Origin of the sequence: Humibacter sp. RRB41 (assembly GCF_022761015.1) — a bacterium.
Lineage (GTDB): Bacteria > Actinomycetota > Actinomycetes > Actinomycetales > Microbacteriaceae > Humibacter.
The window spans coordinates 1-56,361 of the sequence record NZ_JAKWJQ010000004.1 but is presented as its reverse complement, the minus strand read 5'-3'; the positions used below and the strand labels follow the sequence as shown (position 1 = coordinate 56,361).

The window sequence follows — 56,361 nt, the reverse complement described above, 5'->3', positions numbered from 1 at the left end:
TTCCCGAGGGCGTCGCCGTGCTTGTGGCGATCACCATCGCCACGCTCGTCGTGCGAGCACTGCTGATTCCCGTCGGCCTGTCGAACGCGAGAGCCCAGGTCGCCAGGGCACGCCTCGCCCCGAAGCTGCGCGCGCTGCAGCGCAGACACGGTAATGACCGAGCGCTGCTTGCCCGCAAGACGCAGGAACTGTACTCGACGGAACACGTCTCGCCGTTCGCGGGGATGCTTCCGGCGCTGGCGCAGATCCCCGTCGTCTCGGTCGTCTACGGCGTCTTCACGCGGGCGACGGTGGCCGGGCACGCGAACGCCCTGCTGGCGCACACGGTGTTCGGCTCTCCGCTGGGGGCTTCATTCGCGCAGCTCCTCGCCGCGGGTGCTCTCGCCCAGCTCGCTCTGCCGTTGGCGCTGCTCGTCTTGATCGCCGGCATCGCGATCATGTCACGCCATCTCGCCCTTCGGGCGGCACGTGCGGCGGATCCCGGTGCGCCGGAGCCCACGAGTCTCGGGCGCGCACTGACCTGGCTCCCACTGCTCAGCGTGGTGTTCGCCGCGATCGCGCCGATGGGGGCGTCCGTGTACCTCGCAGTGTCGATGGCGTGGACGAGCGTCGAGCGCACGCTCGCGCAGCGGCACTACCTCGCTGCGGGAGCGTGATCTCGATGCCGGTCAGCTGCTGGCCTTCGCGTTCGACTCGTAGGACGTGTTGATCGACTCGAAGAAGTTGACCAGCTCGAGCGTGTCGTTCGCCGCCGCCATCCATTTCGCGGGGTTCGTCACGTTGTACTCGGTACCGAAGCCGAGTTCGTCGAGTCGGCGGTCTGCGAGGTACTTGACGTACTGGTTGATGTAGTTGGCGTTCAGGCCGAGGATGCCGCCCGGCAGCAGGTCGCGGTTGTACTCCTCTTCCATCTCGACGGCATCGAGGATCATCTGCTTGATCTCGGCCGCGAACTCCGGGGTCTGCAGATCCGGGTTCTCGTCGAGCACCGTGAGGATGAGGTTCATGCCGAACTTCAGGTGCAACGACTCGTCGCGCACGATCCAGTCGACGAGCGACCCGAAGTTGCGCAGCAGGTTCCGTTGACGGAACGACAGCGCGACCATGAAGCCCGAGTAGAACCAGATGCCCTCGAGGATGATGTTGTACGCCACGAGGTTGCGGACGAAGTCCTGCTTGCCCTCTGTGGTGGTGATGTCGAGCTTCTCTTCGAGCATGCGGCGGATGTACTTGACCTCGAACTCCTCCTTGCGTGCCATGGATGGCACGTCGACGTGGGAGTTGTAGGCCTCGTCGCGGTCGATCGGGAACGTCTCGAGCACGTACTCGAACGACATCGAGTGGTTGGCCTCCTCCCACATCTGCTTGGCGAGGTAGAGGTGCGCCTCCGCCGCATTCAGGTAGGGGTAGACGCCGAAAGCAAGAGCCTTGTTCACCAGCAGCTCGTTCGGGTTGAAGTAGCTGATCAGGAACGTCACGGCGTGACGCTCCTCGTCGGTCATCTTCTTGAAGTCCGCGATGTCTTCGCCCAGCTGGATCTCGTTCGGGAACCACGTGTTCGCCACGGCCTGGTCGTACAGGTCCATCGCCCACTGGTAGGTCACCGGTTTGAGCAGCAGGCCCTCTTTGATTCCGGTACCCAGAATGCCCATGTTCTCGTCGCTCCTCGTGTTGATGTCTTATGTCTGCGTGGTGTCGGGTCTCGATACGCGTCGCTTCGCGGCGCTACTCGACCAGCGGGTGCGGCGCTACTCGACCACCGTCACTGGCAGGAGTCGCACTGCAGGTCATCCATAGGGTCGACCGGAACGAAGTACTCGTCGTCCATCAGTTCTCACCACCCTGTGCGCTCGAGGATGCTGCACCGGAGGCCGTGCCGCCGAAACCGAAGCCACGACGGGCGGGGGCGGCAGCGGGCGCCGCAGCACCGGCATCCGCTCCTGCTGCCGCACCGACGCCGGCGGGCACAGAGCCGAAGCCCTTGCGAGCGCCGCCGATCTCCTCGGCCTTGTTCACGCGCACGGTGGTCTGCTCCGCCTGGTGGCGCGGCTTCATGTGCAGGTAGTACGTGGTCTTCACGCCGCGCTCCCACGCCGCGGAGTAGATGTCGACCATGTCGCCGACGTCACGCGTCTCGAGGTAGATGTTGCGGCTGATGGCCTGGTCGATCCACTTCTGCGCACGTGCCGCGACCTCGAGGAACGCGTACGGCGAGAGCTGGAAGCTCGTCTTGTAGACGTTCTTGATCTCATCGGGAATGTCGGCGATGCCCTGGATGTCACCCTGGCTGCGCAGCACCTGCTCGCGCACCTTCTCCCACAGGCCGTGCTGCCGCAACGTCTCGACCAGGTTGCGGTTCACCTCGAGGAATTTGCCGTTCGAGGTGGAGCGGCTGAAGATCTGCGAGAACTGCGGGTCGAATCCGGGCGTGGTGCCCGCGACGAGTCCGATGGATGCCGTCGGTGCGATCGCCATCAGCGTCGCGTTGCGCATGCCGCCCTTCACCCGCTCGCGCAGAGCATCCCAGTCGAGGCGGGTCTTGCGGTTCACCTTGATCTCGATGCCGCGGTCCTGCTCCGTGATGGCGATCGTGTCGAACGGCACCATGCCCTGCGACCAGCGGGACCCTTCGAAGTTCGGGTAGGCGCCGCGTTCTGCAGCGAGATCGACCGACTCCTGGATCGCGTAGTACGAGATGCGCTCCGCGACCTCGTCGATCAGGTCGTACGCCTCTTCGGACTCGTAGCTGATGCCGAGCCGTTCGACGACGTCGGTGAAGCCCATGATGCCGAGGCCGACAGCGCGGTTGTTGATGTTCGCGTGGTCCGCCTCTGGCACCGACGACATGGTGATGTCGATCAGGTTGTCGAGCTGGCGGATCGCGAGGCGGGCGCTGCGTTCGATCGTCGCCCAGTTGAACGTGCCGTCCTCCTGCAGGTGACGGGACAGGTTGATCGACGCCAGGTTGCAGACCGCGATGTTGTCGATGTCCTGGGGCAGGCAGATCTCGGTGCACAGGTTGGAGAGGTGGATCGTGCCCGTGTTGTTGTTCAGGGCACGGTTGTTGATGGTGTCCTTCCAGGTCAGCCACGGGTGGCTGGTGGTCTGCAGGCTCATCAGGATGTCCTTGAACTGCGCGCGCGCCGACATCTTCTTGAACATGCGCATGTTGCCGGCTTCTGCCTGCTCCGCGTAGTACGCGTAACGCTCGCTGAACTCCTTGCCGTAGAGCTCGTTGAGGTCTTCGACCTCGAGCGGGTCGAACAGATACCACGGCTCATCGTGCTGCACGCGCTTCATGAACTCGTCCGAGATCCACACGGCGGTGTTCGCGGTGCGGGTGCGGCGGTACGGGTCGCCGGAGTTCTGACGAAGATCGAGGAACTCGGGGAAGTCGAGGTGCCAGTTCTCCATGTAGAAGCACAGCGCGCCGAACTTCTTGCCGCCGCGGCTGACCGCGCGCAGCACGGAGTCGATCGTGTGCATGAACGGGATCGGGCCGGTCGAGGTCGTGTTGTTCGACCGGATCGGCGAACCCTGCGAACGCAGCTTGGTGACCGACAGCCCGATGCCGCCTGTGCCCTTGGTGATCCACATCACGTCGCGCACGCTCTTGGCGATGTGCTCGATGTCGTCGTGCATCTCCATGACGAAGCAGTTGGAGAGCTGCGGGAACTTGGTGCCCGCGTTCACCAGGGTGGAACCCGCCGCGAGGTAGTCGAGACGCGACATGGTCTCGTAGAACTCGATGGCGATGCCGGTCGGGTCAGCCTCGTTCAGGGACAGGCCCATGGCGATGCGCATCCAGAAGTACTGCGGCACTTCGAGCGGCTCGCCGTTACGTGCCTTGATGCCGTACCTGTTGTTGAGCGTGACGAGGCCGATGTACTTGAGCAGGCCGTCGTGAGAGGGCTCGAGCACGGATGCCAGCCGGTCGAGATCGAAGAGGTCGGGGAAGCGCGGGTCGAGCAGTTCTTCTGCGACGCCGCGCTCGACGTAACCGCGGAAGCCCTCGTGGTGCAGTCGCTTGAGTTCGTCGTCCGACTCGTAGTCGCCGAGAACGCGCTTGTAAATGGTCTTGAGCAGCAGGCGAGCGGCCACGGTGTCGAACGCCGGGTCGTCCTTCACGTTCTGCAGCGCGACCTGGATGACCGCCTCGTCGAGTTGCTGGGTGGTGATGCCGTCGAACAGAGTCAGTTCGAGCTCGCTCGCGATCTGGGTCACCCAGGTGATGTTCTCGTCGAGCCCCTCAGAGGCCTTCTCGATCGCCAGGTTGATCTTGTTCGCGTCGTACGGCTCACGCTCACCGTTGCGCTTCACGACTGTGATGGTCACTTCGCCTCTTCCTCACTTCCGCCATCGGCGGCATCCGACGCCCGGCCTCTCGGCGGGGTCGCCAAGCATTCCGGCCCGAATGTCCCAGGCCGGATGCCTCGTGTCCCCCGTAATTCCCACGTCGCCGTGAGTCGTATCCCGCATCATCCGACAGGCCTCCGACACTCGTGCAGACACTGTCGAAACGCTCTGCCAGCTTCAGGAAGGCCCCCGACTCAACCGGCGTGTGATCACTATATAGCGGGGTACCCGCCAGCGGTTAACCCCAGATGTAGTGGGCGTGTCGTCCACAGAATGTGGAAAACTTCGCCGAGTTATCCCCAGTTTCCACAGGGTTGGTGGTAAGGGAAGCGACCGTGCTCTCCTCCTCTTCGGGTCCCCGCGGCCGATAGACTCGAACGCTAGTGAGCGCCTACAAAGACCTGATGAAGACGCCCGGAGTCGGGCGGATCATCGCCGCGCAGCTGACCGCGAGATTCCCCAGTGGGATGCTCTCACTCGCCCTGCTCACGCACGTCGAGCACGTGCACCACACGTACGGCGCCGCCGGCCTCGTTCTGGCTGCGGCGAGCGTCGGCCAGGGTGTCGCCGGCCCCCTCACCAGTCGCCTGATGGGCCGCGTCGGCATGCGTCCCGTGCTGACCGTGACCACCGTGGTGTGCGCGGCATCCGTGGTGCTGATCGCGCTGGTGATCATGCCGATTCCGCTCACGATGGTCGCCGCACTGGTCGGCGGACTCGCGACGCCCCCTGTTCAACCTGCCGTGCGAACGATCTATCCCAAGCTGGTCAACTCGCGTCTGCTCACTCCGCTGTTCTCCCTCGATGCCTCTGCACAGGAGATCATCTGGATCGCCGGCCCCGTGGTCATCACGTTCATCGCCACTCAGATCTCCACCACGATCGGCCTGCTGGTCTGCGCGGCCGTCATGCTCGGCGGCGGCGCGTGGTTCATCGTGTCGCCCGAGCTCGGACGCGTGCGCATCCCTCGCAGCAAGCGCAGGTTCGGCGTCGTGCTGCGTCGCCCGACCGTGCTGCTGGCGACGATCGTCGGCTTCCTGCTCGTCGGTTCGTGCGCGGCCATCGAGGCCGGTGTCATCGCCAACTTCGGCGCGCAAGGGCCGGAGGCCGGCATCGTGCTCGCCATCTGGTCGCTCGGATCGCTCGCCGGCGGGTTTGCGCTCGGCTCGTTGCCGATCGGCCCCTGGGCGCTGGCACGGCGCATGCTGATCGTCTTCGTCGGCATCGTGCTCGCCAGCCTCTGGATCACGAACGTCTGGTGGCTCGCCGCCCTGCTCGTGATAGCCGGCGCCGGCATCGCTCCTGCTCTCGCCGTGATCTTCGCGATCGTCTCGTCGAGCGTGAAATTCTCCGACACCGCTGAGGCGTACGGCTGGGTCGGCACGGGACAGCTCATCGGCGCCGCGCTCGGCAGCGCCGTTGCCGGATTCCTGATCGACCGCTACTCGGCGGTCGGCGCGTTCTGGGTCGCGGCGGCGATGGCCGCGGTCGGCGCGCTCGTGCCGCTGATCGGCAAGCGCTGGCATCCCGATCTGCGCGGACGAGACGCCAGCCCGATCCCGGACACCGAGCCGGTGTCCGTCCAGCCCAGCTGATCGGCTCCAGCCCGACCCCTCAGGCGTGGGCGATGCGAGGAGTCGCGTTGTGGTTGAACCCCGTCGAGTTCGCCGCTTCGACGTGCACCCCGCCCGGCAGCGTCGACAGCTCGTCGAGCGACCGGCGGATGTCCGCTAGCAGCAGATCCGCCATGTCGACGCTCATGCCGTGCCGCACCACGACGCGCTGCACCGGGATGCTCTGCCGGTCGGGCGGAAGCGTGTAGGCGGGCACGAGCCAACCGCGCATCCGCAGCTGCTGGGCGAGGTCGAACAGCAGGGCATCGTCGCCGCGTGCCGTCCAGGTCACGGCCGGGATGCCCTTCAGCGGATCCCCGTCGAACACCATGTCGAACCGATCGAACGAGCGGATGCCCGCCGCGATCCGCTGCGCAACGGTATAGGCCGCGCTCTGCACCTTGGTGTATCCGTTCCTCCCCAACCGCAGGAACGTGTAATACGACGTGATCACCTGTCCTCCCGGCCGGGAGAAGTTCAGTGTGAACGTCGGCATGTCACCGCCCAGGTAGTTCACGTCGAAGACGAGTTCGTCTGGCAGGTCGGCGGGCTCCCGCCAGATCGCCCAGCCGCTGCCGAGCGGGGCCAGTCCCGTCTTGTGTCCCGACGCATTGATGGACTTCACCCTCGGCAGGCGGAAGTCCCAGACGACGTCCGGCGCGCAGAACGGCGCAACGAAGCCGCCTGATGCGGCGTCGACGTGCAGTGGGATGTCGAGGCCCGTTCGCCCCTGCAGGTCGTCGAGTGCGGCCGAGATGGCAGAGACATCTTCGAACAGACCGGTGAAGGTCTGGCCGAACGTCGCGACCACCGCGATGGTGTTCTCGTCGCAGTGCGCAACGGCATCCTCTGGCGTGAGCAGATATCCCTCCGGCATCGGCACCTGGCGCAGCTCGACGTCGAAGTACCTGGCGAACTTCTCCCAGCAGACCTGCACGGAGCCGCAGACCAGGTTGGGCCGAGTGCTGTCGGCGTTCGCCGCCCTGCGCTTCGCTCGCCAGCGCCACTTCGCCGCCAGCCCGGCGAGCATCGCGGCTTCACTCGATCCTGTCGTCGAGGTTCCGACGGCATGCGCTGGATCCGGCGCGTGGAAGAGGTCGGCGACGAGCGCGACGCAGCGCCGTTCGATCTCCGCCGTCTGCGGGTACTCGTCCTTGTCGATGATGTTCTTCGCGATCGAATCCGCCATCAGCTTCTCGGCTTCGGGCTCCAACCACGTGGTGCAGAACGTCGCGAGGTTCATGCGCGCCACGCCGTCGAGCAGGAGCTCGTCGCGTACGAGTTGGTAGACATCCTTCGCAGGGCGTTCGCCCTTCGGGAACTCGGTCTTCGGCGCAGGAGTCACCATCTCCGCGCCGGCGAACACGTCGTCGATGCCATCGTCCATGACGGCCTCCTCTCTGCCGAACGCTCGCCGGCCTGTCAACTCGGTCTCTGAGCTCAGTGTGCGCGTGCTGCCGGAAACGGCGCCAGGGTGTGCCCTCGTGGTGTGGTGCGCTCAGGTGCTCTCCACAATTCAGGACATACGGTCACCGGTGACGGATATGTCGACGCCCACCCGCATGTCCTGAATTGTGGTGCAGAACCGAGGCTCACCACTTGTCGTGGACGCCTGCTCGAATGTATTCGTCGTAGATGTCGTGCACTGCCTGGTCGAAGTCATCGCCGAGCGCCGGCACGGAACCCGCAGCGGCATTCGAGCGCGCCTGATCGACATTCCTCGCGCCGGGAATCACGGAACTCACGCCGGGCTGCTGCGCCACCCACGCGATGGCCGCCTTGGCGGGGGTGAGCTTGTCGGCGCAGTCGATGTTCTGCGCGTCGCGAACGGCTGCAACGGCATCCGCGAACCTTCCGGCCGCCTCGACCCCGGTGGCGAAGTCGACGCCGGAGAACGTCTCGCCAACATCGAACGCCTCGCCGTGCCTGTTGAACGTGCGGTGGTCCTGCGGCGCGAAGACCGTGTCCTTCGTGTATCTGCCGCTGAGCAGACCGGATGCCAGCGGTACGCGCGCGATGATGCCGACGCCGGCCTCCTGCGCTGCCGGCAGCACGCGCTCGAGCGGCTTCAGCCGGAACGCGTTGAGGATGATCTGCACGGTCGCCACGTTCGGGCGTGCGATGGCGGTGAGCGCCTCGTCCACGCGCTCGACGCTGACGCCGTAGTTCGCGATCGCGCCCTCGTCGACGAGGGTGTCGAGCGCGTCGAAGACCTCGTCGCTCGAGTAGACGGCGGTCGGCGGGCAGTGCAGTTGAACGAGGTCGAGCGTGTCGGTGCGCAGGTTGGCGCGCGAGCGGTCGACCCACTGGCGGAAGTTCGCCAGCGTGTAGTTCTCGGGCACCTGATCGACGCGGCGGCCCATCTTCGTGGCGACGATGATGCCGGCATCCGGATGCGCTCCGCGGAACCTGCCGATGATGCTCTCGCTCCGACCGTCGCCGTACACGTCGGCGGTGTCGAAGAACGTGACGCCCGCCTCAGCGGATGCCTCGAGCACGTCGAGTGCATCGCTCTCGTTCACGCTCCCCCAGTCACCCCCGAGCTGCCAGGTTCCCAGACCGATCACGGACACGGTGCGGCCTGTTCGGCCGAGTGGGCGTTGCTGCATGCGGCCACGATACTGGTGCGTGCAAGCGATGCCCTCTGCACGCCTGGGCGTAGCCTGAGGATCGTGACCGAGTCCGCCGTCAAGGTTCTGTCCGATTCGCTGCTGCAGCGCATCCGTTCGCGCGCGGCGGGCTATGACCACGACAATGCCTTCTTCGCCGAAGATCTCGCCGAGTTGAAGGATGCCGGCTACCTGCGCGCCCTCGTGCCGACCGAGTTCGGCGGACTGGGACTGCAGCTGCGCGACGTGGCTCGCGAGCAGGTACGGCTCGCATCCGCGGCCCCTGCGACGGCACTCGCCGTCAACATGCACCTGGTGTGGACCGGCGTCGCGAAGGCGATGCGTGATCGCGGCGACGACACGCTCGAGTTTCTGCAACGCGAGGCAGGAGCCGATGAAGTGTTCGGCTTCGGCATCAGCGAGGGCGGCAACGACCTCGTACTGTTCGGGTCGCGTACGGATGCCCGCCCGGACGGCGAAGGCGGCTACACGTTCCACGGCACGAAGATCTTCACCTCGCTCTCGCCGGCCTGGACACGTCTCGGCACGATGGGGCTGGACTCCACGAGCACCGATGCACCGAAGATCGTCTTCGGATTCATCGACCGGGTCGCCGGCGGCTTCACGATTCTCGACGACTGGGACACGATCGGCATGCGCGCGAGCCAGTCGAATTCCACGAAGCTCGACGGGGTTCACGCGCGGGCCGACCGCATCGTGAGGAGGCTGGATCCCGGCCCGAACGCCGACCCGCTCACGTTCGGCATCTTCTCGAGCTTCGAGCTGCTGCTCGCCGCTGTGTACACGGGTATCGGTCAGCGGGCACTGGAGCTCGCAGTCGAGGCCGTGAAACGACGCACCTCGATGAAGAACGACGGGCGCGCGTACTCGCAGGACCCGGACATCCGATGGCGCATCGCCGACGCCGCGATCGCGCAGGACGCGCTGTACCCGCAGCTGGATGCCATCACCGCAGACGTCGACGCGCTCACCGACCACGGCAACCAGTGGTTCGCGAAGCTCGTCGGCATGAAGGTACGGGCGACCGAGACGGCCCGTGACGTCGTCGACAAGGCGATCCGGGTCTCCGGCGGCGGCAGCTACTTCACCTCCAGCGAGCTCGGGCGGCTCTACCGTGACGTGCTCGCCGGCATGTTCCATCCCTCCGACGACGAGTCGGCCCACTCGACGGTGGCGACGGCCTGGCTCGGCCCGGTCGAGGACTGACGATGACCGATCAGTCCTGGCGGCCGTCGCGGCGCGGCGAGACGGGTTCACGCATTCCGAGGGTCGGGGTCGCGGCACGGATGCGTCGGGACTGGTGGTGGATCGCCATCCTCGTGCTCGCCGGCTCGTTCCAGCTCTACCGCGGCGCGCCGGTCGACGGAGTCTTCTTTCTCGCAGCGGGGCTCGCACTGCTCGCGGATGCCGGTGGCTGGCTGCGCGCGCTCGACCGCTACCCCCTTCCCCGTCTTCACCTCGCAGCGCAGGTCACGCTCGGCGCCGTCGCCGTCGCGGTGATCACGTTCGCACCGCAGTTCGGCCTGGCCGACCTGATCACCGTTGCGGTCATCGGGGCCACGGCGTTGATCGTCGCGTGGCGCGACGATCCGCTGCCGTCGGATCCCGCGCCGAATCGCGAGGGGCGGGATGTCACGCTTCGGCGAGCGCTGCGGCGATCGGCGGTTCTGTGGTCAGCCGCGGGAATCTTCCTGTGCCTGTGGGAGCTCGGCTCCTTCTTTCTCGCGATGCCCTCCGCGCAGGCGGACTTCGATCATCCGCCGCTGTCGGACCTGCTCGATCCGATCGTCGCCAACCCGGTCGGCAGGGCGGCGTGCGCCGCCATCTGGCTGATCGCCGGCGCCGCATTCCTGAGGAGGGGACGTCGCTCGTGAGTCGCTTCATCACGATCGCAGGATTCATCGCTGTCGGCGTCTTCGGTCTGGTGCTTGCCTGGTACGGCAGACGCGCGCCCGACAGGGTCGCCCCGTTCGGTACACTCCTCGACCGGGTGATGGCATCCAGAGCCATCCGCATCACGATCATCGTGTTCTGGTGGTGGCTCGGCTGGCATTTCTTCGTGGTGGCGCCGCTGCCTGCCTCGTCCTAGGAGTGCTGCTTCAGTACGCCGTCGACAGCATCGGTCGTCAGTCGCGCCCGCGAAGCCGTTCGAGCTCGCGTCGTTCGCGCTTGGTCGGGCGGCCGGCACCGCGCTCGCGCAGCACGGAACTCGGCTGCTCCACCCGTGGCGGCAGTGCAGGTGTCTTGTCCAGGTAGGCCGCCTGGGCGATCGGCGCCCCAACGCGCTTGGTGAGGATGCCGCGCACCTCGACGACGTGCTCCCTGTCGGTCTGAACCCGAATCTCGTCGCCGGCACGCACCACCTGGGCCGGCTTCGCACGCTCGCCGTTGACCTTCACATGCCCGGCCTTGCAGGCCGCAGTGGCCATCGAACGGGTCTTGTAGAACCGCACCGACCAGACCCAGATGTCGGCACGTGTCGTCGTCTCGGCCATCGACCCATGGTAGGCACGTGCCGCAACGTTCATAGGCATCGGATGTCGCCGTGCGCTACGCTCGCCCGCGTCCCCATGCGCGATCCACGGATGCACGTCAGTGCCTTCGCGTCGCCCGTGCGTCAGGCTCGATGAAGTGGAGCGATCTCGATGAGCACCCCGAACCAGCAGCAGCCGACTCCCGCCGGGTGGTACGCGGATCCCGATCCGCAGAATCCGGGTGGACAGCGCTGGTGGGACGGCATCCGCTGGACGGAGCACACGCAGGCCGCACCGCAGCAGAACGTGTACGCACAGAACCCCTACGCGCAGAACGCTTATGCGGTCGCAGGCCCGGTGGTCTATCCGCCGGTCGCCCCTGGCACGTCGTCGCTGACCTGGCAGGTCTGGCTCGTGGTCGGGCTGCCCTTGCTGCCGACCATCGCCTTCATGTTCTTCGACTTCACCGGGTATTTCCGAGCGGTCGTCGCGTTCGGGTCGGCCGGAACCGGAGGGACCGGCGACACGGGTCCGTTCGCCTCGTCGATATCGGTGTTCGTCGTATCGATTCTTCTCCTCGATCTGCTGAGCTTCGTGATCTACGGCCTCGTCGTGATGTTCTCCTACTTCGACCAGCGAGAACTCCGTCGGCGGGGATTCACCCACCCGTTCCACTGGGCATGGTCGTTCCTCTCTTCTTTCGTTTACGTGATCGGCCGCACCGTCGTCGTGCGCCGGCGCGGCGCCGGCGACGCACTGTGGCCGATCTGGGGCCTCGTCGCCGCGACCGTGATCGCCATCGTCTTGGTGAGCATCAAACTGGCCATCGTGTTCAGTGATCTGTCCGGCCTGATTTCGACGACCGGATCCGGCTACGTCTCCTGACCTGTCGAAGAGCGATCGCAGCGCGAGCGGCGTGCCGGCGCACGGTAAAGTGGATGCGCATATGCCGACGAAAGGAAGTGGCCCGTGGAGTACATCGTCTTCATTGCCGGCGCGGTGATCATGGGGCTGTTCTGCTTCTGGTGCCTGTACGACGCTGCCAAGGATGCCAAGACCAGGGCCGCGCATCCGGAGCGTTCGGCGATCGTCGACGTGGAGCACTACGCGCTCGAGGAAGCACACCACTAGGTTCGGGTCTCGATACGCGTGCGGCTGCGCCGCGCGCTACTCGACCAGCGGGGTCACTACTGCTCCGGCGGCTCGCAGTTCGTGCAGCGCTCGCTCGCTCGACTCCGCAGCCACTCCCGCAATCAAGTCGGTGAGCACCGTGACGCCCCTGCCGTCGCCTAGGGCGTCGAGCGCTGAGGCGCGCACGCAGTAGTCCGTGGCGATCCCGACCACCTCGACATCGGTCACGGCCGCGTCATCCAACACCCGGGTGAGTGTTCGGCCGTCGTCCGCCGTGCCCTCGTAGATCGAATAGGCGGGCACGCCCTGACCCTTCTTGATGTGCACGTCGATGAGCGACTCGTCGAGCGCCGGATGGTACTCGGCGCCCCGCGTGCCCGAAACACAGTGCACCGGCCAGGTAGTGACGTAGTCGGGGGCGGCATCCTGCGCGAAATGTCCGCCGTTGTCGTCCGAGTCGTTGTGCCAGTCGCGCGAGGCGATCACGAGGTCGTAACGGTCCGGATGGCTGCGCAGCAGTTCCGTCACGCCAGCTGCCACAGCGGCTCCTCCGTCGACGCCGAGCGCCCCGCCTTCGGTGAAGTCGTTCTGCACGTCGATGATGAGGAGTGCGCGGGCCATCTCGCCATTCTGCACCGCAGGGCGTACACCTTTCGTTGCACGTCACGCTCTGCACAGCACAGGCGGAGCATTCCGACTTAACCTGGATCTCGGGCCTCACCTGCAAAGGGCCCCACAGTGAGGTGATCCCCCCATGAAGAGACTTCTGAAGTGGCTTCCCGCGATCGTCGCGCCCGTCGTCGTCGCCGGTGTCGTAGCGGCGCCCGCGTTCGCGACCACGGCCTCCCCCGGTCGAGCCGAGTCCGTCGCGACGGCGACCAAGACGCCGACGCCGGCGCAGGCGCTGGCCCTCATCGCGAAGGCGAAGGGTGCGCACTACTCGGGGACCGTGCGGCAGACCTCCGATCTCGGCCTGCCCGACCTGTCGAGCGCGCTCGGGGAGCTCGGGGCATCGGGTTCGCAATCGTCGGACATCCTGGACCTGCTCACCGCATCGCACACGGCGAAGATCTATGTGGACGGCTCCACGAAGCAGCGCGTGCAGGTGCTCGACAGCCTCGTCGAGCGTGACGTCGTGCGCAACGGACGCACGGTGTGGACCTGGGATTCCAAGGCGAACGCGGCTGTGAAGGTGACGCTTCCGTCGAAGACCGCGAGGAACGATGCGACCCCGTCGGCGACGCCTCAGGACCTCGCGACCAAGCTCGTCGCCCAGGCGAAGAAGAGCTCGACGCTGACCGTGTCGAAGGGATCGACCGCCGGGCGCAGCGTCTGGCGCGTGACCCTCGCCCCCAAGGCGTCGCAGGCCGCTGACACCCTCGTGGCGAAGGTGGTCCTGTCGGTCGACGCGAAGACCGGAGTCCCGCTCGCCGTTCAGGTGGATGCCGCTGGCCAGAAGTCCCCGGCCGTCACCGTCGGCTTCTCCTCGGTCGACTTCAGCACACCGGCTGCATCGAACTTCACCTTCACTCCCCCGAAGGGAGCGAAGGTCACCACGAAGAAGCTGTCGGCGAGTTCGCACACCGCGAGCCCCGACAACCGCCGGCCGGGGTCGTTCGAGGGGCCGACCGTGACCGGAACCGGGTGGACGTCGATCGTCGCCGTTCCTGCCGGATCGCTCGGCGCGGGGACAGCAGGGCTGACCGCTGCCGAGTCGCACACGCTGAACGAGCTGACCCAGTCGGTCGACGGCGGGCGCGGACTGCAGACCTCGCTGTTCTCGGTGTTCCTCACCGATGACGGAAGCATCTATGCGGGAGCCGTTCCGCTCTCCACGCTCGAGTCGGCTGCGAAGTAGCGCAGAGGTGAGTCGCTCGCGGGGAATCGGGCGCCGGCGGTGACCGCGCCGGCCGCGATCCGTGCGACAGGTCTGACCAAACGGTTCGGGCGCCAGCTCGCGGTGGACGGGCTCGATCTCGAGGTTCCCCGAGGGTCCGTTTTCGGGTTCCTCGGGCCGAACGGATCGGGGAAGACGACCACCATCCGCATGGTGCTGGGGCTGGCGGCGCCGACCGCAGGCGGAGTCGAGCTGCTCGGGGAGCGGATGCCACGGGCATCCGCCAGCGTGCTGCCGCGCGTGGGCGCGCTCGTCGAGGGGCCGGCATTCGCCCCGTTCCTCACCGGTCGTTCGAACCTCAGCAGGCTGGATGCCGCCGACCCGCGCTCCGTGCCGGCCACACGTCGCGCCCGCGTCGCCTCCGCTCTCGATCGTGTCGGACTCACGCACGCCGCCGACAAGAAGGCGCACGCCTACTCCCTCGGCATGAAGCAGCGGCTGGGACTGGCCGGCGCCCTGCTCCGCGACCGCGAGCTGCTCGTACTCGACGAGCCCAGCAACGGGCTGGATCCGCAGGGCACCCGCGAGGTGCGCGCACTGATCCGAAGGCTCGCGGATGACGGCGCGACGGTCTTCGTCTCCAGCCACCTGCTCAGCGAGGTGGAACAGCTCTGCAGCCACGTGGCGGTGATGCGGGCAGGACGGCTGGTGGCATCCGGATCGCTCGACGAACTGCGGGCGACGGGTGGCAGGGAGGCAGTCGTGCACACGCCGGATGCCGGTGCAGCGGCATCCGTGCTGACGGGCCTGGGACTGGCTCCGACGATCGCCGGCGATGTGGTGACCGCTGACCTCGATGCGGATGCCGCACCCGAGTCCCTCGTCGCCGCACTCGTCGCCGACGGCGTGCGGGTTCGGGGGTTCGAGGTGTCGTCGCCGTCCCTCGAGGATCGGTTCGTCGAGCTCACCGGGGAGGGCTTCGATGTCGCAGGCTGAGGCATCCACGACGCCGCGACCCGCCGTCGTTTCGAGGCTGAGGGTCTTCGCGCTGCTCGGATCCGAACTGGGAACGTTGTTCCGGCGACGACGCACGATCGCGATGCTCGTCGCGCTCGCCGCGGTGCCCGCGATGATCGCCATCGTGGTGCGCGTCACGGGCGCGGGCGACAGCGGTCGGGGACCCGCGTTCCTCGGTGCCATCACGCAGAACGGCTTGTTCGTCGGATTCACCGCGCTCGTCGTCTGCGTTCCGCTCTTCCTGCCGCTCACGCTCGGCGTCGTCGCCGGCGACACGATCGCGGGCGAGGCCGGACTCGGCACGCTGCGCTACCTGCTCGTCGCGCCCGTCGGCCGAGTGCGGTTGCTGCTGGTGAAGTACGCCGGCGTCGTCGCGTTCTCACTCGCCGCGACGGTGGTCGTCGTGCTCGCCGGCATCGGGATCGGCGCCCTGCTCTTTCCGATCGGACCGGTGACGTTGTTGTCAGGCGACACGGTCGGTGCCGCGGGGTTCTTCGAACGCACCGGGCTCCTCGCCTGTTACGTCGCCCTCTCGCTGCTCGGGCTCGGTGCCATCGGCCTCTTCATCTCGACGCTGACGACCGTGCCGGTCGGCGCGATGGCGGCGACTGTGGTGCTGGCGGGAGCCTCGCAGATCATGGACCAGCTTCCGCAACTGGACTGGCTGCATCCGTGGCTCTTCACGCACTACTGGCTCGGGTTCGGCGACCTGCTGCGCGACCCGATCGTGTGGGACTCCTACGGCCAGAACGCGGTGCTGCAGCTGGGGTACGTCGTGGTGTTCGGGGCGTTGGCATACGGGCGGTTCGCCACGAAGGACATCTTGAGCTGACGGACGCTCCCACCTTCTGGCTAGAACACCTGGCTAGAATGACGATGTGGCCGATCAGTCGAACATCTTCGATGCGAGAAACAACCTCTCGAAGCTCGTCAGCGCTGCGCAACAGGGAACGGACACCGTGATCGCCCGACGGGGCCGCCCGGTCGCACGGATCACCCGAGTGGACGCGCACGACGAGCACAGCGCTGCGGGTCTCGTCGACTGGATCGCCGAGCATCCGATTGCGAGTTCTGCCGCGCGCCCGGCCTCTGAGCTCGATGATCAGGTTCGCGCGGAGCGCGAGGGTTGGGAGTGATCTACCTCGACTCCTGCATCGTGATCTACGCGGCAGAAGACAGGTCGGAACGAGGCGAGGGAGTACGTCGTCGACTCGCCGACCTCGGCGACGAGCCGGTCGCGATCAGCCCGTTGGTGATTCTCGAGTGTCTGGTCGGTCCTCTTCGGGACGACAACATGCTTCTCGCCGATCACTACGAACGTCTTTTCGAACAGTTCCAGCTGTTGAGCATCGACACGCGGGGCTATCGACGTGCTGCCGAGTTGCGCGCACGCCACGGGATTCGTACTCCGGATGCCCTGCACGTTGCGACGGCACAGCTGACCGGATGCCGTGAGCTCTGGACCAACGACGCCCGCCTGGAGCAGCACACACATGATTTCGCTGTCGACGCACTGAGCTGACGCCGGACGTTTACGGATGTCGGCCGTGCGGGGCAGACTGAACAGGTGCCCGAACTGCCCGAAGTGCACGCGCTCGCCGCCGACCTCGACGGCCGGCTGGGCAGGCGCGTCGTCGAGCGGTTCGACGTCACGTCGTTCGCCGCGCTGAAGACGTTCGATCCACCGGTCTCGGCGCTGCACGGAATGCGCGTGGCCGGCGTGGGCAGGCACGGCAAGTTCCTCGACGTCACGCTTCGGCCCGACGCCGACGAGTCAGCCGATGGCGATGCTGGTGCCGACCTGCACCTGATCATCCATCTCGCCAGGGCCGGCTGGATCCGCTGGCGGGATGCCGCGCCCGTTCCCGCCGCCCGCCCGCGCGGACGCAGCGCCGGCCCGCTGGCGGCACGACTCGTGCTCGATGACGGTTCCGGCGTGGACATCACCGAGGCGGGCACCAAGAAGAGCCTCGCGATCTACCTGGTGCGCGATCCGGCCGACGTTCCGGGCATCGCTCGGCTCGGACCCGATCCACTCGCGCCGGAGTTCACGGAGGAGGTCTTCGCCGGCATCCTGTCGGCTGCGGGACGCGCGCAGATCAAGGGCGTGCTGCGCAACCAGTCGCTGATCGCCGGGATCGGCAACGCCTATTCCGACGAGATCCTCTGGGCTGCGAAGATGTCGCCGTTCAAGCCGGCGAACATGCCGGCCGCCGACGTGCGCACGCTGTACGAGGCGACGGGTCGGATGCTTCGCGAGGCTCTGGAGCGCGCGGACGGGCTGAAGGCATCCGAGCTGAAAGCGGAGAAGAAGTCGAACCTCAACGTGCACGCCAGGTTCGGTGAGGCGTGCCCGGTGTGCGGTGACACGATCCGGCAGGTGATCTACGCGGACTCCACGTTTCAGTACTGCCCGACCTGCCAGACCGGCGGCAAGCCGTTGGCCGATCGCGTGCTGTCGCGGCTGCTGAAGTGACCCCCTCGCTACTCGACCAGCGCGAGGTCACCCGAAGGTGAACGAGTAGGCGGCCAGGCGGGGGCTGAGCTGGATCGTCACCGTTCCGCGCTTGGGCGACGACGATGACACGACCGTGTAGATGTCGGGAGCACCGGAGACTTTGAAGGTCGTCGCGCTGGTCGCTGACGGTGTCGAGCCCTGCGTGACGGTCAGGGTGCCGCTGCCGCCGACATCCAGGTACACCTTCGACGCGTCGTAGTGGAGCGTGATCGACGAGCCGCCCTTCGCCGTGATCGATTCGCCGGCGAGGGTCCACGTGCCTCCGAGGCCGTATCGGTCCTGTGGAACGGTCTTCGGCATGGCGAACGTGCGGGTGCCGTCCGCATACGAGGTGGGTCCTGCGTAGCCTTCGGCACGCTGCGTGCCGAGGTAGGTCTCGGGCGTCTGGCTCGGGTTCGTCGGACTCGTGTCGGGCACATCCGTCGCCTTCGGCAGTGTCACACCGGGGCGAGCCTTCGTGATGAGCTGGCGGATCAGCGACTCCTCGCCGCCGTAGTTCCCCTCGCCGATGGCCACGTGACGTACGTTCCCCTTGGCGTCGACGAGGTATGCAGCCGGCCAGGAGTTGTTGCCGTAGGCGTTCCAGGTGCCGTAGTCGTTGTCGATCGCGATCGGGTACTGAATGCCGAGACGCTTCGCGCCAGACGCCACGTTCGCCGGATCGTGCTCGAACGCGTACTCCGGGGTGTGCACGCCGACCACCTCGAAGCCGAGGTCGCGATAGGCGCTGTACCAGGCATCCACGTGGGCGATCTCGCGCTGGCAGTTGATGCACGAATACGCCCAGAAGTCGACGAGCACGACCTTTCCGCGCAGACCCTTCAGGGTCAGCGGTGTGTCGCTCGGTGTGTTCTGCCAGCTCTGGATGCCTGTGAAGGCCGGCGCGGCGCCGCAGTTCTGCAGATTCTCCGATGCGGATGCCTGGCAGCTCGCCAACGCGCCCGCGACGCCCGCCCCAGCGGCCAGCCCCTGCGGCGTCGTGTGCTCGATGAAGCTGTTCACCGCCGCCGTGTAGTCGGGGATCGCGCGCTGGATGGCATCCGTCAGGTTGAACGTGAGTGCCACGGCGAGCGCGATCATCACGACACCGCTGACGGTGCGGATGACCCGCTGGTGCTTGCGGAACGAGCGCAGCCGTTCGCCGACCCGACGGCCGGCGAGAGCGAAGAAGAGCAGCGGAATCGCCGTGCCGATCGCGAACGACAGCGTGAGCGCGACGGTCTGCAGCCCGATCCGGCCGGTGGCTCCGGCGACGGTGATCGCGGCCAGCACGGGCCCGGCGCAGGGCACATAGACGGCGCCGAGCACGATCCCGAGGACGAATCCGCCACGGTCGGTGCCGACGGCGCGCTGCGGAATCCAGGAGAACGGCTTCTCGAGAATGCTCTCGAAACGGGGAACGATCAGCCCGATGCCGAGCAGGACGAGCACGATCAGGCCGATCCAGCGGATCAGGTCGTCCGGCAGGTGCAACGCCTGGATGATGAGGGTGCCGAACAGCGTGAAGACGCTGAAGCTCAGCACGAGGCCGAGGATGACGAGATAGGGGCGAAGGCCGCTGCTTCTCGGGATGAGCTGCGGCTCGTCAGGAAGGTCGGGTTGTGGCAGCGTCGCAGTGGCCGCGCGCCTCGCGACGGCCGATGGGATGCCCGCGCCGACCTTCTCGCGCAGCGCGTTCACCGGGTCCTTCGAGAACTCCGGCCGAGCGCTCTGCACGCCGCCGGAGAGGAAGATCACCGGCAGCACCGGCAGGATGCACGGCGAGATCCCCGTGATGAACCCGCCGAGCAGGCCGATGAGGAGCAACGTCACGCCTGTCACGGTATCGACGCGTCCCCGGGCTGGAGCCTGCGGCGACGGTGTTCACAGCATTTCGCCTGTCGAGCGATCTCGCTACTCGACCAGCGGGGACGCCACCGCCGGGGTCGGCACCAGGCGGAAGATGCGCAGCACCCTGCCGCTCGCCCGCTCGTAGCCGCGGTAGCCCGGCCACTGGTGTTCGATGTACGCCCAGACCGCCTCTCGCTCGTCGTCTCCGATCAGCTGGGCGCGCACGGGAATCGGCTTGCCGCGCACCACCGCCACCGCGTCGGGGTGGGCGATCAGGTTGGACGTCCAGGCCGGATGCGCGTCGCGGGCGAAGTTGCTGCCGGTCACGAGCATCCGTTTGCCGGGTTCCGGGCAGTACATCAAGGCCGTCTCTCGCTCGAGGCCGCTCTTCGCGCCGATCGTGCGCAGCACCAGCGACGGCACCAGCAGTCCGCTCATCTGCACGCGGCCGCGCGTGACGAACGCGATGCCGCGCTCGAGCGGCGGCATCACGGTCGGCCCCACCGCGCGAAAGAACTTCGTGCGGGAGAACCAGGCGACGGAGCCTCGAACGGTGCGCAGGAGCGAAGGCATGGCTCGATTCTGGCCCCTCGGGCGCCCACACGTGTGGGCGCGATTCGGCACGGATGCGCGCCACACGCTTGACTTGTCGCATGACCCAACTGCATCGCGTGACCGTGCTGGCCGGAGGCGTCGGCGGCGCCCGCTTCACCCGTGGGCTGCTCGCCCTGCTCGCCGACGCGCATCCCGGCGCTGACGTCACGGTCGTCGTCAACACCGGAGACGACATGTGGCTGAACGGTCTGCGCGTCTGCCCGGACCTCGACACCGTGATGTACACGCTCGGCGGCGGCATCAACGAAGAACAAGGCTGGGGGCGGCCGGATGAGACGCGCCGAACGTCGGCCGAGATCGCGGCGTACGGCAAGGGTTGGGACTGGTTCACCCTCGGCGACCTCGACCTGGCGACGCACATCGTGCGCACCGAACTGCTCCGCAACGGCGCCACGCTCGGTGAGGCGACCGAGTTCCTCTCCGGGCGGTGGCAGCCCGGCGCACGCCTGTTGCCGATGAGCGACCAGCCGGTGGAGACGCACGTGCGGCTACGTGATGCGGCAGACGAGCACGAGGCTGGTTCACTCATCCACTTCGAGGAATGGTGGGTGCGGTATCGCGCCGGGGTTCCTGCGACGGAATTCGTGCAGGTCGGACTCGAATCGGCGAGCGCCGCTCCCGGCGTGCTCGAGGCGATCGGGGATGCCGACCTCGTCGTGATCCCGCCGTCGAACCCCGTCGTCTCGATCGGCACGATTCTGAACGTGCCTGGCATTGGTGATGCGGTGCGGGAGACGTCCGCACGCGTCGTCGGGATCTCCCCGATCATCGGCGGCGCCGCGGTGCGCGGCATGGCGGATGCCTGCCTCACCGTGATCGGCGTCGAAACCGGTGCCGCCGCCGTCGGGCTGCACTACGGGGCGAGGTCCGGCGGCGGGCTGCTCGACGGTTGGCTCGTCGCAGAGGAGGACGCGGATGCCGTCTCCCAGCTCACCGACGCCGGCCTCGTCGCCCGCGCTGTGCCGCTGTGGATGCGCGACGTGCCCGCCACCGCGGCGATGGCGGAGGCGGCGATTTCGCTGGTTTCGCCACCGTCGCGCTGATCGAGCAGGGTGCGGCGACGGAGGTGCGGCAGCGTCGCTAGGCTGAAACACGAGTCCGCTGTATGGCCTGGATTTGGGCCGCATTCCTGCTTTGTCCGCCGTTCGGCGTTCGTTTCTGCGACGCCACCTTCAGCAGAGGATGCCCGTGCCAGCCAGACTCCTGTCCGTCACCGATGTCTCTGCGCGCGACGGGGCATCCGCTCCACGCGTCGCAGCAGAGACCGACACGTTCCGCCCCGCACCGGAGCGCATGCGGGAGGCGCTCGAAAACGCGCGCGCTGGCATCCGTCTCGACCACGCTGACGCACAGACGCTGCTCTACGCGCGGGGCGACGACCTCGATGTGCTGCTCGAGACCGCAGGCAGGCTGCGTGACGAAGGACTCGAACACGCCGGCCGGCCCGGCGTGATCACCTATTCGCGCAAGGTGTTCATCCCGCTCACGCACCTGTGTCAGGACCGCTGCCACTACTGCATCTTCGTGCAGACGCCGGGCAAGCTCGCGAAGGCGGGCATCTCGCCGTTCCTCTCCGAGGATGAGGTGCTCGAGATCGCCAGGCAGGGCGCCGCGATGGGATGCAAGGAGGCGCTCTTCACGCTCGGCGACCGGCCTGAGAACCGCTGGGCCGTCGCCCGCGAGTGGCTTGCCGAGCATGGCTACGCGTCGACGCTGGAGTACATGCGGGCGATGGCGATCCGCGTGCTGGAGGAAACCGGGCTGCTCCCCCACCTGAACCCCGGCGTGATGACCTGGGCAGAGTTGCAGCGGCTGAAGCCCGTCGCGCCGTCGATGGGCATGATGCTCGAGACGACATCGGTGAAGCTGTGGAGCGAGAAGGGGCAGCCGCACTTCGCATCCCCCGACAAGGATCCCGCGGTTCGTCTTCGGGTGATCGACGACGCCGGGCGCTCGCAGATCCCGTTCACGACCGGCGTGCTGCTGGGCATCGGCGAGACGGTTTCCGATCGCGTCGACGCGATGTATGCGCTGCGCGACGTGCACGAGCGCTGGGGGCACGTGCAGGAAGTCATCGTGCAGAACTTCCGCGCGAAGTACGCCACCGCGATGATGCACCGTGACGATCTCGCGGCAGACGAGTACGCCGCAGCCGTCGCCGTCACGCGACTCGTGCTGGGGGCGGATGCCCGAGTGCAGGCTCCCCCGAATCTCACGGACCACGACGAGCTGGCTCTGTTGATCCGCGCGGGCATCGACGATTGGGGCGGGGTCAGCCCCCTCACCCCCGACCACGTGAATCCGGAGCGGCCGTGGCCGCAGATCGACGAGCTCGCACGTCTCACCGGGATCGCCGGCTACCGGCTGCACGAGCGACTCACCGCCCACCCGCACTTCGTGCGCGAGGGTGAGCCGTGGATCGATCCGGCCGTACAGCCGCACCTGAACGCCCTGGCGGATGACTACGGCCTCGCTGACGAGTCCGCTCCGGTCGTCGGTCGACCGTGGTCGCTCGAGCCGTCCGGCGGCACCGCGTCCGGCGGCACCGCGGGCGGCGGCACCGCGGGCGGCGGCACCGCGCCGGTCGGTATCCGCGGTGGTTTGGGCGAACCGCGCGCGCCGATGACCCGCGTGGCTGCCCAAACTGCAGCGGGTGGGAGTGTCGACGCACTCATCGGCGCCGCACGCCGCGACCCCGCAGGACTGGACGACGCCGACTACGTCGCGCTGCTGGCCTCCGACGGCGCCGAGCTGGAGGACCTCACCGCGCTCGCCGACGATGTGCGGCGAGACCTCGTCGGCGAGGAGATCACGCACGTCGTCAACCGCAATATCGACTCGTCACTACTCGGCAAGACCCTGCCGAAGGGCGAGCTCACGTTCGATCTTGTTACGGCCATCGCAGACGAGGCTGCCGAGCTGGGCGCGACCGAGGTCTGCGTGCAGGGGCGCATCGAGGACGGGCTGGAGGCATCCGCCTATTTCGACCTCGTGCGGGCGATCCACGCCCACCAGCCGCAGCTGCACGTGCACGCCTACCGGCCGCTCGAGCTGCTGGACGGCGCCCGCCGGATGAACATGCCGCTGCCGGAATATCTCGACGCACTGCGCGATGCCGGTGTGGGAACCGTACCGGGAACAGGCGCGAGGATTCTCGACGACCGCATTCGGGGCATCCTGTCCGGCGGCACTGAGCTTTCGGTGTCGGGCTGGGTCGCCACGGTCGAGGCCGCACATGGCGCGGGGCTGCGATCCACGGCGACGATGGTCTACGGCCACATCGAGACGCCGGACGACCAGGTGGCACACCTGCGGATGCTCGCCGAGCTGCAGCGTCGCACCGGCGGTTTCACCGAGTTCATCGCGATGCCGTTCGTGCCGCAGGATTCGCCGGTGACGGTGGAGGGTGCGCGACCCGGTCCGGCCATACGGGAGTCGCTCGCCGTGCACGCGGTCTCCAGGCTGATGCTCGCCGGGACCATCGACCATGTGCAGGCCGCGTGGACCAAGCTCGGCTTCCGGGGCACCCGTCTCGTGCTCGCGGGCGGCGTCGACGACCTCGGCGGCGTGCTGATCGATGGCGAAGTCGCACCGTGGGCGGGGCCCGAGCAGGGCCGCGTGCTCACCGTGGCAGACATGCAGCGCATCGCCGACGAGGTGGGACGACCGCTGGTGCAGCGCACGACGACCTACGGGCGAGTCGGCGGATGATCGAGGTCGACACGCTCATCGTCGGCGCCGGATTCGCGGGGCTCGGCATGGGCATTCGTCTGAAGCGGCAAGCAGCGAAGAATCCGCGTCGCGGGTCGTTCCTGATCCTCGAGCGTGCCGCTGACGTCGGCGGCACGTGGCGCGACAACGTGTATCCAGGCGTGGCGTGCGACATCCCGTCGCACCTGTACTCGTTCTCGTTCCGCACCAAGCCGGACTGGACGCACATCTACCCCAGCGGCTCCGAACTGCAGGAGTACCTGCGCGAGGCTGCGCGCGAGGAGGGCATCCTGCCGCACCTGCGCTTCGGCGAGCCTGTGACGGATGCCCGTTGGGACGAGGATGCCGCCCGCTGGCTGGTCGCCACTCCCGTCGCACAGTACCGGGCGAAGGTTCTCGTGAGCGCGGTCGGCCGCCTGAGCGAGCCGCGCATCTCCTCGGTCGACGGGCTCGATGACTTTCCGGGCGCCGTGCTGCACACGGCCGGGTGGGATGCGGGCCTGGATCTCGAGGGCGTGCGGGTCGGACTGGTCGGCACCGGGGCATCCGCAGTGCAGGTGCTGCCCGAGCTGGCGCGCATGGCCTCGCACGTCACCGTGTTCCAGCGCTCTGCGCCCTACGTGGTGCCGCGTGGCGACCGCGCGTACACGGCACAGGAGCGGGACGCCCTGGCCGACCCGGCCGAGCGCGATGACCTTCGCGACCGGATGTTCTGGGATGCGGAGGCAGGCTTCCCCGCAAGGCTCGGCGTTCCGGAGGCGATCGGCGCGCTCCGGGACCGCGCCGCCGGCCACCTGCGCGCGCAGGTCGCCGATCCGTCGCTGCGCGCCGCGCTCACCCCGGACTACGAGATCGGCTGCAAGCGGGTGCTGCTCTCCGATGACTTCTATCCCGCGCTGCAGCGCGCGAACGTGACCCTCGAGACCAGCGCGCTCGACCGGTTGCAGGGCACGAGCGCGGTGGCCGCATCGGGAGAACATCACGACCTCGATGTGCTCGTGTTCGCGACGGGTTTCCATGCAACCAGGCCGCCGTTCGCGGAACTCGTGACCGGGAGGGACGGCATCCGTCTCGCCGAACACTGGGCGCAGGGCATGCGCGCCTACGCCTCGACGGTGGTGCACGGATTCCCGAACCTCTTCGTGCTCGACGGGCCCAACGCGAGCCTGGGACACAACTCGGCCGTCTACATGATCGAGACGCAACTGGAGTACGTGCTCGGCGCACTCGAGCACCTCGACGGCGCGGATGCCCCGCTCGACATCCCTCAGCAGGCCGAGGACGACTACGTCGCCGCTCTGGATGCCGCCGCCGCCGACAGCGTGTGGCTGAGCGGTTGCAGCAGCTGGTACGTGGACGACCGCAGCGGTCGCCTCACGCTGCTCTGGCCGGGCTACGCTCACACGTTCCGCGAGCGCAACGGCACGTTCGATGCGGCGATGTTCGGAGTGCCGGCGGCGGTGTAGAAGCTGGGTCGGCCCTGCGACACTTGACCCCATGATCAGCCTCGACCCGATGCGCATACCCGAGCTCATGTCGCACGACCGCTCGCAGCTCGACGCGCTGCTGGATTCGACGGCCGTCGCGCACGTTGGCTACGTCGACGACGACGGCCTGCCCGGCGTGCTGCCGATGCCGTCGCACGCTCGGGCGACGGCATCGTCGTGCACGGTTCGACAGGATCGCGCTGGATGCGCCTCGTCGCCGGTGCGCCGGCCGCAGTGTCCATCACCGCTGTCGACGGAGTCGTCGTCGCGCGTTCGGCCTTCGAATCGTCGATCGCCTACCGGAGCGCCATCGTGTTCGGTACGTTCCACCACCTCGAAGGCGATGAGAAGCTCGAAGCTCTCGACGCGCTCACCGAGCGATTGCTGCCGGGTCGCGTCACCGAGGTACGGCGACCGACGAAGAAGGAGCTGGCTGCAACTCTCGTGCTCGCCATGCCCCTCGACACCTGGTCGCTGCGCATCTCGGACGGGTGGTCGGAGGATCCAGACGACGATATCGCCGGGGATGCCTGGGCCGGCATCGCGTGGTTCGGCGAGCGGCCGGTCACGCCGAGCGTTGCGCCCGACGTGCGCGACGGCGTCCGGGTGCCGCCGTCCGTCGCGAAGCTGCGCGCCCGGCACTGACCGACGGTGCAGAGCGCGACCGGATACGGTCGAAGCATCCCGTCGTCCATGCCCCGAGGAGAGCCATGCCCTTCGATCTCGACCAGCCCGTGCGCATAGGCGTGCAGATCGCACCGCAGCACGCCGAGTACCAGACGCTGCGCGACACGGTGATGCGACTCGAGGAGCTCGGAGTCGACATCGCCTTCAACTGGGACCATTTCTACCCGCTCGCCGGCGATCGCAACGGCCTGCACTTCGAGGGGTGGACGATGCTCGCGGCGTGGGCGGAGCAGACCGAGCGCATCCAGTTCGGGCCGCTCGTCACGTGCAACAGCTACCGCAATCCGGACCTGCTCGCCGACATGGCCCGCACCGTCGACCACATCAGCGCCAAGGGCGGTGAGGGGCGGCTCGTGTTCGGCATCGGGTCCGGCTGGGCACGCCACGACTACGACGAGTACGGCTACGACTTCGGTACCGTCGGCTCGCGCCTCGACGATCTCGCCGAGGCGCTGCCGCGCATCCGTCGCCGCTGGGGCTTGTTGAACCCGGCGCCGACGCGCGACATCCCTGTGCTGATCGGCGGTGGCGGCGAGCGCAAGACCCTGCGCATCGTCGCCGAGCACGCGGATGTCTGGCACAGCTTCTCGGATGCCGCCGAACTGCGACGCAAACTCGACGTGCTGAGCACGTGGTGCGAGCGCGTCGAGCGCGATCCGAGCGAGATCACCGTCTCGGTCGAGCCCGATCGCGGGCAGTCGAACGAACAGTGGGATGAGCTCTACGGGCTCGGCGCCCGTCTCTTCACCACGCAGATCACCGCGCCGCACTACGACTGGGAGGCCGTGCGCCGTTTGCTGTCGTGGCGCGACACCGTCAACGGCTAACGCTCGCGGCGCTCCGCGATACGGGCGAGCTCCGCGCGCGTCAGCGGGCCGACCAGATCGAGAACACCGTCGAGCGTCGGCGCGTCGTCGATGTCGAGGTGCAGGCTCGAGGCATCCGGTACGGCCAGCTCGACGAACCCGGCCGCTGTGTGAGATTGCCGCGAGCCCGGGCCGAACCTGGTCGACGCTGTCACGCCGGGCGCCGCCATGACGGCGGTCGTGCCCGTGCCGTCTCTGTCTGCGACGAAACCCAGCGGATGCCCGCCCCTCGCCGCCTCCACCGCGAGGTCCAACGCGGCCGCGAGGTCCGCGCCCTTGAGCGCCGGCAAGTCGCCGACCAGCACCGCCGCGAACGACTCTGGCGCGAGGTTCTGCGCGCGGGCGACACCCGCCGCGACCGCCGCGTTGAGACCGCCGCCGGGGTCGGCGACCACCTCCACCTCGAACGGCAGCAACGCCTCATGCAGCAGCGGCTCGGCCGACACGATGATCACGCGGTCGACCGCGTCGACGTCTGCGACCGCTGCAACCGTGTCGCGCAGGAAGGCGAGCGCGATCCTCTGGCGGTCGGCTCCGAACGCACTCGCGAACCGCGACTTCGCGCTCACTCCGCCCTTGAACGGGATCACGATCGACCAGCGCGGCGGCGCACCGGCGGCGAGCGCGAGCCCAGCGGCGAGTCCGCGACGGTATCCCTCGGCCAGAGCCTCATCGGTGCCGAGCCGGAACATGTCGGTCGGGCCGGTGCGCGCGAGTGAGCGGGCTGTCGTGAAGGGTTCAGGTGCAACCCCGTTCGACTCGCTTGGCTCGCTCAGGGAGCTGCGCGTGACGAAGCGAGCGGCCCCGCGCACCACGGCGACGGGGCATCCGCTCGCCTTGCCCTTCACGAGGTCGCCGAGCGCCGCGAGCTCGTCGCCGACCGCCGGCTGGGTGACCGCGAGCGGCTTGCCGGTGGCATCCATCTGGCCGCGAAGGTCGTCGACGACCAGCAGGCCGGCAGCGCCGATCGCGATGTCCGTCTGGCCGAGACGCCACGCGCGACCGAGGGTGTCGCTGACGATCACGCCGATCGGAACACCGAAGCGGTCGCGGAACGCCGCGGTCAGAGCTGCGGCGGAGGCATCCGGATCCTGGGGCAGCAGCAGAACGTGGCCGTCGGCGACATTGCTGGCGTCCACGCCGGCGGCGGCGCCGACGACGCCCTGGCGGTTCTCGACGATGCGGGTCACGCCGCCGTCGTAAGCGCGCGTGGCGACGACCCGCACGGTCTCGTCAGTGATGGCCTGCTCACGGTCGACCGCGGCCACGATGCGCCCCTCGGCCTTCGACACGATCTTGCTGGTGACCACGAGGATGTCGCCGGCGGCCACTGTTTTCTCGGGGTGCGAGGCGGCATCCGTTTCGAGCGCGTCGCCGATGATGGCGGCCAGGTCGTCGCCCGGCGTGATCTCACCGATGCCGGGCACCGCCCAGGCGGTGATGGGCGAACTCATCGATGCAGTTTGGGCAGCACGTCGCGCCCGAAGACCTCGATCCACTCCCGCTGGTTGCGGCCGACGTTGTGCAGGTAGACGCGATCGAAACCGAGATCGACGTAGCGCTGGATGGCCGCGCGGTGCACGTCGGGGTCGCTGGAGATGACCATGCGGCCCTCGAAGTCCTCTGGCCGCACCATCTTCGCGATCTGCTCGAACTCGAACGGCGAGCGGATGTCTGCCTTCGGGAACTTCATGCCGCCGTTCGGCCATTCGTGCATCGCGTTCGCCATCGCCTCCTCGTCGGTCGGCGCCCAGCTCAGGTGCAACTGCAGCAGCCGGGGCGCGTTCTCCGGGTTCTTGCCTGCCTCGCGCTGACCGTCATCGAACTTGACGAACAGTCCGCTGATCTTCTCCAGGGGCGCACCGACGGTGATGAGCCCGTCGACGCTCTGCCCTGCACGCTTGGCGGTGACGGGACCGGCGGTGGCGATCAGGATCTCGGGCGCCTGTTCCGGCATCGTCCACAGCCGAGTGGACTCGAGCTTGAAGAACTGGCCGGAGTGCTTGGCATCCTTGCCGGCGAGCGATGCCGAGAACAGCTTCTTGATGATGTCGATGGCCTCGAACATGCGGTTGATGCGCTCGGGCGCCTCAGGCCAATACCCGCCGACGATGTGCTCGTTGAGCGCCTCGCCCGACCCGAGCCCCAGCCAGTGGCGCCCCGGATACATGGCGGCGAGCGTCGCGGATGCCTGTGCGACGATCGCCGGATGAAACCGAAAACTCGGCGTGGTCACGCCGGGGCCGAAGTCGCCCTTGGTGCGCTCGCCGATCGCGGTGAGCACGTTCCATACGAAGGACGCCTGGCCCTGCACGGGCACCCACGGCTGGAAGTGGTCGGCGGCCATCACCCCGCTGAAGCCGTTCTTCTCGGCGTGCGCGCTCAGTTCGACGACCTCGATGGGTGCGAACTGCTCGAGCATCGCGGCGTATCCGACCTGGAGTTCACGCGTAGCCATGCCTCCATTCTGCCGACCCGGCCCCTGGTGCGTTGACAGCGCGATCTCCCCGCATTTAGTCTGCAGACACCACAGGCATATCGAAACACTTTCGATAACTGCGGCGTCCCCCTCCATCGCACAAAGGAGTAGCGAAAAGTGAGAATCCCCCGCGCCCGAATGGTCGCTTCGACGGTCGCCGCCACGGCGGCACTCGCCATGATCCCGGCCATCGCCTTCGCACAGCCGAGCCATCCACTGACCGCCGCGACGAGTTCCGCCACGAGCCACACGACGTCGGGTTCCGCCGTCCCTGCCGACTCTCTGCGCGCCCTCGGCGCAAAGGTGGGCCTGCGCATCGGAACGGCCGTGAACGCCGACGAACTGGCGTCCAGTTCCACCTACGACTCGATCACCGCTCAGCAGTTCTCGACCGTCACGGCCGAGAACGTCATGAAGTGGGACACGATCGAGCCGGAGCAGGGCCAGTACAACTACGCCCCCGCCGACAAGCTCATCGCGTTCGCCGAAGCGCACGGACAGCTCGTGCGCGGTCACAACCTGGTATGGGAGAACCAGCAGCCCGCGTGGTTCACCGCGGAATCGGCGTCTCTTTCAGCCGACCAGGTGAAGGCCATCCTGAAGCAGCACGTCATCAGCGAGGTCTCCCACTTCAAAGGCAAGATCTGGCAGTGGGACGTCGTCAACGAGCCGTTCAACGAGGACGGCTCGTTCGTGAACAACATCTGGTACCAGAAGCTCGGCGCCGCCTACATCACGGATGCCTTCATCTGGGCACACCAGGCCGATCCGAAGGCGAAGCTGTTCCTCAACGACTACAACCTCGAATACACCGGTACGAAGAGCAACGCTGCTCTCAGCTTCGTGCAGCAGCTCAAGGCGAAGCACGTACCGATCAACGGCGTCGGTTTCGAGACCCACCTCGACACGCAATACGGGCAGCCCGACCTGTTGAACAATCTCCAGCGGTTCGCCGCGGCCGGATTCGACGTGGCGATCACCGAAGCCGACGTGCGCACGACCCTTCCGGTGACGGCCGTCGAGCAGACCGCACAGAATGCCGACTACTCCTTGTCGTTGCAGGCGTGCCTGCAGGTGTCGCGATGCATCTCATACACGGTGTGGGGCTTCGACGACCAATTCTCGTGGGTGCCGAGCACCTTCGCCGGGGAAGGCGCTGCCGACATCTACAACGACTTCCAGCCGAAGCCGCAGTACACGACCCTGCAGCAGGACCTCGAACTGGCAACGGGGTCCGCGGCTCGTTCGCGATACTGACCCCGCGGGCGGGTAGCGCTCCTACCGCGCCGGGTCCGCACAATTGCGCCGGAAACGTTGGCGCAACAGTGCGGACCTGGCGCAATCAGGGATGGAGCGGCGCGGCGACCGCGGGGACGCGCCGCTAACGTGGCTCGCACGCCGGATCCGCTGCACGCAGTGGAGTTCCTCGGCCAAGGTGCAGAAAGGATGGCGTCATGCCTCTTGAGGGTGAATGGGAGCCGGGAACGGCCGATTGGGCGACGACGCAGGTGCGCGGGTTCGAGGCATCCGACGGCCGTGAGGCGAACACGCTGCGCGGCGTGCCGGTCGTGGTCGTCACCATGGCCGCGAAGTCGGAGGGCGTGCTGCGCAAGATTCCCGTGATGCGAGTCGAGCACGACGGGGAGTACGCGGTCGTGGCGTCGAAGGGCGGAGCGCCCGAGCATCCCGCCTGGTATCACAACGTGGTGCGGAACCCGAACGTCGAGCTGCAGGACGGCGCAGAACGTCACGACTACGTCGCGCACGTCGCAGAGGGCGCCGAGCGGGATGCCTGGTGGGAGCGCGCGGTCGAGGTCTGGCCCGCCTACGCGGAGTACCAGACGAAGACCGACCGTCAGATCCCGGTGTTCGTGCTCACGCCCCTCGAGGGCTGAGTCCGAAGGCTCTGGCGAGTCGCGCGTACTGCTCGTTCGTGTCGTCTCCTGGCGCCGTGACGAGTTGTGCGGCGACGTGGTCGGCGCCCGCGTCGAGGTGGGCACGCAGTCCCGCGGCGACTGCGGCGTCCGTGCCGTAGACGACGAGCGTGTCGACGAGCGGATCGCTTCCTCCTTCCGTGAAGTCGTCGCCGCCGAAGCCCAGGCGCTCGAAGTTGTGCAGGTAGTTCGACATCGTCAGGTAGTTGGCGAGGGACGGCCTCCCGACCGCCCGTGCCTCTGCCGCGTCGGAACGCAGCACGACTCGTTGCTCCGGTGCCAGGAGCGGACCCGAGCCGAGTGCTTCTCGCGCCTGACGGGTGTACCCGGCGGTGACGAGGTACGGATGCGCGCCGGCCGTGCGATCGCGGGCGAGCCTGAGCATCCGTGGCCCGAGGGCAGCGAGCACGACCGACGATCGTGGTACGCCTGCGTCGTCGAGAACGTCGAGGTAGTCCACCATGGCCGAGTACGGAGCTCTCGCTCGCTCGCCCTGCGCCTCAGGATGCCCAACTCCGATGCCCAGCAGAAGCCTGCCGGGGTGACGCGATTCGATGCGGTGGAACGAGGCGGCGAGCTCGGCGGCATCCGCCGTCCAGATGTTGACGATGCCGGTGGCGACAGTGATCGACGTCGTGCCGGCGATCAGCGACTCCGCCTGTTCGAGGTCGGCAGCAGGCGAGCTGCCGATCCAGAGCGCGCCGTAGCCGAGAGCATCCAGCCGGGCCGCGAGCGCGACATCGATGTCGGGACCACGGCGCCAGACGCCGAGTTCGCCGAGTGGGGGTGTGGTCGATTCAGGCATGTCCATCATTCTGGCCGTGCTGCCCGGCTCCGGCTGCCTCGAACGGAGTGTTCACCCGAGCGCGGCCGCCGCGGTGACGATCGCCTCGCGCACCCGGTCGAGGGATTCGCTGCGCAGGTTCCACTGCTGCCAGTAGAGCGGAACGTCGATTCCCCGCGTATCGAGCGCGACCACCTCGTCGCCGGCGTCGCGCAGCTGCCAGGTGGGGAGCATCCCCCACCCGAAGCCGAGCCGCACGGCGGAGACGAAGTCGGCGGATGCCGGCACCTGGTTGCGAGGCGGCGTCGCGTCTCCCGCCCCTCGTGCGGCGAGGTAGCGGCGCTGCAACTCGTCTTTGCGGTCGAAGTCCACGTGCGGCGCCACCGCGAGCGCAGCCCGCGTCACACCGCGCGGGAACCAGGTCGCGGCGAAGTCCGTGGCCCCGCACGGCAGATACCTGGCCACGCAGAGCGGTTCGACGGTGCAGCCCTGCACCGGCGTGGCATCCGAGGTGATCGCCGCCATCACGGCACCTTCGCGAAGGTACGAGGTGGTGTGCTCCTGGTCCTCGCGGTGGAACTCGAAGTCGAGGCCCTCCAGAGGTGCGAGGGCAGGGAGCACCCACGTGGCGAGCGAGTCGGCGTTCACGGCCAGCGGGATGCTCCTACGTGCACCGCCGACGGAATTCGCACCGTCTGCATCGATCGCGAGTTCGTGCGACAGCGTGCCCGCCAGCGCGTCGATCTGCCGCGCGACGCGCAGCGCGACGGCGCCGGCCTCGGTGACGGTCACCGGTTTCGAGCGCACGAGCAGCACCCTGCCGAGGGATGCCTCGAGCGCGCGGATGCGCTGGCTCACGGCGGACGGCGTGATGTGCAGGGTGCGGGCAGCGGCATCCAGTGTGCCGTGTGTCACGGCGGCATCCAGCGCGCGGAGCTGGGCGAGGTCGAGATCCATCAACAGTGATGCTAATGCTGCATTAGAAACTGAAGCTGTACTTCATTGTGTCGTGACCTTAGTTTGATGCCGTGCCCTTCTCGACCGTGCTCGCCGGATTCGGCTTCAGCCTGTCGCTGATCGTGGCGATCGGAGCCCAGAACGCCTTCGTGCTGCGGCAGGGCTTGCGCAGGGAGCACGTGCTGCCGATCGTGATCGTCTGCGCGGGTACTGACGCGCTGCTGATCTGCGCGGGCATCGCGGGCATCGGATTCCTGGTGCTTGCTGCACCGTGGGTGATCGCGGCGATCAGGTGGGCCGGGGTCGCCTTCCTCCTCGTGTACGGCGTTCTCGCCGTGAGGCGGGCGTTCCGCCCTGGGGAGCTCGACCCGGCATCCGGTGCCGGCCCGGCAGGGCTCGCCGCAACCCTGGCCGCGTGCCTCGCGTTCACGTGGCTGAACCCGCACGTCTACCTCGACACCGTCGTGCTGATGGGAACTGTGGGCAACGGATATGGAGACAACCGCTGGTGGTTCGCGCTCGGCGCCGCCCTCGCCAGTGCCGTCTGGTTCACAGCCCTCGGTTTCGGCGCCAGGATGCTCCGCCCCCTCTTCCGCTCCCCCGTCGCGTGGCGAGTGCTCGACGTGCTCATCGCGCTGACGATGTTCGCGATCGCGGTCACGCTGGCGGTCGAGGCGCTCACGCATCCGTGACGCAGGGCGTTCCGAGGACTCATGCGACGCTGCGTCCCCGTCGCCCGCTACGGATATGCTGACGCCGATCAGTCCACTTCAGTGAAATGACGTGATATCCGATGCTGTTCAGCATCGCACTCGCCCTTCTGTCGTCGCTCTCTTACGGGTTCTCCGACTTCTTCGCCGCGCGTGCGGCGGCGAAGCTCGGCGTCATCCGCACCACGACTCTCGTCTACGTCTTCGCGACGATCGCGGTCGGTATCGGCCTGCTGTTCGTCAGCGGCACCTGGGCAGGCGGCGCCGTGTTCTGGGGCGCGGTGGCTGGCGTCTGCGCGATCATCGGCTTCATCGGGTTCTACGCGGGCATGGCGGTCGGCCCGATGAGCCTGGTGTCACCGCTCATCTCGGTGCTCGAGGCTGTGGTGCCCGTGTGCGTCGCGATCGCGCGCGGAGACAGTCTGCCGCCGGTGGCCTGGGTCGCGATCGCTCTCGCCGTGATCAGCGCGCTGCTCATCTCGCTGCAGCGCTCGCAGCAGCACGCACGCATCGCACCGCGCACGGTGATCATCGCGATCATCTCCGGCGTCGTGCTGGGCCTCTCGATCACCGCCCTGGACTACGCACCCAAGGATTCCGGGCTCACGCCGGCCTTCGTCGAGCTGGCGGTCGGTGTCGTGATCATGCTCGCCCTGGTCGGAGTCGCCGCGCTCAGCACCCGCGTGCGCACGAGCCTCGCCACGCTCGAAGTGGATGCCGAGGAGTCCCATTCGAGCGACGTGCCGAGACGCACCGCGCTGACGATGATGCTCGTCGGCGGCATTCTTCTCGGCGCGTCGAACGCGCTGCTCGTCATCGCCCTGCAGCACGGCGATCTGGCGGTGGTGTCCGTCATCATCGGCATCTACCCGCTGGCGACGATCGTGCTCGCCCGCATCGTGCTGAAGGAGCGGATGTCGCCGGTACAGGCATCAGGAGTCGGGCTCGCCCTCGTGGCCACCGCACTGCTTGCGTTGGCGACCGGGTGACGCTCAGTCCTCCGCGATGCCGATCTTCGCGTGCAGTCGCTTCGCCCAGCGAGGAGCCCACCACATGATGCGCTCCTGCCACGTCATGAACGCCGGAACCAGAAGGCAACGCACCAGGGTCGCGTCGATCAGCACGGCGAACGCCAGCGCGACGCCGAGCTGTTTGATGAGCACGAGGTCGCCGGTGGCGAAGCCCGCGAACACCACGATGATGATCAGGGCTGCTGACGTGATGATGCGACCGGACCGCTGCAGACCGAGTGCGATCGCCTCGCGTCCCGGCGTGCCGGCATCCACTCGCTCCTTGATACGGCTCAGGATGAACATCTCGTAGTCCATCGCGAGACCGAACCCGAAGGCGAGGGCGAGCAGCAGCACGATCACGTCGACTCCGTAGACGCGGTCGGCGTCGAAGCCGAGCACGCCGGCGAACGCACCGTCCTGGAAGCCCCACACCAACAGGCCGAGGGATGCCCCGAGTGAAAGCGCACTGGCCACGAGCGCCTTGAGCGGCACCACGATCGACCCGGTCATCAGGAACAGCAGCACGATCGTGCCGATCGCGACGATCAGGATCGCCAACGGCGCGCCCCTGGCGAGCGAGTCGGCCAGGTCGACGGTGCTCGCATCCACACCGGTGACCCAATGGGCGAACGCGGGTGGATCACTGCGGATCTCGCCCACGACGCCGACGCCGTCGCGCGGGTCGACGTTCACGCGGGCGCTCCAGGCGTGAGCCGACTGCTGCGGATCCTGCACGGACTCGACATGGTCGAGCTTCCTGACGTGCTCCGACCAGTCGACGAGGCGTGCCCGCGATGTCGTGACGAGCTGGATGCGGGCGGGTGCGGCATCCGGGAACTCGTCGGTGAGCGTGGTCTCGAACGTGTACTGGCTCGATGCCCGCGGCACCGCGTCGATGCTCGTGTTCGCAAGGGTGAGTGAGGCGATCGGGCTGGCCAACAGGAGCAGCACCACGACGCAGCCGAGTGTGACCCAGGCAGGATGCCGCTGCACCCGCCTGGTGAGGCGGGAGAACACGCCTTCTTCGGGCGCGACATCGCCGAACCGCACGATGTATTTGCCGAGCCAGGGCAGCCTGGTCAGCGCGCCGGGGCGAAGCAGCCGGTCGCCGGAGAGCCCGATGATCGCCGGAATGAGTGTGAGCGCCGAGAGGATGCCCACCACGGTGACCGCGATCGCCGCGATGCCCACGGCACGCACGAACGACGGCTCGAACACGAGCAGTCCGAGGCAGGCGATCGCGAACGTCGTGCCCGAGAACAGCACCGTTCGTCCAGCGCGATCAAGCGCGGCTCCCACTGCGGCGAGCCGCACGGCGCGTCCCTCCTGCCCTCGCTCCGCCGCGGCGCGATACTCCTCCCTGAACCTGCTGACGACGAGCAGGCCGTAGTCGATCGAGAGCCCGAGTCCGACGGCCGTGATCACGTTGATCACGGTGTTGGCGATGTCCGTCAGATAGGTGAAGCCCAGCAGCACACCCAGCGACGTGACGATGGATGCTCCGGCACCGATCAGCGGCAGTCCGGCTGCGATGAATCCGCCGAACACGACCAGCATCACGAGCAGAGCGATCGGCAGCGCGACGGTCTCGCCACGTCGCAGGTCGTTCTCGGAGATGCTCTGCAGCGAATCGGTCAGAAGCCTGGTGCTGCCGACCTCCACCGTCGCGTGCGGGTGAGCGGAGCGAAGATCGTCGCGCGCGGCATCCATCTGCGTCTGCACCCGGTCGACGGTGGACTGAGAGGCCGCGTGACCGTTCGCACCCTGCACGGTGGCCGTGATCAGGATGCCATCACCGTCCTTCGCCACCAGCGCCCCGACCTGCGGATTCTCGACACCGCCCGGCACTGCCAGCGGGTCGGCGACCGTCGTCTTCGGCAGCGCGGCCAGGTCGGTGGCGAGCTCGGTCGTGCGGGCGACCAACTCGGCATCCGACGGCTCGACGCCGTGCACGAGCAGCGTGACACTCGTGCCGGCCGAGCCGGACCCGAGCTTGTCGGCACCAATCGAACTCTCGCCGTTCACACTGGGAACGGATCCGCCGAGACGGTCGAACAGCCTTTGTCCACCAAGCCCACCCAGCGCGGTCGCGACAGCAGCGGCGACGACGGTCAGCCAGACGCCGAGTGTGATCCACGGATGCCTCGCGGCACTCGCGCCCAGCCGTCCGATCGGCCCGACGCGTCGGGCTGTGCTCGGCTGCGTCAAGGCTCCTCCGGTGCTTCGCTCGGTCTACGCTCGGCGCACGACCGCGAGTACGGCATCCGTCGTCCCCGTCCAGTCACCGGTCAAAGTCTCGCCGTCGCCGGGCGCGGTCTCCGACGCGCCGATCACGCGCACGATCCGCGCCTCGACCCCGTCAGCGGCAACGGTCGTCGTTGCCCAGTCGCTGCTGCGTGCCAGCGAACCGGGGTCGTGTGCGATCGCCGGCACATCGGCATCCGGATGTCCGCTGCCCCGCACCTGCGCGTCACCGGCCTTGGGCACGGTGACACCGTTCTCTTCGTAGTGCTGCTCCACCTCCGTGCCGCCCGTGAGCACGATGCGCGCCAGTTCGGCGACGAAGACCGGATCTCCCGCGCCGTCGTAGACCCACCGGGTGCCGAGCACGCTGTGCTCCATGGTGCCGAGGAGTGAGTCGTTCGCGCCCTCCAGCGGCGATCCGCGATAGGTCAGCGGGACCTGCAGCGTCGTGCCTCCGCCATCGACGAGCAGCGTCTCGATGCCGACCTCGCCCGCCGGGTCATCGAACCGGAACGACGCGACGCGCTTCAGTTCGGAGCCTGAGGCATCCGCCGGGTAGAAGGGCTGCGACGGCAGCCAGCCGGCCACCAGCTCGAGCTTCGACGGAGTCAGTTGCGCGTGATGCAGCAGTGCCATGTGCACCACACTGGCACATCGAAATCCTCACATCGAAACCGGCACATCGAAGTAGCCTGGCGAACATGACCTCGAGGTGGAGCGAAGCGGAACTGCGGACCATCGGCGAAAACGACGAGGTGGTGCTGGCATCCAGGGGATCGGACGGGTCGCTGAGCACATCCGCGACCATTTGGATCGTGCGCGCCGGCGACGACGTCTTCGTGCGATCCGCCCACGGCTCGACGAATCGCTGGTACAAGCGCGCCGTCGCCGCGGGCGGCGGGCACGTCGCGATCGGAGACGTCGCACGCGACGTCGCGTTCGAGGATGCCTCCGCCGACGCTGACCACGCCGCCATCGACGCCGCGTACCACGCCAAATACGACGGCAAATACCCCAAGGAGTACGTGGACCCGGTGGTCGACGACCTGTCGCACGGGGCGACGTTGCGGCTCATTCCGGCGTGAATCAGGCGCCGATGCACGACGGCCAGCTGGCCGTCACCGTCGATGTCGTTCGCGCGCTCATCGCCGAGCAGTTCCCGCACTGGTCGCACGAGTACGTCGCCGCCCTGTCGACCTCCGGCACTGTGAACGCGATCTTCAGGGTCGGGGAGCGGCTCGCGGCACGCTTCCCGCTGGTCGTCGACGATGCGGATGCCGCACGTCGCGAGCTCGAGATCGAGGCGGCTGCCGCGAGGGAGCTCGCCTCGGCCACGAACGTTCCGACGCCCGTCGTGGCGGCCATCGGAGAGCCGGGACACGACTACCCCGGCCCCTGGTCCTTGTCCACCTGGCTGAACGGAACCCCCGTCACGCCCGACAGCCTCGCGGACTCGACGGAATTCGCTCTCGAGATCGCCGCGTTCATCCTCGAGCTGCGTGCCACCCCGGTCGCCGGTCGCGTCTTCTCGGGCAGAGGTCGCGGCGGTGATCTGCGTGCGCACGACGATTGGGTGCGCATCTGCCTCGACAACAGCGCAGGTCTCCTCGACGTCGACGCACTCGCACGGGCATGGGCGACGTTCCGAGAACTGCCCCGCCACTCCCCCGACGTCATGTCGCACACCGACCTGATTCCGGCCAACCTGCTCGAGGGGCACGGCCGCCTGGTCGGCGTGCTCGATGTCGGCGGCTTCGGGCCGGCAGACCCAGCACTCGACCTCGTCGTCGCCTGGCACGTGTTCGATGAGGTGCCGCGCCGCGAACTGCGCCGCGCTCTCGGATCGGACGACGTCGAGTGGGCGCGCGGCGCTGCATGGGCGTTCGTACAGGCGATGGGACTCGTCTGGTACTACCGCCAGAGCAACGTGACGATGAGCGCGCTCGGGAGGAGCACGCTGGAGCGGATCATGGCATCCGGGATCGCCGAGCGCATCTGACACACGACGCACGTCGGTCGCTCCGGCTAGCGTCGGCGCATGGACCTCACCGAAGAGCAACGCGCCTTTCTCGACTCGACCCGCTCAGCGGCGATGATCACGATCGGTCGCGACGGCATGCCCAAGGCAGTTCGAGTCGGCGTGGTGGCCGTCGACGGACACCTCTGGAGCAGCGGCACGGCTGACCGCACGCGCACGAAACGGCTGCGCCGCGACCCGCGCAGCACGCTGTTCGTGTTCGACGGCCAGTACCGGTTCCTCACCCTCGAAACGGGGGTCACGCTTCTCGACGGCGCGGATGCCCCTGAGCAGAGCGTGCGCCTCTTCCGTGCGATGCAGAGCAGGCCGACCGGCGATCTCGTGTGGAACGGCGAGGAGCTGAGCGAGTCCGACTTCCTCGCCGCGATGGTGCGCGAGGGCCGCCTGATCTACCAGTTCGACGTGCACAAGGCTTACGGGCTGGTCTGAATCCCGCCTAGGCTTTCGAACATCCGGTCTCGTCATCGGAGGAAGGACAACATGCCCGACTCGAACGACAGCCGTGTCGCCGTCTACATCGACTTCGACAACATCGTCATCTCCCGCTACGACCAGGTGAACGGGCGCAACTCCTTCACCCGCGACAAGATCCGCCAATTCGATCCATCAGTCGGCGGAGCGGATGCCTCCCTCGCCGCCAAGCTCTCGGCGGCCACCGTCGACGTGGGCGCGGTGATCGACTTCGCAGCATCCTTCGGCACGCTCGTGCTCACGAGGGCCTACGCGGACTGGTCGGCACCCGTCAACGCCGTCTACCGCCACCAACTGGTCGGACGCGCGGTGGACCTCGTGCAGTTGTTCCCTGCCGCGGCGTACGCGAAGAACGGGGCGGACATCCGGCTCGCCGTCGACACCGTCGAGGACATGTTCCGGCTGCCCGACCTCACTCACGTCGTCATCGTCGCGGGAGACAGCGACTACGTGCCTCTGGCGCAGCGCATCAAGCGACTGGGCCGCTACGTGGTGGGCATCGGCGTCGCCGGTTCGACGAGCCGCACCCTCGCCGCCGCGTGCGACGAGTTCTACAGCTACGACGCGCTGCCCGGCATCGAGCGCCCCGCTCCTCCCGAGGCGCCGCAGCCTGTCACCGAGCCCGAGCCCGAGCCGGATGCCGAAAAGGACGGCACGAAGGATGCCACGCCCAAGGCATCAACGAGGTCGCGCACCAAGGCTCCCGCGAAATCCACGGCGAAGGCGCCCGTGGCCGAGCCGCCGGCGCAGAACACCGACGAAGACGACGAGGATGCCTCGCGCGACCCACAGCTCGAGGCGACCGGCCTTCTTGATCGCGCCCTGCGCATCGGTCACGAGAAAGACGACACCGAGTGGCTGCACTCGTCGGCGGTGAAGACGCAGATCAAGCGCATGGATCCATCGTTCAGCGAGAAGCAGCTCGGCTTCCGGTCGTTCTCGGACTTCATCAAATCGCGCTCCGACATCGCGGAGCTCGACGACAGCAGCACGACCCAACTGGTGCGGTTGAAGCCGCAGGCAGCCGATGCTGCTGCGTCGTCGAAGCGCGCGCCACGACGGGCAAAGGGGTAGGTCGCAGACATGCGACAACTCATCATCACCGCGTTCGTCTCCGTCGATGGCGTCATGGAGGCGCCGGGCGGCGAGCAGGGCTATCGCAATGCGGGCTGGACCTTCAACGGCATCGACTTCGATCCCGCCGCCTACGAGCTGAAGGGACGTGAGCAGCAGGATGCATCCGCCCTGCTCCTGGGTCGTGTCAGCTACCAGGCGTTCGCCCCGATCTGGCCGACCATGGACGACTTCGCCGGCTACAACGCGATGCCCCGCTACGTCGTCTCACGCACGCTCACGAACGACGACGACCGCTGGCCGGCGACCCTGTTGCCCTCGCTCGACGAGGTCGCTGCGCTGAAAGAGACCGACGGTGGCCCGATCCTCGTGCACGGCAGCGCGACCCTTGGCGCGAGCCTCGCGGATGCCGGCCTCGTGGACCGCTACCACCTGCTCGTCTTCCCCGTGCTGCTCGGCGCAGGCAAGCGCCTGTTCAGCGATGCCGACAAGGATGCGACCCGCCTCACCGTCGTCGAGAACGAGGCGTACGCGAACGGCATCGTGAAGCAGATCTACGACGTCGTGCGCTGAGAGGTCGCGATCGCTCTGGATCGCGCACCCACCAGCATCCCGGCGCCGGCCACTCCCGCCGCGACAACGAGTGCGGCTGCCGAAACGGTGAAGGCCACGGTGTAGCCGCCGGCCGCCGGCAGCCCCGACCCCGCGATCACGTCGGACGTGACGATCGCAACGGCGACCTGAGCGCCGAGGGAGCCGCCGATCGTGCGCACGATCGTGTTCACCCCCGTCGCCTCGCCCGTCTCATGAGGATCGACCGCGGCGACCACAACGTTCACCAGCGCGGAGAATGCGAATCCGATCCCGACTCCGAGAACACCCGACCCGAGAACGATCGCCCAGGCTTCGGAGTGACCGGCGGCGAAGAATCCGAACCCGACCGCTCCGATCAGGCAGGCGACGAGCAGGGTGGGGGTGAAGCCGATGCGCGACCCCAACCGGCCGCCGATCGGCCCGGCGAAGAGCATCGTGACCGCCATCGGCAGCAGATACAGACCTGATTCGGTGACCGTCGCGCCGAAGCCGTATCCCGCCGACGACGGCGTCTGCACGAACTGCGGAACGAGGGTGAACGCCCCGTACATGCCGAACCCGATGATCAGTGCCGTGAGATTCGCCGTCACGAGCGCCGGCCGCCGTTGAACTCGAAGATCGACGAGCGGCGACGCCACCCTCAGCTCGAGCACCACGAACCCGACGAAGGCGAGCACTGCCAGCACCAGCATGGTCACGACGGGCCCGATCGGCCACGACCGGAACTGCCCGATCACGAGCAGCAGAGCCACCAGCGCGATGCTCAACAGGAGCGCTCCCCGCCAATCGATCCGCACCCGACGTCGTTCGGATCGGCCGTCCCTCGGGATGAACGCCAGAGTCCCAGCGAGCGCGAGCAGGATGACGACGAGCGACGTCCAGAACAGCCACGGCCAGCCGAGGGCATCCGTGATCGGCCCCGGCAACACCAGGCCAACCCCGAACCCGATGCCGAAGACGGCGCTGATCGTGCCGATCGCCACCGGGACGCGATGGCGCGGCATCCGGTCGCGCACGATGCCGAACGCGAGGGGGAAGGTACCTGCGCCCAGCCCCTGCACAGCACGTGCCGCGATTAGCACACCGACGGTTCCGGCGAGCGCAGCCAGAACCGTGCCGGCGGCGAGGATGCCGAGGCTCACGATCAAGAGAAGTCGTTTGCCGAAGAGGTCCCCCAGCCGACCGATCACGATCGTGCCGACCGACGATGTCAGCAGGAACGAGCTGACGATCCAGGCCGTCGTGGTCGGGGATGCCCCGAACTCGCGCTGAAAGTCCGGCAACGCCGGAACGACCATGGTCTGCAGCAGCGAGAACGACAGCACCGCGAGCAGGAGCGCCGCGAAGACCCTCGCGGATCCGTCCTTCGGCTTTTCGATAATTTGTGTCATAGCGACATCATTACATCTCGGCACAATGTCATGTTGATAGTGTCGTCGCATGACCGATGCAGCAACGGATGCCGCGCCACCGCCCCAGGGACGCCCCCCGACGCTGCTCGGTCTGCCGTCGTATCTCGCAGGGCACGTCTCCCGCATCGGGCGCTCCACGCTCGTCGGCGAACTGGCATCGCGCGGGCTCCGGCTCCCGCACTTCGCGATCTTCGCCGGTCTGCACGACTTCGGATCTCTGCCGCACAACGAACTTGCGGACCGGCTCGGACTCAACCGCAGCCACCTCGTCGGATACCTCGACGAGCTCGAGGACAAGGATGCGATCGAGCGCTCACGCGATTCCTCGGATCGGCGCCGCCAATTGATCAGTCTGACCCTTCCGGGCGAGGAACTGGCCTCCGAACTGATCGAGTACGCACGATCGGGCGAAGCTACCGACCTCTCCGTGCTGAACACAAGCGAGTTGGCGACTCTGACGAAGCTGCTTCGCCGCGTCGTCGAGGCGGACGACGGGAGAGAGCGATGAGCCGCATCGACGTGGTCGAGACAAGCATCGCGGACCTTCGGTCGGCACTCGAGGCAGGCGATGCGACGGCAGTCGAACTGCTCGAGGCCTACCTCGCACGCATCGACGCCTACGACGCGCGCGGCACCGCGACCGCGCTGAATGCCGTCGTCGTGCGCAACCCGGAGGCACACGCCGAAGCGGAGGCATCCGACCTGCGGCGAGCTGCAGGCGAGCTCCTCGGCCCCCTCGACGGCATCCCGTACACCGCGAAGGACAGCTACCTGGCACGCGGGCTGACGGCCGCGGCCGGGTCGCCGGCGTTCGCCGACCTCGTCGCCCAGCGCGACGCGTTCACGATCGAGCGGCTGCGCGCTGGCGGCGCCGTACTCATCGGCCTCACCAACATGCCGCCGATGGCCAACGGCGGCATGCAACGCGGCCTCTACGGTCGAGCCGAGAGCCCGTACAACGCCGAGTGGCTGACCTCGGCGTTCGGCTCCGGTTCGTCGAACGGTTCGGGCACGGCGACCGCCGCGAGCTTCGCGGCGTTCGGTCTCGGCGAGGAGACCTGGTCGTCGGGGCGGGCCCCGGCATCCAACAACGCGCTGTGCGCCTACACGCCATCACGCGGCGTGATCTCGGTACGGGGCAACTGGCCTCTCGTGCCGACGATGGACGTTGTGGTGCCGCACGCCCGCACCATGCCCGATCTGCTCGACGTGCTCGACGTGATCGTCGCCGACGATGCGGATGCCCGCGGCGACTTCTGGCGCGCCCAGCCGTGGGTGCGCATCCCTGCGGCATCCGACGTGCGTCCTGCGTCGTATCCGGCCCTCGCGCCGTCGTCTCGCGCGGCCGCGCAGTCGACATTGCACGGCAAGCGGGTCGGAGTTCCGCGCATGTACATCAACGCCGATCCGAATGCCGGCACCGGCGAGCATCCCGGCATCGGCGGCTCGACGGGGCGGCCGATCGTCACGAGGGAGTCCGTGCTCGCACTGTGGCGCACCGCACGCTCCGACCTCGAAGCGGCCGGTGCCGAGGTGGTCGAGGTCGACTTCCCGGCCGTCACGAACTACGAGGGCGACCGGCCAGGTGCGCCGACGATCGCCACTCGCGGGCTCGTCTCACCGGAGTTCCTGCGCAACGAGATCGTCGACCTGTCGGCGTGGGCGTGGGACGACTTCTTGAAAGCCAACGGCGACCCCCACCTCCGCGGGCTCGACGGGGTCGACGGAGCCACCATCTTCCCGCTGCCGCCCGGCGCGCTCCCCGACAGGTACACGGGGTTCGACGATGACATCGCGACGTATCCGAAGGTGGTGCGCGAGCATCCGTATGCGTCGTTCACCGACATCCCGCATCTCGAGGCGGGCGTGCGCGGGCTCGAGGAGACGCGACGTGTCGACCTCGAGGAGTGGATGGACTGGCTCGGTCTCGACGCCGTGGCGTTCCCCGCCGTCGCCGACGTGGGACCTGCGGACATGGACGTGAACCCCGCATCGGCCGATCTCGGCTGGCGCAACGGCGTCTGGGTGTCCAACGGCAACCTCGTACCGCGACACCTCGGCATCCCGACGGTGACGGTTCCGATGGGGACCATGGCCGACATCGGGATGCCCGTTGGCCTCACCTTCGCCGGTCGCGCTTACGACGACACGGCGCTGCTCACGCTCGCCGCCGCCTTCGAGGCGACAGGCGAGCGCCGAGCCGAGCCACCCCGCACGCCTCGGCTCTAGCTTCGGCCGCGCGCAGTGCCGAAAACTCCGGCCAGCCAGTCGAGGATGATCGTCAGGCTCTCCGGATCCAGACGCGTTCCCGGCTCGTTGTACCCGTTGCCCGGTGACGTCGCGACCTCCTGCGGCGTGCGACCGTCTTCTTTGAACACGTGGTTCGCATGCGGAGGGAACGCGAACGTCACCCCGGCGTTCGCCACGGCCGCCTGCCGTAAAGGATCGCCGTCCGCATACTCATCGATCTGCACGTCGTGGCCGCCGATGAGCACGAGCGTCGGGATGCCGACCCGCGCGATCGTGTCGACGGCAGACTCGACCCAGAGCTCGCGCGCGAACGGCAGGTTGGCAGGAGCCTCGAAGCTCGAAAGCACCATGCGCACGCTGTCGGGCAGTGCCGGGTCCGGATCCATCGACTCGCCGGCCGCGTATCTGGCGGCCGCCTCTTCGACCTTGGGCATCAGCTCCGTGCCGCCGGGCAGCTGGGAGGCCTGCGAAGCGAGCTGCGCCAACAGCACATCCTTGATCGGCCGGCCGGGCGGTGCCGCGAGCACGAGGCCGACGAACGGCACACTCTGGTCACTCGTTGCGTAGTGCAGAACGTGCAGAGTGCCCTCGCTGTTGCCGAGCCCCACGATGCGTGTCGGGTCCACGAACTCCTGCGCCGCGAGCACGTCGACGGCGGCGACCAGCTCATCGAGGTGCGAGGCCATGCTCATCGTGCCGATCAGCTTCGGCACATTCTGCATGGCGTGCGGTCCGGATGCCCGCTTGTCGTAGCGCAGCGAGGCGATGCCCGCATTCGCGAACGCTTCGGCGAAGAGCCGACCGCTGCCGTTGGATCCTGGCAGCATCGGCGAGCACCAGTCGCGGTCGGTCGGTCCGCTCCCCGCCACCAGCACGACCGCCGGGAACGGCCCGTCGCCGTCCGGCCGCATGACGGTCCCCTCCATCGTGATGTCATCGAGAACCCAGGAGACGTCGGTCGATACGGTCATGTCGACAGTCTCGCAGCGCCGGGCGACGCCGGCACCCGTGACAGATGTCACCGGCGCGCCGTGACGGGCGGCACGCGCGGCGTCGCGGCCGGCCGAACATGATGGTCTCGGATGCCGTGACCCCATCGAAAGGACCGCCGATGCCCAGTCAGAATGCCCCAGCCACACCCGCCGCCGACGCCATCCCACGCGTCGCGTACGTCGGCGTCGCGGGAGGCCTGCTGCTGATGGCGTTCTTCACGCTGCTCTGGGCATCCTGGCTTTTCGGGACCGTCTCGCCTGCGATCGCGACGCCGGTGTTCGCGGCGTACGCCGTCTTCGCCATCGTCTTCGTCGTCGTCGCCGTTCGCCTGTTCGGCTCAGCTCGTCGCGCGCCGACCATCGACACCGACGAGCGCATCGGGCGAACCACCAGCATCGGCCGACAGTTCGGCATCATCTTCGGCATCGAATTCGTGCTGATCGGGGTGGCAGGCGGCATCCTGAGCGCGACAGGGAACTCCGACTATCTGAACCCGGTGATCGCCCTGATCGTCGGCTCGCACTTCATTCCGCTCGCGCGCGTCTTCGAGCGCACGATCGACTACTACATCGCCGCCTGGACGATCCTCTTCGCGCTGCTCGGGATCGCGCTGCTGCTCTTCACGTCCACGCCGAGGGACACGGTCTGGACCATCGTCGCGCTGGCCGCCGCCAACGCAACGACCGCCTACGGCGTCTACATGCTCGTGGTCGCACGCCGCCTGAACCGCCTCAGGCTGCCCTGACCCGCGGGTCGATGATGCCGTAGACGATGTCGACGATCACGTTCGCAACAGCGATGAGGATGGCCGAGAACAGGGTCACCCCGACGACGACCTGTAGGTCCAGCGTTCCGATCGCGGTGATCAGCAGCGACCCGATCCCTTGCATCGAGAACACCCGCTCCGTGATCACCGCACCGCCGAGCAGCGTGCCGAGGTCGAGGCCGAAGATCGTGACGACCGGGATCAGCGCGTTGCGCAGGCCGTGCCGCACGACAACGACACGTTCGGTCAGTCCCTTCGCCCTCGCGGTACGCACGTAGTCCTGCCCGAACTGCTCGAGCAGCTCACCACGCGTCAGACGGGCGTAGACCGCGGCGCTGATGAACGCGAGGGCGCACCACGGCAGGATCAGGTGCAGGAACCATCCGACCGGGTCTTCCGTCAGCGGTTCGTAGCCACCGGTCGGCAGCCAGCCGAGCCGGAATCCGAACAGCAGGATCAGCAGCATCCCAACGAGATAGGCGGGAGCGGAGACCCCCGCGATCGCCACCGTCATGATGGCCTTGTCAGCTCCCTTTCCACGACGCACCGCTGCGATCGTCCCGCCGAGAACACCCGTGACGAGCCAGAGAACGGCAGCCCCCACAGCGATCGACGCGGTGACCGGGAAGTGGGTCAGGATGAGCTCGGTCACGGGCGTGCTCAGCTGGAACGAGTAGCCGAGGCAGGGCGCAGAACAGACGATCGTGCCGGTACCGGCGCCGAACGAGCGGCCGACGACGATGCCCTTGAGGAACTCCCAGAGCTGGCCGTACCACGGCAGGTTGAGCCCGAGATACTCCTTCGCTCGCGCGAGGTTCTCCGGCGTGCAGGGCTTGCCACAGGAGAGCTGCGCCGGGTTGGAGGGCAGCAGATAGAAGATCACGTACGTGATCGCCGTGACCACCAGCAGCACGATGACCACGCCGAGCAGGCGGAACGCGATGTAACGGGCGATGCGCATCAGCCGGCCGCTCTCGTCGTCGCGGCCTCGGTCGTCGTCGCGGACTGCCGTCTGCGGGAGCGGCGGCGATTCACGCGTGGATCGAGGGCATCCCGCAGCCCGTCGCCGAACGCGTTGAACGCGAGCGTGATGAAGAAGAGCGCCCCTCCAGGGAACAGCAGGTAGGCGGGGTCGGTGGAGAACCAGGCCACGGCGTTGCCGATCGTGCGACCCCACGACGGCGTGGGCGGCGGCACCCCGACGCCGAGGAACGAGAGCGCAGCCTCCGTGCCGATCATGGCGGGGATCAGGATGGTCGCGTAGACGATGATCGTCGACCCCACGTTCGGCAGAAGCTGGCGCCAGAGCACGTGCGCCGAGCCGGCGCCCATCGCCTGCGACGCCACGACGTACGTGCGCTGTCGCAGCGACAGCACCTGACCGCGCACCACGCGGGCCACGGCCGGCCAGCCGAAGAAGCCGATGATCAGCACCATGAGCACCGGGCGCGGAAAACTGGCCGCGACGATCGCGGTGAGCGAGATCATGAAGATGAGGCTCGGGAAGCCGAGCATCACGTCGACCACCCTGCTCGCGATGCGGTCGTACCAGCCGCCGAAGTATCCGGCGGTGATGCCGACCAGCACGCCGAGCGCGACGGCGATCACGGTGGCGAGCACTCCGACCGTGATCGACACCCGTCCGCCGTAGACGACGATCGAGAACAGGTCGCGGCCGGTCAGCGGTTCCACGCCGAACCAGTGCTGCCACGAGATGCCGCCGCCGAAGCCCTTGGGCGAACCGTTCGAGTCGAGGGCCCCGAGATGGTACGAGTACGGGTTCTGCCCGTTGATGCCGGTGATCAGAGGGGCGAAGATCGCGGCCAGCACGAACACGAGGACGACGACGATGCCCGCCAGCGCCCACGGGTCTCTGCGCAGGTGGTTCCAGACGTTCATGCGATCTCCTCGAGCAACCGCCATGCCTCACGCCGTGCGGTCTGCGCCTCCGGGTCGGCGACGGGAGCAGCGGCGAGCAGCCGCTTCGTGTACGGGTCGGACGGCGCCGCCAGCACGCTCGCCGCATCTCCCCGCTCGACGACGCGTCCATCGCGCAGCACGACGACCGAATCGGCGAGACGACGCACGACGGCCAGATCGTGGCTGATGAACAGACACGCGAAGCCGAGTCGGCGTTGCAGTTCCTGGAGCAGATCGAGCACGGATGCCTGCACCGAGACATCCAGCGCACTCGTCGGCTCGTCTGCGATCAAGAGTCTCGGCTCGAGCGCGAGGGCGCGCGCGATGGCGACGCGCTGGCGCTGCCCGCCGGAGAGTTCGTGCGGGTAGCGCTCGGCGAAGTCGAGCGGCAGGCTGACCTGCCGCAGCAGGTCGCTCACCCGGTCGGCGCGCTCGGCGCGGGACATCCCGGTGTGCACCATGAGCGGTTCCGCGATGCTGTCGCCGACGCGGTTGCGCGGGTTGAGCGACGACGCCGGGTCTTGGAACACGTACCCGATGCGGCTGCGGATGTCGCGCCTCAGCCTTCGCGACGATCCCGCCAGCTGCACGCCGGCGACCGTCGCGCGGCCCTCGACGATCGGCACGAGCCCTGCGAGGGCACGCCCGATCGTGGACTTTCCCGATCCGGACTCACCGACGAGCCCGACGACCTCGCTTCGTCCGATCTCGAAGCTCACACCGTCGACGGCGCGAACGGCGACGCCGCGGCGGTGGAAGACGACGGACGCGTTCGCGAGCACGGCTGCGTCATCCGCGGAGGCATCCGGCTGGGCTTCTATCTCGGCTTCTATCCCGGCTGCGACGACGGGAGTCGCCTCCGTGACGGTCGCGACGTCGAGTTCGGCGAGCGTCGGCACGGCGGCCAGGAGCCGCTTCGTGTAGTCCGACGTCGGCGCGGCGAAGACCGTCTCGACCGGCCCGCGCTCGACGACCTCGCCGGCACGCATCACGAGCACATCGTCCGCGAGGTCTGCCACGACGCCCATGTCGTGCGTGATGAGCAGGATGGCCGTGTCTCTGGTGTCCCGCAGCGAACGCAGCAGGTCGAGGATGCCGGCCTGCACCGTGACATCCAGTGCCGTCGTCGGCTCATCGGCGATGATCGCGACGGGGTCGCAGCTGATCGCCATTGCGATCATCGCTCGCTGCAGCTGCCCGCCGGAAAGCTCGTGCGGATACGACGCGGCGATGCGACGGGAATCCGGCAGCCCGACGGTGGCCAGCAACTCCTCGACGCGGGCACGCAGTTCGGCCTTGGCGCGGATCGGCCGGTGCACGTTGATCGCCTCGGCGATCTGGCGGCCGATCGGGAACACCGGGTCGAATGCGCTCATCGGCTCTTGGAAGACGGTGCCGATGAGTCCACCCCGCACGCGGCGCAGCTCGGCGCCTGGCGCTCCGACGAGCTCGTTTCCGTTCAACTCGATGCTGCCGCTCACGGTGGCGGAGTCGGGCAGCAGACCGAGCACGCTCATCGCGGTCACCGACTTGCCCGACCCCGACTCTCCGACGAGGGCGAGCACCTGGCCGGAGTACAGGGTGAAGCCGACCCGGTCCACGACCCGGTCGGCTTCACCCTGCTGTGCAAACGAGATCGAGAGATCCCGTACCCTCAGCACCGGCTCGCGGTGCTGAGGGCTCACTGCTCCTTCGGTCACTTGCTCAACGTCAGCGTCATGTAGTCCGGGTAGGCCGGGAACGACGGGATGAAGAAGTTGCCGACGCCCGAGCCGTGCAGGAAGGACTGCTTGGCGTAGATGAGCGGCACGACCGGGGCATCCGCCATGATCTGCTTGTCGATCGCGGCCCAGTCGGACTGAGCCTTCTTCTGGTCGACCTCCGCCTGTGCTGCGGCGATCGCGGTGTCGACGGCCCGGTTCGAGTACTGCGACACGTTGTAGTTGCCATTGCCGATCTGGCTCGAGTCGAACAGCGGCGAGATGTTCGCATTGGCCGACGGGAAGTCCGGCTGCCAGCTCATCATCGCCAAGTCGAACGTCGGGTTGCTCACGGCGACGTCGGTGTAGAACGAGTCGGCGTCTTCGGGCTTCAGCGTGACGGTGATGCCGACGCGCTTCAGGCCCTCCTGAATAGCCTGCGCCTGAGCTGTCGACGCTGTGTCGTTCTGCGTGAGCAGCGTGAGGTTCAGCGAGGTGACTCCGGCCTTCGCGAGCAGGCTCTTCGCCTTGCTCACGTCACCGGTCGATGGCGCCTTGTACAGGTTGTAGTTCACGCGGCCCGCGATGCCCGGCGTGATCAGCGTCGAGGCCAGCGTGCCGGCCTGTGCGCCGCCGGATGCGACGAGATACGACTTCTTGTCGACGGCGTACTCGATCGCCTGACGAACCTGCAGGTTCTTGAGCTCGCCACGCTGCGTGTTCAGCGACAGATACTGGATAGGGCCGGCTGACGAGGTCGCGACGCGCTGCTTCGCGCTCGAGTTGGCGTTAACGGATGCCAGGTCGGATGCCCCGAGGTACTGCGCGCCGAAGGCATCCTTGTACGCGCCGGTGTCGTTGATCAGGTTCTGCACCGCGGTGGTCTGATTCTGGCTCTCCTGGAACACCACCTTGTCGGCGGTGGCCGTGCGCACCGAGTCGGTCTTCGAGCTCCAGTACTTGTTGCGCACCAGTGTCAGCGAAGTGCCGTCCTTGATGGACTCCACCTTGTACGGGCCGGAGGTGATCGGCGCCTTCGCGTACGTCGCTGGGTTGCCATTGGCCTTCTCGACGGGGGTGAACGCCGGCATCGACGCGATCCACGGCCAGTCGCCGAACGACTTGTCGAGGTGGAAGACGATGGTCTTGTCGTCAGGCGTGGAGATCGACGGCAGGTCCTTGCCGGTGAACGGGCCCTCGTAGGTGCTGCCGCCGACGAGCAGTGTCTTGTGGTAGCTCAGGCCGCCCTGCAACTGGTTGCTGAACGAGCGCTCGACTCCGTACTTGACGTCTTCGCTGGTGATCGCCTTGCCGTCCGAGAACTTGACGCCCGACTTGAGCGTGTACGTCCACGTCTTGCCGCCGTCGCTCACGACGCCCGTGTTGGTCGCCAGGTCGGGAACGACCTTGGCGTCCTTACCCGGCTGCACCTCCCACGTGGTCAATCGACGATCGAGCAGCCCGAGGGTCGTCGTCGCCAGGTTCTGGCTGGAAGCGGGGTCGAGGGACACGGTCGTCGACGGAGTCAGGATGGTGAGCGTTCCGCCGGCCTTGGTCGTGGAGTTCGAGCTCGGTGAGGAGCAGCCGGTCAGAACGAGCGCGGCAGCCGCGATGACGGCAGCCGCTGTGGTGATTCTTCGCATATCTTCCAGTTTCTGCCAGCGCGAACAGGGGGCGAAATCGCATGACGCAATGTGGCGTCGGTCGCCGCCGGCGATCAGGCCAACGCCTGAGACGCTTCGCGCATTCCTCAGTCCATCGAGTCGAGGATGCCCACCAGCGACTCGAACGTGGTGCGCGGGTTCAGCAGTGCGAACCGTGTGTTCGGCCTTCCGGCGTGCGAGCTGGGTGTGACGAAAGCACGCTGCTCCTCGAGCAGACGCGCAGACCAGGCGGCGTAGTGCTCCTTCGTCCAGCCGTCTCGCTCGTAGACCACCACCGAGAGCTGGGGTTTGCGCACGAGCCGGAAGCCCTCGCGAGACTCGATCTCGGCCGCGATCCGCTGGGCGAGCTGCAGTGACGTCGTGACGGCATCCCGATACGCGGCGGCGCCGTGCGTGGCCAGCGAGAACCAGAGCGGCAGGCCTCTCGCGCGGCGGGTGAGGTGCACCGCGTAGTCCGAGGGACTCCACTCCGTCGCCTCTGTGAGGGTGTCGAGGTATTCGGCGTGCTGGGTGTGCGCGCGGCGCCCCGCCTCGGGGTCGCGGTAGATCAGCGCGCAAGCGTCGAAGGGAGCGAACAGCCACTTGTGCGGGTCGACGATCACCGAGTCGGCCTCTTCCACGCCCGCGAACAGCGGCCGCGCCCGCTGCGACAGCATGCCGGCCAGCCCGTACGCGCCGTCCACATGCAACCAGAACGGATGCTCCTGTTTCAGCGCCGCGATCGACGCCAGGTCATCGACGATGCCGAAGTTCGTCGACCCGGCCGTCGCGACGACCGCGAAGACGTCACCACCGCGACTCTCCAGCACGGGTCGCACCGCGTCACCGGTGAGCACGCCGCTCTCGCCGGCGTCCACCGGGATCACCTCGACATCCATCACCCGGGCGGCCGATGCGATGGACGAGTGCGCCTCCGCGCTGCACACGACGGCCCACCTCGTCGTCGGGTTTCCTCGCTGCGCACGTGCGTTCTCGCGCGCCGCGACCAGGGCTGAGAGGTTGCCCAGCGTTCCGCCCTGCACGAAGACGCCGCCGGCGCTCTCAGGCAGCCCGAACTCCGCAGCCAGGAACGACAGCACCTCGTTCTCGGCGTAGACCGCGCCGGATCCCTCCAGCCACGACCCGCCGTAGACGGCGCTGGCGGAGACCACCAGGTCGAACGCTGTCGCGGCCTTCGTGGGCGCCGTCGGGATGAACGCGAGATAGTTCGGGTGGTCGGTGGTGATGCAGGCGGGGGCGAGAACATCCGCGAACACGGCGAGCGCCCGTTCGGCACCGATCCCCTGCTCCAGTACGGAGCGTCCCGCCAGCTGCTCGAGCTCCTGCTGCGTGTAGGTCTTGTCGAGCGGCGTGTCGACCGAGAGGATGCGCTGCCTCGCGTACTCGAGCACCTGATCGACCAGCACTTCCGTCTCGGTCGAGACCGCGTGCATCCGATCGCCCTTCACTTCCGCGTCTTGCGCCACCGCACTGCTCCTTCCGCGCGGCCCACCGGCATCCGCCGCCGCACTCGACGATCTCATACCGCGCGGGGAAACGACCAGCGCCGACGACGCGGCCCCGCGGAACACGTGGTTCGCGGGGCCGAATCGCGTGCGCTACTTCTTGATGAACTCGAGGATGTCCTTGTCGAGCTCCTCCTGGTACGCACCCCAGATTCCGTGCGAGGCGCCCGGGTAGACCTTGAGTGTGCCGTCCTTGACGAGCTTGATCGACTTCTCCGCAGCGGCCGCGATCGGCACGATCTGGTCGTCGTCGCCCTGCGCGATGAAGATCGGCACGTCGATCGCCTTCAGATCCTCGGTCTGATCCGTCTCGCTGAACGCCTTGACGCAGTCGTAGGCTGCGGCGAGGTTCACCAGCATGCCCTGACGCCAGAAGTCGTCGATGAGCCCCTTCGACAGCCCCGAGTTGTCCCGGTTGCCGCCGTAGAACGGCAGCGCGAGGTCCTGATAGAACTGCGAACGGTCCTTCAACACTCCCTCCCTGATGCCGTCGAACGCCTCGATTGGTGTGCCCTCCGGATTCGAGTCCGACTTCAGCATGATCGGCGGCACCGCGCCCGCTGTGACCACCTTCGCCACACGACCGTTCGCGAACTGCGCCGCGTACCGCACGACCTCGCCGCCTCCGGTGGAGTGGCCGACCAGAACGACGTCATGCAGGTCGAGGTGCTCGATCAGCTCGGACAGGTCCCTCGCATAGGTGGTCATGTCGTTGCCCGTGTACGTCTTCGACGACCGCCCGTGGCCGCGGCGATCGTGGGCGATGGTGCGGTAGCCGGCATCCGCGAACACCTTCAACTCCACCTGCCATGCGTCGGAGCTCAGCGGCCAGCCGTGACTCAACACGATCGGCTGACCCTCCCCCTGATCGGTGTAGTAGATCTCGGTGCCATCGGCAGTGGTGATGTACGGCATATGAGCTGCTCCTTCTTCGTGACGGACGATGACCACCCGGAACGGCACTGCTGTGCCGATCGCATCCGGATCGCTCTGCCCCATTATTGTGGAATTGTGATTCCATAATCAAGTGAATCCTTCCCCTCGCGGGTGAACGGCTTGCGAACGGACGCCCGCGACTCCGCTGATATGGTGCGCCCATGGCTCGACGACGGGAATTCGATGAAGATCAGCTGATCGCTCAGGCGACCCAGGTGTTCTGGAGTCGCGGATACGCAGCGACGTCGCTACAGGAGATCGCGCGCCGTTCGGGTGTCGGCACAAGCAGCATCTATGCCGCCTATGGGAACAAATGGGCACTGTTCCTGGTGGCCTTCGAGCGCTACTGCGCCGATCGCGTCGCCCTCGTTCGTGCCGCGGTCTCCGATGGAGGCTCACGCCGCGACGTCGCCACCCGCTTCCTCACCGCGATTGCCGAGGACTGCGCAGGGCAACCCGATCGCCGCGGATGTCTCATGCTGAACAGCCTCGGCGAGCTGGGCTCCGAGCATCCGGAGATCCGCATGATCGCCTCACGCACCAATGCCGCGATGGAGCAGGCCGTTCGCTCACGTCTCCCCAGGGGGAAGAGCTATGACGACACCGACGCGAGTTCGCTCGCCGCGACCCTGGTGGCGTTCTCACAAGGCCTGATCGCTGTCAGCCGACTCGGTGCCGACGACGAACGCCTGCACCGCATGGCGGCTCTGGCCGGCTCAGCCGTCGCCGCTTAGTCGCGGCACGCGGGCGGCCACGGGACTTCAGGTGATCGACGAGTCGTAGATGGCGTCGACGGATGCCTTGAGCGTCGCATCGAACTCGGCCTGCGTCTGCTCCACGTCGAGTCCGTCGAGCAGGGCGCGGCTGAAGCTCGCGATGAGTCCGTGGTTGCGGGCCAGCCGGGCATCGGCCTCCTCGCGGCTGTATCCTCCCGAGAGCGCAACGACCCTGAGCACTCCCGGATGCTCGATCAGCGGTGCATACCAGTCGTCGCGCTCCGGCAGGGTCACCTTCAGCATCACCTCGTAGTCGCCGGGCAGTGCGTCGAGTGCGTCCAGCACGGTCCCGCGGAAGGTCTCTTCGACTGACGCCTTGTCGGCGGCATGGATGTCGATCTCGGGTTCGATGATCGGCACCAGACCCGCCTCGCCGATCTGTCGCGCTAGGGCGAACTGCTGGTCGACGATGGCCCGGATGCCCTTCGCATCGTTCGCGGCGATCACCGAACGCGCCTTCGTGCCGAAGATGCGTCTGCCCACGGCTTCCTCGAGAAGCTGCGGCAGATTCGGGATCGGCTTCATCAGCTGCACACCGTCGGCCGTGTCCATCAGCCCTTCGTCCACCTTGAGGAACGGCACGATGTGCTTTCGCTCCCACAGGTAGTCGGCGGTGTCGATGTCGTCGATCTGCCGCCGCATCGTCTGCGTGAAGAGGATGGCGGCCAGGATGTGCTCGGACGTGAACACAGGGCTCGTGATCACGCGCGTGCGCATCTCGTGCACCAGGTCGAACATCTCGGCCTCCGAGTGGTATCGGTCTTTGCCGATGCCGTACGCGGCGAGTGCCTTCGGCGTGCTGCCGCCACTCTGGTCGAGGGCCGCGATGAATCCCTTGCCGTCTCGCATGCGCTCGCGCTGCTCGTCGTTCATGATCCCCAGTCCAGCACCGGCGCTCGGCCCCGGCAAGCATTGCTCCATGAGGGCGTCGCCGACCCTTCGAATCTAGGTCGCGGACCTTTCGGGCCTTTAGAACGGTGGTGGGTCGGTGTCGTATCCGGTGGGTGTGCGGATTCGGATGGTGCCGTCGGGTTTCGGTTCGATTCGGATGCGGGTGACGGTTTTGATCCGGTGGAGGCGTTTCTTCAACGGCAGTAGGTTGCTCACGTTGGTCATGCCGCCGTGTTGGTATTCGATGGCGTGGTCGATTTCCGCGTCCGGTGCCAGGTAGGGGGCGGCGTCGTCGATGAGTCCGTATCGGATCTTCAACCAGCGTCGTTGTGCTGCGGTGGGTCGGTAGCTACGTCGGTCCAGGTTCAGGTTCGCCGGTGCGACCGGGTCGTTGATCACCCGGTGGAACGCGGGCGCGTTGTGCAGGCTCGCTGCGGCGCTGCGCGGGTCGATGGGTCCGTAGCCGAGGAGTTCCGCG

Annotated in this window: 55 protein-coding genes (1 of these 55 only partly in view); 31 read left to right on the top strand and 24 right to left on the bottom strand. The window is 67.6% G+C overall.

Translation table 11 applies throughout. The features are described 5' to 3' along the window. Positions 1 to 656 carry the 3' portion of a membrane protein insertase YidC gene (locus MJ603_RS11600; protein ID WP_243063890.1) on the top strand. It extends 91 nt beyond the left edge of the window, so the window shows 656 of its 747 coding nt (coding positions 92–747); its start codon lies off the left edge, out of view; its stop codon occupies positions 654 to 656. Between the two features lie 12 nt (positions 657 to 668). Here MJ603_RS11600 and MJ603_RS11595 read toward each other — a convergent pair whose 3' ends face one another. Beyond that, complete coding sequence (locus MJ603_RS11595) at positions 669 to 1,652, bottom strand: ribonucleotide-diphosphate reductase subunit beta (RefSeq protein ID WP_243063889.1); 984 nt, start codon at positions 1,650 to 1,652, stop codon at positions 669 to 671. Between the two features lie 175 nt (positions 1,653 to 1,827). Continuing rightward, positions 1,828 to 4,335, bottom strand: a complete 2,508-nt coding sequence (locus tag MJ603_RS11590; RefSeq protein WP_243063888.1) for a ribonucleoside-diphosphate reductase subunit alpha — start codon at positions 4,333 to 4,335, stop codon at positions 1,828 to 1,830. A gap of 404 nt (positions 4,336 to 4,739) precedes the next feature. On the opposite strand from MJ603_RS11590, the gene MJ603_RS11585 reads away from it, so the two are divergent. Continuing rightward, positions 4,740 to 5,951, top strand: coding sequence for an MFS transporter (locus MJ603_RS11585; RefSeq protein ID WP_243063887.1), 1,212 nt, complete (start codon positions 4,740 to 4,742; stop codon positions 5,949 to 5,951). A 19-nt stretch (positions 5,952 to 5,970) separates the two neighbouring features. Here the strand turns inward: MJ603_RS11585 and MJ603_RS11580 are convergent, their stop codons facing one another. Further along, a complete protein-coding gene (locus MJ603_RS11580; RefSeq protein WP_243063886.1) occupies positions 5,971 to 7,356 on the bottom strand; it encodes a glutamate decarboxylase in 1,386 nt (461 codons plus the stop codon). A 205-nt stretch (positions 7,357 to 7,561) separates the two neighbouring features. Then, a complete protein-coding gene (locus MJ603_RS11575; protein WP_243063885.1) occupies positions 7,562 to 8,578 on the bottom strand; it encodes an aldo/keto reductase in 1,017 nt (338 codons plus the stop codon). Between the two features lie 63 nt (positions 8,579 to 8,641). Between MJ603_RS11575 and MJ603_RS11570 the strand changes: the two genes are divergently transcribed. The 3 genes from MJ603_RS11570 to MJ603_RS11560 are packed head-to-tail and all read left to right on the top strand — an operon-like array spanning position 8,642 to position 10,688. Further along, complete coding sequence (locus tag MJ603_RS11570; protein ID WP_243063884.1) at positions 8,642 to 9,805, top strand: acyl-CoA dehydrogenase family protein; 1,164 nt, start codon at positions 8,642 to 8,644, stop codon at positions 9,803 to 9,805. Between the two features lie 2 nt (positions 9,806 to 9,807). Next, on the top strand, positions 9,808 to 10,473 hold the full coding sequence (locus MJ603_RS11565) for a hypothetical protein (protein WP_243063883.1): 666 nt from the start codon (positions 9,808 to 9,810) through the stop codon (positions 10,471 to 10,473). Beyond that, positions 10,470 to 10,688, top strand: coding sequence for a DUF6186 family protein (locus MJ603_RS11560; protein ID WP_243063882.1), 219 nt, complete (start codon positions 10,470 to 10,472; stop codon positions 10,686 to 10,688). Before MJ603_RS11565 ends, MJ603_RS11560 begins: the two co-directional genes overlap by 4 nt. Before the next feature lie 37 nt (positions 10,689 to 10,725). On the opposite strand, the gene MJ603_RS11555 is transcribed toward MJ603_RS11560, so the two are convergent. Beyond that, positions 10,726 to 11,094 carry an RNA-binding S4 domain-containing protein gene (locus MJ603_RS11555; RefSeq protein WP_243063881.1) on the bottom strand — a complete coding sequence of 123 codons (369 nt, stop codon included), beginning with the start codon at positions 11,092 to 11,094 and terminating at the stop codon, positions 10,726 to 10,728. A gap of 150 nt (positions 11,095 to 11,244) precedes the next feature. Here MJ603_RS11555 and MJ603_RS11550 point away from each other — a divergent pair, with 150 nt between their 5' ends. Together MJ603_RS11550 and MJ603_RS11545 are read left to right on the top strand one after the other, a co-directional pair. Then, a complete protein-coding gene (locus tag MJ603_RS11550) occupies positions 11,245 to 11,958 on the top strand; it encodes a DUF2510 domain-containing protein (RefSeq protein ID WP_243063880.1) in 714 nt (237 codons plus the stop codon). Between the two features lie 84 nt (positions 11,959 to 12,042). Then, positions 12,043 to 12,204: a hypothetical protein gene (locus MJ603_RS11545; protein WP_243063879.1), complete on the top strand. Its 162-nt coding sequence runs from the start codon at positions 12,043 to 12,045 to the stop codon at positions 12,202 to 12,204. A gap of 36 nt (positions 12,205 to 12,240) precedes the next feature. Here MJ603_RS11545 and MJ603_RS11540 read toward each other — a convergent pair whose 3' ends face one another. After that, positions 12,241 to 12,825 carry an isochorismatase family protein gene (locus MJ603_RS11540; protein WP_243063878.1) on the bottom strand — a complete coding sequence of 195 codons (585 nt, stop codon included), beginning with the start codon at positions 12,823 to 12,825 and terminating at the stop codon, positions 12,241 to 12,243. 133 nt (positions 12,826 to 12,958) lie between these two features. Here MJ603_RS11540 and MJ603_RS11535 point away from each other — a divergent pair, with 133 nt between their 5' ends. Genes MJ603_RS11535 through MJ603_RS11510 form a run of 6 tightly spaced genes read left to right on the top strand, consistent with a single transcriptional unit; the run spans position 12,959 to position 17,534 of the window. Continuing rightward, on the top strand, positions 12,959 to 14,062 hold the full coding sequence (locus MJ603_RS11535; RefSeq protein WP_243063877.1) for a hypothetical protein: 1,104 nt from the start codon (positions 12,959 to 12,961) through the stop codon (positions 14,060 to 14,062). A 39-nt stretch (positions 14,063 to 14,101) separates the two neighbouring features. Next, a complete protein-coding gene (locus MJ603_RS11530; protein WP_243063876.1) occupies positions 14,102 to 15,037 on the top strand; it encodes an ABC transporter ATP-binding protein in 936 nt (311 codons plus the stop codon). After that, the gene (locus MJ603_RS11525) at positions 15,024 to 15,890 is read left to right on the top strand and encodes an ABC transporter permease (protein ID WP_243063875.1); all 867 of its coding nucleotides are present in this window, start codon (positions 15,024 to 15,026) and stop codon (positions 15,888 to 15,890) included. Before MJ603_RS11530 ends, MJ603_RS11525 begins: the two co-directional genes overlap by 14 nt. A 46-nt stretch (positions 15,891 to 15,936) precedes the next feature. Then, positions 15,937 to 16,194 (top strand): type II toxin-antitoxin system Phd/YefM family antitoxin, encoded by a 258-nt coding sequence (locus MJ603_RS11520; protein WP_243063874.1) that lies wholly within the window; start codon positions 15,937 to 15,939, stop codon positions 16,192 to 16,194. After that, entirely contained in the window at positions 16,191 to 16,580 is a 390-nt protein-coding gene (locus MJ603_RS11515) for a type II toxin-antitoxin system VapC family toxin (RefSeq protein WP_243063873.1), read from the top strand. The genes MJ603_RS11520 and MJ603_RS11515 overlap by 4 nt, the downstream gene beginning before the upstream one ends. A 45-nt stretch (positions 16,581 to 16,625) precedes the next feature. Continuing rightward, on the top strand, positions 16,626 to 17,534 hold the full coding sequence (locus MJ603_RS11510; RefSeq protein ID WP_243063872.1) for an Fpg/Nei family DNA glycosylase: 909 nt from the start codon (positions 16,626 to 16,628) through the stop codon (positions 17,532 to 17,534). A gap of 27 nt (positions 17,535 to 17,561) precedes the next feature. On the opposite strand, the gene MJ603_RS11505 is transcribed toward MJ603_RS11510, so the two are convergent. Then, on the bottom strand, positions 17,562 to 19,388 hold the full coding sequence (locus tag MJ603_RS11505) for a cytochrome c biogenesis protein DipZ (RefSeq protein WP_243063871.1): 1,827 nt from the start codon (positions 19,386 to 19,388) through the stop codon (positions 17,562 to 17,564). Positions 19,389 to 19,469: 81 nt separating this feature from the next. After that, positions 19,470 to 19,979 (bottom strand): nitroreductase family deazaflavin-dependent oxidoreductase, encoded by a 510-nt coding sequence (locus MJ603_RS11500; RefSeq protein ID WP_243063870.1) that lies wholly within the window; start codon positions 19,977 to 19,979, stop codon positions 19,470 to 19,472. A gap of 80 nt (positions 19,980 to 20,059) precedes the next feature. Between MJ603_RS11500 and cofD the strand changes: the two genes are divergently transcribed. From cofD to MJ603_RS11475, 5 genes are all read left to right on the top strand, one after another. Then, on the top strand, positions 20,060 to 21,064 hold the full coding sequence (cofD, locus tag MJ603_RS11495) for a 2-phospho-L-lactate transferase (RefSeq protein WP_243063869.1): 1,005 nt from the start codon (positions 20,060 to 20,062) through the stop codon (positions 21,062 to 21,064). A gap of 145 nt (positions 21,065 to 21,209) precedes the next feature. Next, positions 21,210 to 23,732 (top strand): bifunctional FO biosynthesis protein CofGH, encoded by a 2,523-nt coding sequence (locus tag MJ603_RS11490; protein ID WP_243063868.1) that lies wholly within the window; start codon positions 21,210 to 21,212, stop codon positions 23,730 to 23,732. After that, on the top strand, positions 23,729 to 25,198 hold the full coding sequence (locus tag MJ603_RS11485) for an NAD(P)/FAD-dependent oxidoreductase (protein ID WP_243063867.1): 1,470 nt from the start codon (positions 23,729 to 23,731) through the stop codon (positions 25,196 to 25,198). The genes MJ603_RS11490 and MJ603_RS11485 overlap by 4 nt, the downstream gene beginning before the upstream one ends. A gap of 225 nt (positions 25,199 to 25,423) precedes the next feature. Further along, entirely contained in the window at positions 25,424 to 25,864 is a 441-nt protein-coding gene (locus MJ603_RS11480; protein ID WP_243063866.1) for a pyridoxamine 5'-phosphate oxidase family protein, read from the top strand. Between the two features lie 65 nt (positions 25,865 to 25,929). Further along, positions 25,930 to 26,733, top strand: a complete 804-nt coding sequence (locus tag MJ603_RS11475; RefSeq protein ID WP_243063865.1) for an LLM class F420-dependent oxidoreductase — start codon at positions 25,930 to 25,932, stop codon at positions 26,731 to 26,733. Here the strand turns inward: MJ603_RS11475 and cofE are convergent. Together cofE and MJ603_RS11460 are read right to left on the bottom strand one after the other, a co-directional pair. Then, positions 26,730 to 28,226 carry a coenzyme F420-0:L-glutamate ligase gene (gene cofE / locus MJ603_RS18780; protein ID WP_308220593.1) on the bottom strand — a complete coding sequence of 499 codons (1,497 nt, stop codon included), beginning with the start codon at positions 28,224 to 28,226 and terminating at the stop codon, positions 26,730 to 26,732. The two genes, MJ603_RS11475 and cofE, sit on opposite strands and share 4 nt — an antisense overlap. Beyond that, on the bottom strand, positions 28,223 to 29,230 hold the full coding sequence (locus MJ603_RS11460) for a TIGR03557 family F420-dependent LLM class oxidoreductase (RefSeq protein WP_243063864.1): 1,008 nt from the start codon (positions 29,228 to 29,230) through the stop codon (positions 28,223 to 28,225). The genes cofE and MJ603_RS11460 overlap by 4 nt, the downstream gene beginning before the upstream one ends. 138 nt (positions 29,231 to 29,368) lie before the next feature. Here MJ603_RS11460 and MJ603_RS11455 point away from each other — a divergent pair, with 138 nt between their 5' ends. Beyond that, a complete protein-coding gene (locus tag MJ603_RS11455) occupies positions 29,369 to 30,508 on the top strand; it encodes an endo-1,4-beta-xylanase (RefSeq protein WP_243063863.1) in 1,140 nt (379 codons plus the stop codon). Between the two features lie 197 nt (positions 30,509 to 30,705). Continuing rightward, the gene (locus tag MJ603_RS11450; RefSeq protein ID WP_243063862.1) at positions 30,706 to 31,146 is read left to right on the top strand and encodes a nitroreductase family deazaflavin-dependent oxidoreductase; all 441 of its coding nucleotides are present in this window, start codon (positions 30,706 to 30,708) and stop codon (positions 31,144 to 31,146) included. Here the strand turns inward: MJ603_RS11450 and MJ603_RS11445 are convergent. Together MJ603_RS11445 and MJ603_RS11440 are read right to left on the bottom strand one after the other, a co-directional pair. Then, positions 31,127 to 31,990: an LLM class F420-dependent oxidoreductase gene (locus MJ603_RS11445; protein WP_243063861.1), complete on the bottom strand. Its 864-nt coding sequence runs from the start codon at positions 31,988 to 31,990 to the stop codon at positions 31,127 to 31,129. The two genes, MJ603_RS11450 and MJ603_RS11445, sit on opposite strands and share 20 nt — an antisense overlap. 51 nt (positions 31,991 to 32,041) lie before the next feature. Then, complete coding sequence (locus tag MJ603_RS11440) at positions 32,042 to 32,926, bottom strand: LysR family transcriptional regulator ArgP (RefSeq protein WP_243063860.1); 885 nt, start codon at positions 32,924 to 32,926, stop codon at positions 32,042 to 32,044. 71 nt (positions 32,927 to 32,997) lie between these two features. On the opposite strand from MJ603_RS11440, the gene MJ603_RS11435 reads away from it, so the two are divergent. Both MJ603_RS11435 and MJ603_RS11430 read left to right on the top strand, forming a co-directional pair. Continuing rightward, positions 32,998 to 33,618 carry a LysE/ArgO family amino acid transporter gene (locus MJ603_RS11435; RefSeq protein WP_243063859.1) on the top strand — a complete coding sequence of 207 codons (621 nt, stop codon included), beginning with the start codon at positions 32,998 to 33,000 and terminating at the stop codon, positions 33,616 to 33,618. A 101-nt stretch (positions 33,619 to 33,719) separates the two neighbouring features. After that, positions 33,720 to 34,625: a DMT family transporter gene (locus tag MJ603_RS11430; RefSeq protein WP_243063858.1), complete on the top strand. Its 906-nt coding sequence runs from the start codon at positions 33,720 to 33,722 to the stop codon at positions 34,623 to 34,625. A gap of 3 nt (positions 34,626 to 34,628) precedes the next feature. On the opposite strand, the gene MJ603_RS11425 is transcribed toward MJ603_RS11430, so the two are convergent. Further along, positions 34,629 to 36,857 carry an MMPL family transporter gene (locus tag MJ603_RS11425; protein ID WP_243063857.1) on the bottom strand — a complete coding sequence of 743 codons (2,229 nt, stop codon included), beginning with the start codon at positions 36,855 to 36,857 and terminating at the stop codon, positions 34,629 to 34,631. A 24-nt stretch (positions 36,858 to 36,881) separates the two neighbouring features. Next, positions 36,882 to 37,529, bottom strand: a complete 648-nt coding sequence (locus MJ603_RS11420; protein WP_243063856.1) for a hypothetical protein — start codon at positions 37,527 to 37,529, stop codon at positions 36,882 to 36,884. A gap of 65 nt (positions 37,530 to 37,594) precedes the next feature. Here MJ603_RS11420 and MJ603_RS11415 point away from each other — a divergent pair, with 65 nt between their 5' ends. From MJ603_RS11415 to MJ603_RS11395, 5 genes are read left to right on the top strand one after another with little or no spacing between them, the layout of a single operon-like run. Further along, positions 37,595 to 37,978: a DUF2255 family protein gene (locus tag MJ603_RS11415; protein WP_243063855.1), complete on the top strand. Its 384-nt coding sequence runs from the start codon at positions 37,595 to 37,597 to the stop codon at positions 37,976 to 37,978. Continuing rightward, the gene (locus MJ603_RS11410; protein ID WP_243063854.1) at positions 37,975 to 38,892 is read left to right on the top strand and encodes a phosphotransferase; all 918 of its coding nucleotides are present in this window, start codon (positions 37,975 to 37,977) and stop codon (positions 38,890 to 38,892) included. Before MJ603_RS11415 ends, MJ603_RS11410 begins: the two co-directional genes overlap by 4 nt. 39 nt (positions 38,893 to 38,931) lie before the next feature. Continuing rightward, complete coding sequence (locus MJ603_RS11405; RefSeq protein WP_243063853.1) at positions 38,932 to 39,360, top strand: pyridoxamine 5'-phosphate oxidase family protein; 429 nt, start codon at positions 38,932 to 38,934, stop codon at positions 39,358 to 39,360. A gap of 51 nt (positions 39,361 to 39,411) precedes the next feature. After that, entirely contained in the window at positions 39,412 to 40,476 is a 1,065-nt protein-coding gene (locus tag MJ603_RS11400; RefSeq protein WP_243063852.1) for an NYN domain-containing protein, read from the top strand. 9 nt (positions 40,477 to 40,485) lie between these two features. Then, positions 40,486 to 41,049, top strand: coding sequence for a dihydrofolate reductase family protein (locus MJ603_RS11395; protein ID WP_243063851.1), 564 nt, complete (start codon positions 40,486 to 40,488; stop codon positions 41,047 to 41,049). Here MJ603_RS11395 and MJ603_RS11390 read toward each other — a convergent pair. After that, a complete protein-coding gene (locus MJ603_RS11390) occupies positions 41,031 to 42,461 on the bottom strand; it encodes an MFS transporter (RefSeq protein WP_243063850.1) in 1,431 nt (476 codons plus the stop codon). The genes MJ603_RS11395 and MJ603_RS11390 overlap by 19 nt on opposite strands. Positions 42,462 to 42,510: 49 nt before the next feature. Between MJ603_RS11390 and MJ603_RS11385 the strand changes: the two genes are divergently transcribed. Both MJ603_RS11385 and MJ603_RS11380 read left to right on the top strand, forming a co-directional pair. Beyond that, on the top strand, positions 42,511 to 42,990 hold the full coding sequence (locus MJ603_RS11385; RefSeq protein WP_243063849.1) for a MarR family winged helix-turn-helix transcriptional regulator: 480 nt from the start codon (positions 42,511 to 42,513) through the stop codon (positions 42,988 to 42,990). Beyond that, positions 42,987 to 44,711 carry an amidase gene (locus MJ603_RS11380; RefSeq protein WP_243063848.1) on the top strand — a complete coding sequence of 575 codons (1,725 nt, stop codon included), beginning with the start codon at positions 42,987 to 42,989 and terminating at the stop codon, positions 44,709 to 44,711. Before MJ603_RS11385 ends, MJ603_RS11380 begins: the two co-directional genes overlap by 4 nt. Here the strand turns inward: MJ603_RS11380 and MJ603_RS11375 are convergent. Continuing rightward, positions 44,708 to 45,703 carry a S9 family peptidase gene (locus MJ603_RS11375; protein ID WP_243063847.1) on the bottom strand — a complete coding sequence of 332 codons (996 nt, stop codon included), beginning with the start codon at positions 45,701 to 45,703 and terminating at the stop codon, positions 44,708 to 44,710. The two genes, MJ603_RS11380 and MJ603_RS11375, sit on opposite strands and share 4 nt — an antisense overlap. A gap of 140 nt (positions 45,704 to 45,843) precedes the next feature. On the opposite strand from MJ603_RS11375, the gene MJ603_RS11370 reads away from it, so the two are divergent. Then, positions 45,844 to 46,470, top strand: a complete 627-nt coding sequence (locus tag MJ603_RS11370) for a hypothetical protein (RefSeq protein WP_243063846.1) — start codon at positions 45,844 to 45,846, stop codon at positions 46,468 to 46,470. Here MJ603_RS11370 and MJ603_RS11365 read toward each other — a convergent pair. The 6 genes from MJ603_RS11365 to MJ603_RS11340 all read right to left on the bottom strand — a co-directional run bounded on the left by MJ603_RS11365 (position 46,457) and on the right by MJ603_RS11340 (position 54,279). Beyond that, positions 46,457 to 47,452, bottom strand: coding sequence for an ABC transporter permease (locus MJ603_RS11365; RefSeq protein WP_243063845.1), 996 nt, complete (start codon positions 47,450 to 47,452; stop codon positions 46,457 to 46,459). The two genes, MJ603_RS11370 and MJ603_RS11365, sit on opposite strands and share 14 nt — an antisense overlap. After that, complete coding sequence (locus tag MJ603_RS11360; RefSeq protein ID WP_243063844.1) at positions 47,452 to 48,390, bottom strand: ABC transporter permease; 939 nt, start codon at positions 48,388 to 48,390, stop codon at positions 47,452 to 47,454. The genes MJ603_RS11365 and MJ603_RS11360 overlap by 1 nt, the downstream gene beginning before the upstream one ends. Next, complete coding sequence (locus MJ603_RS11355; protein WP_243063843.1) at positions 48,387 to 50,111, bottom strand: ABC transporter ATP-binding protein; 1,725 nt, start codon at positions 50,109 to 50,111, stop codon at positions 48,387 to 48,389. The genes MJ603_RS11360 and MJ603_RS11355 overlap by 4 nt, the downstream gene beginning before the upstream one ends. After that, the gene (locus MJ603_RS11350; RefSeq protein ID WP_243063842.1) at positions 50,108 to 51,754 is read right to left on the bottom strand and encodes an ABC transporter substrate-binding protein; all 1,647 of its coding nucleotides are present in this window, start codon (positions 51,752 to 51,754) and stop codon (positions 50,108 to 50,110) included. The genes MJ603_RS11355 and MJ603_RS11350 overlap by 4 nt, the downstream gene beginning before the upstream one ends. A 107-nt stretch (positions 51,755 to 51,861) precedes the next feature. Further along, positions 51,862 to 53,208, bottom strand: a complete 1,347-nt coding sequence (locus tag MJ603_RS11345; protein ID WP_243064262.1) for an aminotransferase class V-fold PLP-dependent enzyme — start codon at positions 53,206 to 53,208, stop codon at positions 51,862 to 51,864. 165 nt (positions 53,209 to 53,373) lie between these two features. After that, positions 53,374 to 54,279: an alpha/beta hydrolase gene (locus MJ603_RS11340; protein ID WP_308220591.1), complete on the bottom strand. Its 906-nt coding sequence runs from the start codon at positions 54,277 to 54,279 to the stop codon at positions 53,374 to 53,376. Between the two features lie 98 nt (positions 54,280 to 54,377). Between MJ603_RS11340 and MJ603_RS11335 the strand changes: the two genes are divergently transcribed. Continuing rightward, entirely contained in the window at positions 54,378 to 54,950 is a 573-nt protein-coding gene (locus MJ603_RS11335; protein ID WP_243063841.1) for a TetR/AcrR family transcriptional regulator, read from the top strand. Positions 54,951 to 54,977: 27 nt separating this feature from the next. Here the strand turns inward: MJ603_RS11335 and MJ603_RS11330 are convergent, their stop codons facing one another. Together MJ603_RS11330 and MJ603_RS11325 are read right to left on the bottom strand one after the other, a co-directional pair. Continuing rightward, a complete protein-coding gene (locus MJ603_RS11330) occupies positions 54,978 to 55,865 on the bottom strand; it encodes a fructose bisphosphate aldolase (RefSeq protein WP_243063840.1) in 888 nt (295 codons plus the stop codon). 96 nt (positions 55,866 to 55,961) lie between these two features. After that, positions 55,962 to 56,361 (bottom strand): HNH endonuclease signature motif containing protein (locus MJ603_RS11325; protein ID WP_243063839.1); only part of this gene is annotated, 400 nt, incomplete at its 5' end.

Coding starts and splice junctions, on each gene's coding strand:
- MJ603_RS11595 (WP_243063889.1), bottom strand. CDS start 1,652: ATGGGCATTCTGGGTACCGGAATCAAAGAGGGCCTGCTGCTCAAACCG.
- MJ603_RS11580 (WP_243063886.1), bottom strand. CDS start 7,356: ATGGACGATGGCATCGACGACGTGTTCGCCGGCGCGGAGATGGTGACT.
- MJ603_RS11575 (WP_243063885.1), bottom strand. CDS start 8,578: ATGCAGCAACGCCCACTCGGCCGAACAGGCCGCACCGTGTCCGTGATC.
- MJ603_RS11565 (WP_243063883.1), top strand. CDS start 9,808: ATGACCGATCAGTCCTGGCGGCCGTCGCGGCGCGGCGAGACGGGTTCA.
- MJ603_RS11555 (WP_243063881.1), bottom strand. CDS start 11,094: ATGGCCGAGACGACGACACGTGCCGACATCTGGGTCTGGTCGGTGCGG.
- MJ603_RS11550 (WP_243063880.1), top strand. CDS start 11,245: ATGAGCACCCCGAACCAGCAGCAGCCGACTCCCGCCGGGTGGTACGCG.
- MJ603_RS11540 (WP_243063878.1), bottom strand. CDS start 12,825: ATGGCCCGCGCACTCCTCATCATCGACGTGCAGAACGACTTCACCGAA.
- MJ603_RS11535 (WP_243063877.1), top strand. CDS start 12,959: ATGAAGAGACTTCTGAAGTGGCTTCCCGCGATCGTCGCGCCCGTCGTC.
- MJ603_RS11525 (WP_243063875.1), top strand. CDS start 15,024: ATGTCGCAGGCTGAGGCATCCACGACGCCGCGACCCGCCGTCGTTTCG.
- MJ603_RS11500 (WP_243063870.1), bottom strand. CDS start 19,979: ATGCCTTCGCTCCTGCGCACCGTTCGAGGCTCCGTCGCCTGGTTCTCC.
- cofD (WP_243063869.1), top strand. CDS start 20,060: ATGACCCAACTGCATCGCGTGACCGTGCTGGCCGGAGGCGTCGGCGGC.
- MJ603_RS11485 (WP_243063867.1), top strand. CDS start 23,729: ATGATCGAGGTCGACACGCTCATCGTCGGCGCCGGATTCGCGGGGCTC.
- MJ603_RS11480 (WP_243063866.1), top strand. CDS start 25,424: ATGCGCCTCGTCGCCGGTGCGCCGGCCGCAGTGTCCATCACCGCTGTC.
- MJ603_RS11475 (WP_243063865.1), top strand. CDS start 25,930: ATGCCCTTCGATCTCGACCAGCCCGTGCGCATAGGCGTGCAGATCGCA.
- cofE (WP_308220593.1), bottom strand. CDS start 28,226: ATGAGTTCGCCCATCACCGCCTGGGCGGTGCCCGGCATCGGTGAGATC.
- MJ603_RS11460 (WP_243063864.1), bottom strand. CDS start 29,230: ATGGCTACGCGTGAACTCCAGGTCGGATACGCCGCGATGCTCGAGCAG.
- MJ603_RS11450 (WP_243063862.1), top strand. CDS start 30,706: ATGCCTCTTGAGGGTGAATGGGAGCCGGGAACGGCCGATTGGGCGACG.
- MJ603_RS11445 (WP_243063861.1), bottom strand. CDS start 31,990: ATGCCTGAATCGACCACACCCCCACTCGGCGAACTCGGCGTCTGGCGC.
- MJ603_RS11440 (WP_243063860.1), bottom strand. CDS start 32,926: ATGGATCTCGACCTCGCCCAGCTCCGCGCGCTGGATGCCGCCGTGACA.
- MJ603_RS11430 (WP_243063858.1), top strand. CDS start 33,720: ATGCTGTTCAGCATCGCACTCGCCCTTCTGTCGTCGCTCTCTTACGGG.
- MJ603_RS11420 (WP_243063856.1), bottom strand. CDS start 37,529: ATGGCACTGCTGCATCACGCGCAACTGACTCCGTCGAAGCTCGAGCTG.
- MJ603_RS11415 (WP_243063855.1), top strand. CDS start 37,595: ATGACCTCGAGGTGGAGCGAAGCGGAACTGCGGACCATCGGCGAAAAC.
- MJ603_RS11405 (WP_243063853.1), top strand. CDS start 38,932: ATGGACCTCACCGAAGAGCAACGCGCCTTTCTCGACTCGACCCGCTCA.
- MJ603_RS11400 (WP_243063852.1), top strand. CDS start 39,412: ATGCCCGACTCGAACGACAGCCGTGTCGCCGTCTACATCGACTTCGAC.
- MJ603_RS11395 (WP_243063851.1), top strand. CDS start 40,486: ATGCGACAACTCATCATCACCGCGTTCGTCTCCGTCGATGGCGTCATG.
- MJ603_RS11390 (WP_243063850.1), bottom strand. CDS start 42,461: ATGACACAAATTATCGAAAAGCCGAAGGACGGATCCGCGAGGGTCTTC.
- MJ603_RS11385 (WP_243063849.1), top strand. CDS start 42,511: ATGACCGATGCAGCAACGGATGCCGCGCCACCGCCCCAGGGACGCCCC.
- MJ603_RS11380 (WP_243063848.1), top strand. CDS start 42,987: ATGAGCCGCATCGACGTGGTCGAGACAAGCATCGCGGACCTTCGGTCG.
- MJ603_RS11375 (WP_243063847.1), bottom strand. CDS start 45,703: ATGACCGTATCGACCGACGTCTCCTGGGTTCTCGATGACATCACGATG.
- MJ603_RS11370 (WP_243063846.1), top strand. CDS start 45,844: ATGCCCAGTCAGAATGCCCCAGCCACACCCGCCGCCGACGCCATCCCA.
- MJ603_RS11365 (WP_243063845.1), bottom strand. CDS start 47,452: ATGCGCATCGCCCGTTACATCGCGTTCCGCCTGCTCGGCGTGGTCATC.
- MJ603_RS11360 (WP_243063844.1), bottom strand. CDS start 48,390: ATGAACGTCTGGAACCACCTGCGCAGAGACCCGTGGGCGCTGGCGGGC.
- MJ603_RS11350 (WP_243063842.1), bottom strand. CDS start 51,754: ATGCGAAGAATCACCACAGCGGCTGCCGTCATCGCGGCTGCCGCGCTC.
- MJ603_RS11345 (WP_243064262.1), bottom strand. CDS start 53,208: ATGCACGCGGTCTCGACCGAGACGGAAGTGCTGGTCGATCAGGTGCTC.
- MJ603_RS11340 (WP_308220591.1), bottom strand. CDS start 54,279: ATGGGGCAGAGCGATCCGGATGCGATCGGCACAGCAGTGCCGTTCCGG.
- MJ603_RS11335 (WP_243063841.1), top strand. CDS start 54,378: ATGGCTCGACGACGGGAATTCGATGAAGATCAGCTGATCGCTCAGGCG.
- MJ603_RS11330 (WP_243063840.1), bottom strand. CDS start 55,865: ATGAACGACGAGCAGCGCGAGCGCATGCGAGACGGCAAGGGATTCATC.